A 57,671-nucleotide genomic window follows, 5' to 3' on the forward strand; every position below is an offset into this window, starting at 1 on the left:
GGCCGAAGCGGTGGGGCTCGGCTTCGACGACCTGTTGATCGTCGAGGCCGGCGGCTTCGATCGTGCATCGGGCATCTGGGCGGCCGAACAGATGCTGCAGCATACGGGCCTCACGGCAGTGGCGGCGACGTCCGACGTGATGGCGCTCGCGCTCGTGCAGGCGGCGCGTGAACGCGGGGTGGCGGTGCCCGATCGGCTGTCCGTGGCGGGTTTCGACGATATACCGGAAGCAGCCGGTGCCGGGCTCACGACCATCCGCCAGCCGCTGATCGAGAAAGGCCGCCAGGCCGCGCAACTGCTCAGCGAACTGCTGAGTGGCCCCGCCGCCCGCAAGCCGCGCGTGCCCAGGGTGCTCCTGCCGACGGAGCTGGTGGTGCGATCGACGACGCAGGCGCCGGCCGCGGCAAGATGAGCGCGGCCGGCGTATCGCGGCGCAGGGGCAAGCGTCGCTTCAGTGACCGACGAACTGCCTGGCCACACGAAGCGCATTCGCGGCGATCGTGAGCGCCGGATTCACCGCCGCGGAGGACGGGAACCACGAACTGTCGACGATCCACGCGTTTTCCACGTCGTGAAGCCTGCAGTTCGTGTCGAGCACACTCGTGCCCGGGTCGTTGCCCATCACGGCCGTGCCGCATTGATGCGAGTTGGTCGCAATGCCCATGCGCTTGGTCAACACGAGCGGATATCCGGCCCGCCGCATCATCGCGACCGTCTTCTTCACGAGCGCCCGGTGTGCACGCAGGTTGTTGGCACGCCACCTGATGCGGATGCGGCCCGACTGCGGATCGACCGTGACGCGATTCTCCGGATCGGGAAGGTCCTCGCTGGTCAGGTACAGATCGACGCTGTGATCGGTCATGTAGCGCGAAACGGCCTTCGGCAGCCACGGATACATGCCCGTCACCATCGGCTCGCGGATCTTGCCGAGCATCTGCACGTTACCGAGCGGAAACGCGTTCTGCGGGGAACGCAAATACCAGTCGTTGACCGCGAGCGTTTTCTGGAACAGCACGTCGTTGGCGCGACGCGGATCGACGGCGAGCATGAACGTGCTGTTGTGAACCATATAGTTGCGGCCGAGCATCCCCGAACGGTTGCCGATACCTTCCGGATGCGCGTGATCGGCCGATCGCAGCAGAAGGGCCGCCGAGTTCACCGCGCCGCACGCAAGGACGAACCGCTTGGCGCGGATGCGAACGGGTTGCCCGTCGCGAACGCCGAGCGCCTCCTCGATGCGCGTGCCGTCGGCCGACATGACGAGACGATCGATTCGGGTGCGCACCATCAGCCGTGCGCCGCCGCTGCCGACGAGCGGCCTCAGCACGGACACTTCCGCATCGCCCTTCGCATCGACGAGGCAGGGATAACCGTCGCAGGTCGAGCACAGCACGCACGGCCGTTCGCGTCCGTAGTTGACGGCTGCCGGCATCACGAACGGACGAAGGCCTTGCGCACGCATCGCGGCGGCGAGCGGCCGCAACGCGGGGTCGTGTTCCAGCGCGGGAAACGGATAGTCGCCGGAGCGCCACGGATCGGTCGGGTCCTGGCCGCCCGCGCCATGGACGTTGTAAAGCCGCTCCGCAGCCGCGTAGTACGGCTCCATGTCGGCATAAGTGATCGGCCACGCGGGCGAAATTCCCTCGGCGTGTTGAATCGCGCTGAAATCGGCTTCCCTGAACCGTGGAAGCATTGCGCCGAAGACCTTCGTGTTGCCGCCGACGTAGTAGAACACGCCGGGTGAAAACGGCTTGCCGGCGTCGTCGTCCCACGACTCCGCGTTGCGGTAGCGTCCGTCGCGAAATACGGCTTCGGCCTGCCAGTTCTGGATTTCACGAGGCAGGAAATCACCACGCTCGACGACGAGCACGTCGAGGCCGTGACCTGCGATGCCTTGCGCGAAACTCGAGCCGCCCATGCCGGACCCCACGATGACCACGTCGCAGGTAATGATTCCATCGCTGCCGGGCACGACCGTCGGGATTTCGCGCCGGAGCACCGGCGCGAAACTGGACGGACCGGACGCCGGACGATGAACATGCGTTGCATCGCTCATGCGCTGACTACCTTACAGATGTTGCTCTGAGTTGCGGAACTGCGCGTACTCTTCCTGGCGCTCGTCGTCGATATAGGCGGGAATCGGGAAATCCCACCAGCCCGGCACCCACGGGCCGGCCGCGTCGCGATCCGTCGGAATCTCGATCAGGCACGGCGCGTTGCTGTCGAGCGCCTGCTGGAGGATCGGCTCGAGTTCGTCATTGCTGTTGACGCGCCACGACTTGAGACCGAATGCCTTGCCGACCGCCTCGAAGTCGGGCGAATACGGGCGTCCGTCCGGATAGTTGAACTCGGTACCGATATGACGGCTCGTCTGCTTGCGCTGGCCGCCGCGAATCGACATATACCCGGCGTTGTTCTGGACGATGAAGATCACCGGCAGATTGTTGGTGACGCAAATCGCGATTTCCTGCGACGTCATCAGGAAGTCGCCGTCACCGAGAATGCATACCACCGGGCTGTCCGGCTTCGCGAGCTTCGCCCCGATGGCGGCGGGCACCGCCCAGCCCATCGACGAAAAGCCGCCGGAGGTCAGGTGGGTACGCGGCGTGTAGACCGGGAAGGTCTGTTTGACCGCGCCCTGGGTATTGCCCGAGCCGACCACCACAATGGTGTCGCGCGGGAAGATCTTGCGCAGCGCGCCCAGCGGCCGTTGCGACGTGAACGGGAAGCGGTCGGAATCGCGGCGCGTGGCCAGCTTGGCTTCCCATTCCGCCTTGTGCGCGGCGACCTCGGCCAGATATTCGCCGCGGTCGGCCGCATCGCCTTCGAGCGCTTCGACGATATGGGCGAGCGCGTACTTCGCGTCGGCCACGATGCCGACGGCGACCGGATAGTTCTTGCCGATCTCGTGCGGATCGATGTCGATGTGGATCAGCTTGCCGGGCGGAATCGAGAACGTGACGCCTTTCGCGTAGCTCGACGACGACCAGTCGGTGAAACGGCAGCCGACCGCGATGATCACGTCCGCGCTCGATGCGACCTTGTTGCCGCACATCGTGCCGGTTTGGCCGACGCTGCCCGCGAACAGCGCATGGTCTTCGGGGAAGCCGCTCTTGCCGTTCCAGGTGGTGACGACTGGAATCTGCCACTTCTCGGCGAGCGCAAGCACTTCCGCGGCCGCTTCGCCGGTGATGACGCCGCCGCCGATGACCATCACCGGGCGCCTGGCCTGCCGAAGCACGTCCGCCGCTTTTTCGACGGCGACGGGGTCCGGATACACCTTGCCGAGCGGCACGCGTTCCTCGAGCTGGTGCAGCGTGACTTCCGCGGCCTCGGCCTGCGTGTCCATCGGAATCTCGACGTGAACCGGGCCGGGGCGGCCGGTCAGCATCGAGCTGAATGCGCGATGCATGATGAACGGCAACTCCTCGACGCGCTGGGCCACCCAATGACGCTTGGACACGGCTTCGGCGATCTTCGGGAAATCGTTGTCGACGTAGCGTTCGAGTTCCTGAAGCAGGCCGTGACCGCGCATGTGCGTGGGCGGCCCGCCGGTGATGAGCATGACGCTCGTCGAATCGGTGAAGGCCGTTGCCATCCCGATGACCGTATTGCTCGCGCCGGCGCCGATCGACGTGACTGCCGCCATCGGCTTGCCCGACACACGGTAGTAGCCGTCGGCCAGATGCACCGCGCTTTGCTCGTGAAACACCTGGATGAAGCGAATCTCCGAGTCCTTCTCGAGGAACGCGTCCGTCAGCGTCCAGATGCCGTGACCGGGAATGCCGGCGACGTATTCGACACCGTAGTTCTTCAACGTCTGGGCGACGATTTGACTTCCGGTAAGCTTTGCCATTTTTCTATCCTGACTAGGATTTGAGGACACCCGCGCGCGACGACGGTCGGCCCGCGCGGACTTTCTTTGACTGCGTCACGCAGCCGGTCGCGCGGCCCATTGCAGGCCTTGCATCGTGAGGCGGCGAACGTTGATGTCGGACAGGTTGCCGACGTCGTGGCCGATCGAGTGGTAGAACACGCGGCCGCGTCCCCACTGCCTGACCCATGCGACCGGGCTGCGATTGCCGGCCAGCCACGGGAACGGCTTGCCGTCGAAGGTGGTTTCGGCCAGCACGTGGTTGTTCGGATCGACCTGCATGTAGTACTGCTCCGAACGGACTTCGAAGTCCTCGACGCCGCGCGTGACCGGATGGTCGTGATCGATCACGTTGACCATGTACGGATGCGGATAGCCCTCGCCGGCAGGGTGCTCGATGAACGACCCGCCGAGCACCATGTGATAGCGAAGACTCGCGCGAAACGCCGCGGCGGCGCCATGCCATGCGGCGAGGCCGGTGCCGTTCTCGATGGCGTCCAGCAGATGCTTTTCCTGGGACGCGGTCAGCGTCTCGGTCGTGACGGCGTTGTTCCAGCCGATCACGATCAGATCGAAGGCGGACAGATCGCGATCGAGCGTGAAGATGTCGGTCGAACCTTCGACCTCCCAGCCCAGTTCGTCGAACAGCCCGCGCGTCCATGCGGCGACTTCATACGGGTAGTGCCCCGGCCAGCCGCCGTACAGATGGAGAACTCGCATGATGACTTCACTCCTTGTTCAATGGAACTTATACGTATAAGTTGGCGAAATGCTGCGCGCCCAAAATGGCGATGTCAAGCACTAGAAAACCCTCGGCCGGCGGGGGCCGGAAGACGGTATCCGGGCGCGCGGGCAGTCGGTCGGGCGTGGCGAAACGCCGGGAGGGACGCGCGTCGGCAGGTGCGTCAGCACGGTGCGTCATGTCGCGTCAGCTTCGACGCGGATGCGAAATTGTGTCGGCAAATTCGGCCCGCGAAAATTTGCTCGTGTGATCGAACTCGTTCGGATCGTGCACCGTCGCAACGCGGGTTTCGCGCTGCATGGTCGGGAAACACTCTTGGAGATTTTTGTGATCCAGCATCTTAAGAAAAGCAAGCCGATGGAGGCGCAACTCGAGATCGCGAAGCAGGTGCGCGATACGGTCGAGCAGATCATCGCGGACGTCGCCGCCAACGGGGACGCTGCCGTGCGCGAATACTCGATGCGGTTCGACAAATGGACCCCGGCATCCTTTCGGCTGACGGACGCGGAAATCAGCGCGTGCGTCGCGACCCTGTCGGAGCGCGAACTGGACGACATCAAGTTCGCGCAGCAGCAGGTTCGCCGGTTTGCCCTGGCGCAGAAGGACGCATTGCGCGACGTCGAAGTCGAGACGCTGCCGGGCGTGGTGCTCGGTCACCGCAACATTCCGGTGAATTCGGTCGGCTGCTATATCCCGGGCGGCAAGTATCCGTTGCTGGCTTCCGCTCATATGAGCGTGCTCACGGCCAAGGTTGCCGGCGTCAAGCGTGTGGTGGCCGTGGCGCCGCCGTTCGACGGCAAGCCGCACCCGGCGATCGTCACGGCGATGCATCTCGCGGGCGCGGACGAGATCTACTGCGTCGGTGGCGTGCAGGCGATTGCCGCATTGGCGCTCGGTACGGATCAGTTCGAGCCGGTCGACATGATCGTCGGCCCGGGCAATGCCTACGTGGCCGAAGCGAAGCGCCAGCTGTTCGGCAAGATCGGGATCGACCTGATCGCGGGCCCGACGGAGACGCTCGTCATCGCCGACGATTCGTCGGACGTCGAGATCGTTGCGGCCGACCTGCTCGGCCAGGCCGAGCATGGCGTGAATTCGCCGGTCGTGTTCCTGACGAATTCCGCCAGGCTCGCGGACGGCCTGCCGGCGGAGATCGAGCGCCAGCTTGCGGTGTTGCCGACAGCGGCCGTCGCGTCGGTTGCGTGGCGCGACTATGGCGAGATCATCCTGTGCGACACCGTCGACGAAATGGTCGAAGAAGCCGACCGGATCGCGTCCGAGCACGTTCAGGTCATGACGCGCGATCCGCTCTATTTCCTCGAGCACATGACGAACTACGGTGCGCTGTTTCTTGGCGACCGTACCAACGTGTCGTACGGCGACAAGGTGATCGGCACGAACCATACGTTGCCGACGACGAAGGCCGCGCGCTATACCGGTGGGCTGTGGGTCGGCAAATTCATCAAGACCTGCACCTATCAGCGGGTGTTGACCGACGAAGCATCGGCCATGCTCGGCGAATACTGTTCGCGACTGTGTGCAATGGAAGGCTTTGCGGGGCACAAGGAACAGGCCGATATCCGCGTGCGCCGCTTCGGAAAGCGAGCGGACTGACATCGAGCCACAAGGTCGGGCAGCGATTCGGCACTCGAAAGAGTGCCGTTTTTTTTTGCGTCGAATCGAGCGGGTTTGCGCGGTTCCGCGGCGCGCGGAGGCCCTTTTCATGGCGTGGATGCGAGTGCGTCGTAGTGCGACACAAATTGTGTCTTTGCGAAATTGAGCGGTATTTATTGGACTTCAATACTGCGTCGCGGGTGAGGAGGCAGTGACCGGGTTTTCGTCCGACACAACGCGTGTCGGACGGCAGCCCGGCCGGAAACGCGGCGGTCGTCAAACGGCAGGAGGGGGTGACGATCAGCCGTCGCATGACGGCCTCCCTACCGTACGCCCATCGCTCTGGATAGTTCTCCTGACGACGGGAAAGAAGCGGAGCGGTATGCGGGAGACGCATCAATACCGCTCTGATCGATGTGTACTTCGTGGACGGACAAGTGAAATGAAAAGAAAAGTCATCTCGGCGATCTCTCTGTCGATTACCGCCTACGCGGCCGGCGCGCATGCGCAAAGCTCGGTCACGCTTTACGGCATCGTCGATACCGGTATCGCATACATTCACAACAGCGGCGGACAAGCGTCGCAATGGAAGATGTCGGCCGGTAATCTGTCCGGAAACGAATGGGGGCTCAAGGGCACCGAAGATCTTGGCGGAGGCTTGTCAGCGAGCTTCCAGCTCGAGAACGGCTTCGATCTCGGCTCGGGTCAGTTGCAGAACGACGGCCGCATGTTCGGCCGGCAAGCGTTCGTCGGGCTGGGCAGCACGCGTTTCGGGACGGTCACGCTCGGTCGGCAATACGATCCGGTGACCGATCTGGTTCAGCCGATCACCGCCGATTCGTACAGCGGCCTGTTCGCGCCGCCGGGCGATATCGACAATTACGACGACAGCGCGCGTTTCAATAGTGCGGTCAAGTGGACGAGCCCGTCGTGGGGCGGTGTCACGGTCGAGACCATGTATGCGTTCGGCGGCGTGGCGGGATCGACGGGCTCCGGGCAAAGCTGGTCGGCCGCGGCGGCCTACAGCGGCGGCGCGCTCAGCGTGGCGGGCGGGTTCCTGCACGTGGACAACGGCAACGCCAGGACGTCGGCACGCGGCACGTCGAGCGCAGACAGTTTCTTCAACAGCGCCGTCAATGCGGCGTACGCCACTGCCCGCGGCATCGATATCGGGCGGATCGGCGCACAGTACGTCGTCGGGCCGGTCACGGCCGGCGCGGCGTACTCGTACACGCGCTATACGTGGGACGGCGCGTCGACGTTCGCGGGTTCGCAGCACTTCCAGAACGGCTCCGTGTTCGCGAGCTGGATGGCGACGCCGACGTTCCAGGTGATCGGCGGCTACAACTACACGCGTTCGGGCGGCCATTCGTCGGCGACCTATCAGCAGGTCAATCTCGGCGTCGACTATTTGCTGAGCAAACGGACCGACGTCTATGCGACGGCCGGCTATCAGCATGCGAGCGGCGACAATGGCCAGGGGAGCGCTCAAGCGGTGATCGGCTCTTACGACGTCAACTCGGGCGCGAATTCGCAGATCGTCGCAATCGTCGGCCTGCGCCACAAGTTCTGAGCTATTCGGGGAAATCCGGCAGACAGGCTGGTCCCGCTCCGGACGGAGCGGGACGACACCGGCGACGTCAGTTGTTCTTCGCCGCGGCGGCCAGCTTCTTGACGGCAGTGGCGGAAGTCATCGACGGGGTGTTCACGAATTGCGTGATCACATCGACGAACGATGCGCGAACGTCACGCTCCAATGCGGCATTCTCGATGAACGACGGCACGACCGCGCCGGATTGGGCGGCCGCGGCTCGGTCGGCGAAATTCAGCTTGGCGCAGTCGTCGAATTTCGCTTGCGGCACATCAAGCCGCGCGGGGATCGAACCTTTGCGCAGATTGAAGTTCTCCTGCACGTCGGCGCTCATGGCCAGATTGGCGAGCGTCGCCTGATTGGCGGCAGCAGCGGGACTCTTCTGTTTGAAGAACGTCATGGTGTCCACGACCCATACGAACGCGTGACCACTTCCCGGCGTCGCCGCGCACACGAAGTCGATGCCCGGCTTCTTGCCCGCCCGGAGGAATTCGCCCTTGGCCCAGTCCGCATGGATCTGCATCGCCGCCTTGCCGTCGATGACCATTTGCGTCGCCACGTTCCAGTCGCGACCGGCGCGGTTCGGATCAGCGAAGCCGATGATCTTGCGCAATTGGTCGAACACCTTGAGCATGGTGGGCCCCTGGATCGTCGCGGGGTCGTGATCGATGATCGCCTTCTTGTAAAAGGCGGGGCCGCCGATGCCGATGACGAGATCGCTGAAGATCTCCGCTTCCTGCCAGTCCTCGCCGCCCAGCGCGACCGGGATGATGCCGTCCTTCTTCATGCGCTCGGCCAGCGCGTTGAATTCATCCCAGGTGGTCGGGGCTTTGCCGCCGTACTTCTGCAGGATCTTGGCGTTGATCCAGAACATGTTCTCGCGGTGCTCGTTGACCGGAACGCCGTACCAGTCGTTCTTGTATTTCACGTACGGAATCAGCTCGGGCGCGATCAGCTTGTCCCAGTTGCCGGCCTTCGCGAGGCTGTCGAGATTCGTGAGCTCGTTTTGTTCGGCATACGAAAAAAGCAGCTGCGGCTGGGCCTGCGCCGCTGCCGGCGCGCTCCCTGCCGCCAGCCGCGCCTGCAATGCCTGTTGTTGATTGGCGCCGTCGTTGCCGGCGATCGCGCTGTCTTTCCAGCCGATGCCCTTCTTCTGCAACGCATCCTTGAGCGCCTGGAGCGCGTAGGCTTCACTGCTGGAGGTCCATTGATGAACGACCTCGACCGTTTGCGCTTGCGCACCGGCCATGCCGACCATCGAAAAGCCCGCGACGGTCGATGCGACCGCCCGTGCCGAAATACGCCGCAATCTTGTTTTTGCCTTCACAATCCAATCTCCTCAGATGACATCGACCTACGCCGGTTCCCGCTCGTGCGTCGCTATGCACGAGCGCCCGGCGAGTATCGGAAGGCAAATTGACGTACGCAATTTCGCGATCGTCCGTTTCGAGACGCACGATGACGCTACCGGGCGGAGCAATCGGGTATGTCGGGGTATCTCGCGGCAGTCGGTCGACGCGGGTCAAAACCGCGCGCACGCGAGGATGCGCGGACCGACGCCCGATCTGCTTCGCTGTGCGTCGCAAAAACGCGAGTCGCGAACTTGTCGCGACATTTTTCTATGGAGAGCATGCCGGCATGCAATTCGCCGAGCGTCTTGCAGGTGGAAACCGCCAGGTGCACCCACTGCATCGCGTGGATTCGGGCGGGCTTGGCGGCCGTCGTGGCGAAATTTGCACCTTATACAGGGGAGTCCTGCTGTGAACGATTACGATCGAGACGCTTACGCGGTTCTGTTGCCGGCATTCGCGGGCCTGACGCTCAGCGACGACGTGTGCCGATATCTCGACCGGGGCGGCGTGTCGGTACTGCTGGGCGAGACGCGTGACGAGTACGTCGGACGCGCGATGAGCGTGCAGCGCCGCACGGAAGAGACCGCCGCGCACTTCAGGGATGTCGTCGAATCGACCCGGAGGCGGGCAGGGTCGGGAGTGCTGGTGGCCGTCGATCAGGAACTCGGCGGAATACAACGACTGCATGCGCTCGTGCCCGCGCTGCCGTCGCTCGACGACGCCTTGCGCGCCGGCACCGAGACGATCGTTGAAAGATCCGCCGCGGTCGCCGCGGCGGCGCGCGAACTGGGCGTCAACCTGTTTCTGTCGCCGATCGCCGATGTCGTGGTGGGCGCGAATCCCTGGCTCGACGGGCGGCATCTCGGCGCCGATGCCGCCGATGTACTACGCATTGCGCACGCGTTCGTGCAGGGCGTGCAATCGGCGGGCGTCGCGGCAACCGCCAAGCATTTCCCCGGGCATCCGATCACGGCGCTCGATCCGGCGCTCGACGAGGCGGTCGTGGGCGGCGGGCTCGCCGAGCTCGCGCCGACACTCGACGTGTTTCGGGCATTGATCGCCGGCGGCGTCAAGGCGGTCATGGCGGGGCCTGCGCTGGTGCCTGCCATCGATGTCGAGCATCCATCGAGCACGTCGCGCGATACGCTTTCGATGCTGCGTCACGAATTCTCGTTTCACGGGCTCATCATTTCCGACGATCTGGATGCGCCTGGCATCTTGCGCGGCAGAAGCATCGAGGCCACGGCCGTCGCCGCGCTGGATGCCGGTGCCGATCTGCTGCTCCTGTCGAGCGAAGCCGGGCTCGACCGCATTGCCGGCACGATCGTCGAAGCCGTCAGGAGCGGCGCGCTCGACGCGTCGCGGCTGGCGCAGGCGGCCAACCGCGTGCGCGCGCTCGCACGGGAACTGGATGGCGTGCAGATCACCGGCCGCAACGAGCGCGCGTGAGGCGAATCGATGAGCGAACTTTTGCGCCAAGCCCATGCCGTGTTGTTTCCGGTGCTCGTGACACTCGAACTCGACGACCACATCGGCCGGTTTCTCGATAACGGCGGAAAGAGCCTGCTGTTCGGCGAGACCGGCGAGGAATATGTGTCCGGCCAGATGAATGCAGAGCGCCGGCGTCGCGAAACGCTCGATGCGTGGCACGGCACGGTCGAACAGGCGACCGCGCGTGCGGGGCACGTGCTGCTCGCGGCCGATGCGGACATCGCCGCCGTCCATCGGCTGCAATGGCTGACGCCGCCGTTGCCGGGCCGGGACGATGCACAACGGATGCCGCCACGCGAGCTGGAGGATGTCTGCTTTGAAATGGCCAAAGGGGTCGCGCAAGCCGGGATCAATCTGGTGCTGTCACCGACCGCCGATGTCGTGACGGGGCGCAACCTGTGGCTGAGTGGCAGGACGCTGGCCGACGGTCCGGTTCTGGCGGCGGCGATGGTCCGTGCGTACGTGCGCGGCGTTCGTCGCGCCGGTCTGCAGACCACGCTCAAACATTTTCCCGGGCATCCCGACCTGGTGGGCCACCCGGCCACGAGCGATGCCACCGTGCCGCTTTCGCTCGCCGAATTGAGATCGCTTTGGGCGCCGTTCGAAGCGGGGATTGACGAGGGTGTCGACGCGGTGATGATGGGGCCGGCCCGTTTCCACGCGGTTCAGCCGGCGGTGGCGGCTTCGCTGTCGCGCGAACTGATTTCGGCCCTGCGCGTGGAGCTGGGTTTTTCCGGCCTGGTGATGACCTGCGACCTCGATCACCGGGCGACCCAGGGCGACCGTGCACTCGGTGACGTGGCTGTCGCCGCGCTGGCGGCCGGCGCGGATTTGCTGCTGCTGTCGCCCAATGCGGTGCCGCGCATCGGTGAGGTAACCGAAGCAATCGTACGCGCGGTAGCGGACGGTCGACTGGACGCGAGCCGCCTGCAGGCAGCCTGCGACAGCGTGAGCGCCGCAGCCGGGAGACGGCCTGCATGAATGCCGGGATGGCCGTACGCTCGCGCCGCATCCCGTCTTCACGCCGATACCGGCAGGTGGGCGTCGATGTCGGCGGGCCGCCCGCGATTCAACCGTTTACGCGTGTCATGGCATGACTTCATATCGACCGGCGGCCCGGGTCGCAACACGCATCGCATTCTTCGTGGCCGGATTCGGCGCGGCGTGCTGGGCGTCGCTCGTTCCGTTCGTCAAACAGCGCGCGGCCATCGACGAGGCGACACTCGGCGCCTTGCTGCTGTGTGTCGGCGCAGGCTCCGTGATCGGCATGATGTTGACGGGCACACTCGGTACCCGGTTCGGCAGCAAGCCGATCGTTTTCGGCGGTGGCGTCGGGCTGGCCGTGATCCTGCCGCTTCTGGCGATCGCGCACGACGCCGCCACGTTGGGCGTTGCGCTGTTCGGATTCGGTGCGGCGCTCGGTTCGCTGGATGTCGCGATGAACATCAACGCGGTCGAGGTCGAGCGCGTGGAAGGGCGGCCGCTGATGTCGGGGTTTCATGCTCAGTACAGCATGGGCGGCTTCGGCGGCTCGGCATTGGCGACCTTTCTGCTGGCCGCGCATACAGGCGTGTTCGCGAGTATGTTGCTGTGCTCGGCGCTGATGTTCGCCGGAATCCTGATTGCACGGCGCCATCTGATCGAAACGCCGCGAAGACGGGGCGGCCCGCTTTTTGCGGTGCCGCGCGGCATCGTGCTGTTGCTGGCGGGCCTGGTGGCCATTTCATTCCTGCTCGACGGCGTGCTGCTCAACTGGGGCGCGTTGTTCATTTCCGGTAAAGGGCTGGTTCCCGCCACGCAGGGCGGGCTCGGCTACATGCTGTTCTCGATCGCGATGATGGCTGGTCGGTTGAGTGGCGACACGTTGACCACGCGCATCGGCGACCGGTCGATGATGTTCTGGGGCGGATCGGTCGCCGCGGCGGGGCTGGTCGTTCTGCTCGTCGCGCCGATCGCGCCGGTAGCATTGGCGGGTTTCCTGTTGATCGGGCTGGGCGCATCGAATGTCGTGCCGATCATGTTTCGCCGAGCCGGGGCTCAACGCGCGATGTCGCCGTCGCTCGCCGTCGTGGCGATCACGATGACCGGCTATGCGGGCAATCTCGTTGGCCCGGCCAGCATCGGCTTCGTCGCCGGTCAAGCAGGGTTGTCGACCGCGTTCTGGCTGTTGGCCGGCCTGGTTTGCCTGATTCCATGTTGCGCCGGCTTCGTCACGCATCCGCGAGCGGCGCGTGTTCGGCCGGCCGCGTGAACGGCCGGGCTTGTTTCGCGACGATTCCGGATTGTTGCGGGGAGGGCTGCTCGACGTGACGCGACGGAAGTCAGACCGGCCGGGCGCCTCCTGCCCAGTGCGCAGGAAAGGCGTTTGCACGCAGCGCGGGTTCACAGCATTGAATGTCGAAGGTCGCCAACCCGAGAATATCGAACGGGTCTTCCGCGATCATCTGCTCGACATCGCGCCGGTGGTCCGCATACGCGAGTAAAAAACCGGCGGCCTCTCCCTGCAGCGGCCCCGCGAACAGGATGCTTCCCGCCTGAACGTGTTTGACGAGCCACGCCTTGTGGGACTCCAGGTGAGCGTGAACCTCTTGCGTCGGACGGATGTAATCGAGCTTGATCGCAAACAACATGAGGACTCCTGTTACTTGACGGGCCTTGCATCCGGCGCCGGTACGCCGGCGAGTACGTCGGCGATGGCGGCCCTGGCGAGCGCGATACCTTCGTCCCGCACCCGCTGGCCTTTCGATGCCCCCTCGGCACGGACGAACCGGACATCGGTTACACCCAGGAAGCCGAAGAAACGATGGAGATAGTTTTCCTGGAAGTCCATGCCAGCCAGAGGTCCTTCCGCATAAAACCCGCCGCGTGCGGAGGCGACGATGACGCATTTGCCGCTGGCCAGGCCCATCGGGCCATGCTCGGTGTATCGAAAGGTTCGTCCGGCCTGCGCAATGCGATCCAGCCAGGCTTTCAACTGACTCGGTACCGAGAAGTTGTACATCGGCGAGCCGATGACGATGACGTCGCTGGCCAGAAACTCCGTCACGAGGGTGTCGGAAACCTGATGCTCGCGGATCGCATCGTCGTCGAATGCGTCTGTCGCGACGTCACGGAACCCGGCAGCGATCGGTCCGGTCAGGTGGGCAATTTCGTCGCGGACGAGATCGCGGTAGGTCACTTCGGCCGACGGGTGTCGTGCGCGCAAATCGGCTACGACGGCAGCGGACAGCGTTCGCGTGATGGAGTTGCCGTCCAGAATGCTGGAATCGAGATGCAGGAGCTTCATTTCAGTCTCGCAGTGAGGGAAAGACAAATTGCTTCGAAATCCGAAGGGCGTCATGGATGAACCGTTCGTGCGGCCCGGTCGATCAGTCTCGCGACATCGTCGGGGTGAGACAGCATCGACAGGTGACTGGAGCGAATGGTCGTGACCGTTGCCCCCATCCGCTGCGCGATGGCCTGCTGCACGGTCGCCTCGAGCGCGCTGTCGTCGGTCGTTCGCAGGTACCAACGGGGCTTGTCATGCCAGGCCGCATGCCGCACCTTGCCGGCGAAACAGGCCGCCGCGATCGGCTGTTGGGCCGAGGTCAGCGCGTTGACCCGTTCAAAAGGAAGATCTCCCGCCATGACACGCTGGAACTGGCGGGCATCGTCCAGCCATATCAGGCCCCGCGCGTCCGGCGACAGGCCCGTCATCGGTGCGCCGACGCTGCGCAGCAGGTCGTCGACCGACTCGCCGTCATCCGGAGCCAGCGCCGACAGGTAAACAAGGCCCTTCACATTGGCGGCATTGCCGGCTTGCGTGATCACCGCGCCGGCCCACGAATGGCCGACCAGCAGCACGTCTCCGGTTTGCCGACGCAGCACGTTCTCGGTCGCAGCAACGTCATCGTCGAGGGACGTGAGCGGATTCTGCACGGCCGTCACGTGGTAGCCCATGTGCTGCAATCTGGTGATGACCGGCTGCCAACTCGACCCGTCGACGAACGCGCCGTGGACGAGCACGATGTTGCGCACCGCCGGCGCTGCGGCCGCGATCGTGTGACCGCTTGCGAACGTCACCATGAACGCGACGGCCGCGAGCAGTCGGCCGAACCGGCTGACCGGGCAGCGGCCCTGTCGCGTCGGAAGGAAATGCGGACGGCCCGGACGAGGCGGGAATGGCATGAGGCAGGCGCTCCGATAATTGCAGACATGGGCCAAATTTATACGGCCCTTGTCGACAATTGCAGAGGGCAGACCGGACATTGTTCATGCAAAGTTCGCCACCCGGGGCACCGTCGATGAGGGTGCAGGCGCGTGCGATCGACGTCGGAGTCGAACGCAGCACTGACGGGCGCGACCGACCAAACGGGACGATACGGGGCCCGCGATTGGACGGCGAGTGGCGCGTGGCGGGCGCCACGTGGGGCGGTTACGCGACGAGGCGCGCCAGCAGGCGCTTGAGCTGTGCGGCAACGGTTGCGGCGTTCTGTTGCTGCTGCTTTCTGCAGAACAACTCGCAACTCCACCATCCCCGATAGCCGGTTGCCTTGACCGCATCGGTCCATTGCTGCAGGTCGATGACACCTTCTCCGGTCGGTACGTCGCGGAGCACCTGTTCGTCCGGAATCCCGCCGGGGAAAGGGAGCGAATCACACACATGGACGCCGTGAATGAGGCGCGCGTCCAGCTTCGCGATGTCGTCGGGCGTCACGCCGGACGTGTGGCAGTGCCAGTAGTCGATGACGATTTTCACGTTGTCCCGACCGGCCGCATCGATCAGCTGGATCGATTTGTCGATGCCGCTGACAGGCGCCCACGACAGCGCTTCCAGGTACAGCACCAGGCCGCGCTCGGCGGCCATGTCGGCCAGACGAGCGAGATTTTTCGCGGTGACCGCGATCTGCCGCGCGTGCGGCAGGCCGAGTACGCCGGCGTAACGGTGCGTCCTCCCGGTGTGCGTCCATTCGACGACCGACCGAATGTCGACCGGCCCGGTCAGTACCTGCACGCCTTGCGCGCCGGACAGCGTTGCCAGTTCGAACAACGCGTCGGCACGCGCGTACATCTCCGATGCTTGCCGACCCTGCCGCTCGATATCGGTCAGGAATCCCATTCCGGGGACATAGACGTCTTCGAGCAGCGCTTTCAAGTCGTCGGCGCCGTAGCCCGACGCGAGGTACGCTTCCAGCTTGTCCGCACCCAGCTCGATGCCGTCGAACCCGATTGCGGCGATCGTGTCGAGGTCGGTGACCAGGTTGGAAAATCTCGAGACAGTGGTATGAAAGATCAAGGCATTTGCCTTGCCGTGTGCGGCCATGTTCAATTGTCCAGTCGAGAACGGAATGATTGCGCTGCTCGAGCGCAGGATCACGAAGTGACTTGAGACGCTTCGGAATCGATCGGAACGGATGCGTGCCCAATACTCGTCAGCGGCGCCTTGCCCAGGATGAGGTCCGCTGCCTTTTCGCCGATCATGATGCAGACGGCGTTGAGATTGCCCGAAATGATGTTCGGCATGATCGACGCGTCCGCCACTCTCAGTCCGTCGATACCGTGTACGCGTAGCGAAGGGTCCACCACGGAGTCGCTATCGGTGCCCATGCGGCAAGTTCCGCAAGGGTGAAGCGCGGCGTGCGCCTCCTGCTGGACAAATTTCCTCAGTTCGTCGCGACTGGCTGCCTGTTTGCCCGGTACGATCCGTTGCGCGATGTATTTGCCGATCGCGGGCTGTCCCATGATGTCGATTGCCTTTTCGCAACCGTCGACCACCGCTTCGAGGTCGTACGGATCGCTGAAGTACTCGGGGAACACTCGCGGGACATCCATCGGATCGGGGCTCGACAGCTCGACGAAGCCGCGCGAGCGAGGACGGATCTGTCCGAGATTGATGGTGCAGCCGTTGCCTCCCGGCACGCTGTCGACGCCTTCTTCGATTCCGGCGCCGACCACGAGGAAATATTGAATGTCGGGCGTCAAGGCTTCCTTGTCGCCCCACCAGAACGCGCCGCCCTCGATCAGGTTGGACGCGGCCGGCCCGTTCCTGAACAACAGATAGTTCAGCCCCGCCAGCGCCTTCCAGTGCGGCTTCTTGTATTTGTCGTAGCTATACGGTCCGTTCAACTGGTAGACGAGCGAAATTTCGATGTGGTCCTGAAGATTCCGGCCCACGCCGGGGAGGTCCTGTTCGACGGCAATTCCATGTCTTTGCAACGCCGCGGACGGTCCGATCCCGGACAGCATCAGCAGCTTCGGGGTACTGAGCGCACCCGCCGAAACGATGACTTCGCGATTCGCCCGCATCTGCTCGATGCGCCCGTTTCGCCGGAATTCGACACCGACTGCACGGCCTTTTTCGATCAGAATTCGCGTGACCCGCACGCCGGTACGGACCGTCAGGTTGGGGCGATTCAGCGCCGGATGAATGTAGGCGATGGCAGCGCTGCTGCGACGGCCATCGCGTGCGGTGATCTGATAAAGGCCGCAGCCGGCCGGATGCCCGCTATTGAAATCCTCGTTGTACGGCAAGCCGGATTGCTGGCAGGCCTTGAGCCATGCCTTGGTCAACGGATGAATATGCGGGATGTCGGACACGCGCAGCGGGCCGCCGGTGCCGTGGACGTCGTTGCAGAAGCGCTCGTTGTCTTCCGAGCGTTTGAAGTAGGGCAGGACGTCATCGAAGCCCCAGCCGGTCGCGCCGGAATCTCGCCACTGGTCGTAGTCCGACGGGACGCCACGGATGTAGATCATCGCGTTCACGGAACTTCCACCGCCAAGCACGCTGGCCTGGACCATCGTCGGCATTGCGGGGCGGGCGTGGCCTTGGGCCGGATGCCACGGGATGCGCTTGAGGAGCGGGCCTTGCGCAGTCTTGTAGTAGGCGCCGGGGATATGAATATAGGGGCTGCGGTCTCGCGGCCCTTCCTCGAGAAGGGCGACGCTCGAGCGTTCGTCTTCGCTGAGGCGTCCGGCGATGACGCAACCGGTCGATCCGCCGCCGACAACGATGTAGTCCACCGACTTGGTGTCTCGATGAGTCATTTTCCTTGTACTCGCTAAAGCGACGCGGCGCGCCGTCCGCGCCGAGGCATGCATCCAGTCGGTTCGCGCCGAATCAGCTGCGCTTCGATCCATCGGGCCGCAAACTGCTTCTCCACGCCCGCAAATATCTTCCGGGGCGAAACGTGTTCTCGCAATTTCGCTCCGGCCTCGTTTGTGACGCAAAGTGGCGCAGCCAGTTGGCTCATCGAGGATTCGAGGGCGGTCGTCGCCCGGGAGGGGCCGGCTCGGCACGCTTCAGTTGGCAGGCAAACTGCTGTTCGTGCAAAATTCGCCAACCCGGCCGAATTGATGGAGTACCGCGTGCGGATAGGAATCGTTGCAGTCGAAGGGAGCCTGCTGTCTCCCATTACGGGTCTTGCCGACCTGTTCTGGATGACCGCCCAGGCATTGCGGGCACCGCCCGGCGGGGGCGCTCACGGGCAGCCGGTCGTGTCCGGCTTCGAGACCGTCATCGCGAGCGCCGACGGGCGGGCGTTGCGGGACCCACAGGGCCGTCTGATTCCGGTCGACACCACGTTCGATGAACTGACGCAATGCGATGTCGCGCTCGTTACCGGCATGGCGCTCGGCCCCGACCGGCTACCGCCCGTGTCCGCCTCGACCACGCAGGCAGCCGCGTGGCTGCGAGCGCGTCATCGTGACGGCGCGCTGGTGGGCGCGGCCTGTGCGGGGACCTTCGTGTTGGGCGAGGCCGGCCTGTTGAACGGCAGGCGATGCACGACGACCTGGTGGTTGCACCATGCGTTCAGGCAGAGGTTTCCCAAAGCGCGCCCGGTGTGGGGCACCGCCGTGGAAGAACAGGATCGCATCGTCACGACCGGCGGGCCCTTGTCGTGGGTCGATCTGGCGTTGCACGTCATCAGGCGGGAAGCAGGGGCCGACGTCGCTCGCCTGGCCGCCGATATTTCGGTGGCCGACACGACGCCGCTGCCGCAGCTGGTATACGCCCCTCGGGGATACGTGAATGCTACCGATCCGCTCCTGCTTCAAGCCGAGCAGATCGTCCGCCATGCCAGCCCCGGCTTGACCGCGGAAGCGCTGGCCGGCGCACTGGGTCTCAGCGAACGGACCCTGCATCGTCGACTGAAGGGCTTGACCAGCGAATCGCCGAAAGGGTTCATTACGCGCGTCAGAATCGAAATGGCTTGTGTGCTGCTGGAAACACCGGGGGCGAGTATCAAGCAGGTCGCGTTGCAATGCGGTTATGGAGACGAGACTTCGTTTCGGCGCGCGTTCGGCCAGCTTATCGGCATGACGCCAGCGGATTACAGGCGCTGGTCAAGCAGGCGGAACACCCGTTCGACCATCGATCGTGACCGCGAGGCTGGCCACGATTGATATGGGCGCGTCGACGCAAGCGAGCGGCACTGCGTGAGTCGGCGGACCTGGCCGCATTGGGCGAATCGACCAGTGCCGATGTACCGCGCAGGCCGCGGTGGTTCCCGCTCTGCTTGCATCCTGTCCCAGGCATTCGACCAGCAGTTCGGTCAGCATCCGCACGCGAAGTTGACCGTCTGATTACCGTTTTGTCATCTACGCCGTTCGCGCCTGCACGGAGCGAAGCCGTGTCGCCGTTTCCGGGTAACATCGCCGGATGTCCCCACGAATGCGACGGAGCCGGCCATGCGCATCCTGATAGTCGAAGACGAACCGAAGACGGGCGCGTATCTGAAGAAGGGGCTCGAGGAATCGGGTTTCAGCGTCGATCTCGCGAAGGACGGCGGCGAAGGGCTGACGCTCGCGCAGGAAGAGCGTTACGACGTGATCGTGCTCGACGTGATGCTGCCCGTGCTCGACGGCTGGGCCGTGCTCAAGCGGCTGCGCGACACGCACACGACGCCGGTGCTGTTCCTGACCGCGCGCGACGACGTGCAGGACCGCGTGCACGGCCTCGAACTCGGTGCCGACGACTACCTCGTGAAGCCGTTCGCGTTCGTCGAGCTGCTCGCCCGCATCCGCACGCTCGCGCGTCGCGGGCCGCCGCGCGAGACCGAACATCTGGCGGTCGGCGATCTGGAAATCGACGTGGTGCGCCGCCGCGTGAAGCGCGGCGCCACGCGGATCGACCTGACGCCGCGCGAATTCTCGCTGCTGCAACTGCTCGCGCGCCGGCAGGGCGAGGTGCTGAGCCGCACGCAGATCGCGTCGTACGTATGGGACATGAATTTCGACAGCGACACCAACGTCGTCGAGGTCGCGATCCGGCGCCTGCGCGCGAAGATCGACGACGCGTTTCCGGTCAAGCTGATCCATACCGTGCGCGGCGTCGGCTACGTGCTCGAACCGAAGGATGACGCATGACGCGCCCGCGCTCGCTGGCCGCGACGCTCGCGCTCGCGCTCGCCGCGACCACGCTGGCCGCGTTCGCGCTCGTCGGCGCGTATGTGTATGCGGGGCTCGAGCGGCAGGTGAACACGCAGGACGATCTCGACATCGTGCTGGCCGCGCGCCACACGCGGCGGCTCGCGGGCGAGCTCGAGTCGCTCGATGCGGTGCGTGCGCACGCGGAGCGGCTGACGAGCCAGGTGCTGGGCAACGAGGCGCTGTCGATGGCCGTCGTCGATGCGGGGGGCGACGTGCTTGCGCGCCACAACGTCCGGCTCGCCGCGCTCGACGATGCGCCGGCGGCCGCGTCGACGCCGCTGGCCGACGCGCAACTGTTCGCGCCGCACGCGGTGCCGGTTCCCGCAAACGACCGGATCACGGCCGACCGGCTCGTCACGTGGACGGCCGACGGCGGCACGCCAATGCGCGGCGTCGTGATCGAGGCCGCGCTCGGCGACCGCACGCCGATCCGCATCGCGATCGCGCGCAACATGCGCGACCGCGCCGATCTGCTCGACGGCTACCGCGACCGGCTCAAGCTCGCCGGCGGGCTCGGCGCGCTGTTCGCGCTGCTGCTCGGCTACTGGCTGATCCGCAAGGCGCTCGCGCCGCTGCGCGAGATCGTCGACGACACCGGCCGGATCACGGTCGACAAGCTCGACACGCGGCTCGACGCGTCGCGTGCGCCGCCCGAGCTGCGCACGCTCGTCGATGCGCAGAACGCGATGCTCGGCCGCCTGCAGCAGGCGTTCGCGCATCTGTCGCAGTTCAGCGCCGATCTCGCGCACGACTTGCGCACGCCGCTGAACAACATGCGCGGCGCCACCGAAGTCGCGCTCGCGCGGCCGCGTTCGGTCGACGAGTACCAGACGCTGCTCGAATCGAATCTCGAGGAATACGACCGTCTCGCGCGGATGATCGAGAACGTGCTGTTTCTCGCGCGCGCCGAGCATCCGAGCTTCGTCACGCGGCAGCGCGAATTCGACGTGCGCGAAGAACTCGAGCGCATCGCGGAGTATTTCGAAGGGCTCGCCGACGAAGCGGGCTCGACGTTGCGCGTCGACGGGCACGGGCAGCTGACCGCCGACGTCGAGCTGTTTCGCCGCGCGGTCGGCAACCTGCTCGCGAACGCGCTGCGTTACACGCCGGCCGGCGGTGTCATCACGCTCGCCGTCGATGAAACGCCGGATGCGGTACGCGTCGTCGTCGAGAATCCGGGGGAGCCGATCGATCCCGCGCTGCTGCCGCGGATCTTCGACCGGTTCGTGCGCGGCGATCCCGCGCGCAGCGGCGGTGCGCCGGGCGGCACGGCCGGGCTCGGCCTCGCGATCGTGCGCTCGGTGATGGAACTGCACGGCGGCACCGCGCAGGTTGAAAGCGACGCGCGCGGTACGCGCTTCGTGCTCACGTTCAACCGGCCGCCTGTTGCTTGACGGCGGCGGGTTGGGGCCGCGCGGTTGCCGCGGCGTCCTTCTTGCCGGTGTTCGATTCCGCGTCTGCCCCGGCGCTCGCGCTCGCCTGCCAGCCGCCGCCGAGCGCCTTCAGCAGCGCGACTTCGGCCTCGATCCGGCGCGCGTCGATCTGATCGGCCGTGCGCCGGTTCGTCAGCGCGATCGTCTGCGCGGTCACGACGTCCAGATAGCTGACGGCGCCGGCGTTGAAGCGATTCGTCGTCAGCCGCAGCGACAGGTCGGCCGCGTCGGTCGCGCGTTGCTGGCTGCCTGCTTCGGACGCGAGCGCATCGATCGCGGACAACTGATCCTCGACCTGCTGGAACGCGACGAGCACGGTTTGCCGGTAGTCGGCGACCGCGCCATCGTATTGCGCATGCGCGCCGCGCAGCGACGCGCTGCGGCGGCCGCCGTCGAACAGCGTGCCGGCGAGTTGCGGGCCGAGCGACCAGAACAGGCTCGGCGCGGCGAGCCACGGCGCGAAGAACGAACTCTCGAGCCCTGCGCTCGCCGACAGCACCAGATCGGGAAAGAACGCGGCCCGCGCCTCGCCGATCTGCGCGTTCGCGGCCGCGACACGGCGCTCGGCCGCCGCGATGTCGGGCCGCCGCTCCAGCAGTTGCGACGGCACGCCGGCCGGAATGGCCGGCACGTGGAACCCCTGCACGCGCGGCGGCAGCGCGAACGTCGATGCGCTCTCGCCGACGAGCGTCGCGATCGCGTGCTGCAACTGCGCACGCGATGCATCGATGTCGGTGTCCTGCGTGCGCGTCGATTCGAGCTGGGTCTCGGCTTGCGCGACCGCCGACGCGTCGATCGCACCGGCCGCGAGTTGCTGCTTGAGCAGCGTCAGCGCGTCGGCGTACGCGCGTACCGAGTCGTCGAGCAGTTGCTTCTGCGTGTCGAGCGAGCGCAGCGCGAAATAGTCGGTCGCGAGTTCGGCCGTGACCGACAGCTTCACGGCCTGCAGGTCGGCCGCGCTCGCGGCGGCGTTCGCCTGGGCGCCCGTTACCGCGTCGCGCACGCGGCCGAACAGGTCGGGCTCCCAGCTCGCGGCTACACCGGCCTGGTAGTCGGGCGTCGTCTTGCCGGCGAGCGACGAGCCGAGCCGGTTCTGCGACACGCGCGCGCGGCTCTGCGCGACGCCCGCGGTGATCGTCGGCAGGAACCCGGCGTGCTGATAGTCGACCATCGCGCGGGCCTGTTGCAGATCGGCGACGGCCTTCTTCACCGTCTGGTTCGACACGTCGACGCGCGCTTCGAGCGCGTTCAGATCGGCGTCGCCGAACACGGTCCACCATGCGCCGCGCGCGGCGGCGTCGGCGGGCATCGCGATGTGCCAGCCGGCTTGCGCGGCCGGTACTGCCGGTGCGCCCGCGTAGTGCGCGGGCACCGCGACGGCGGGCGGCGAATAGGGCGGCAGCGTCGAGCACGCGGTCAGTGCGGCGGCGCCGAGGGCGACGATGCGGCGAGCGAACGGGAGCGGATGAGGAAGGCGCATGGCAGGCATCTCGTGGGTTGTCGTCGATGGGTCAGCCGCGGGCAGGCACCGGAGCGGGTGTTGACGCAGCAGGTGCGACGCCGGAAGCGCGCAGCGGCGGCACGTTGCGCATACCGGTCGAGAACACTGGTTGCGCGGCCTGCGCGGCCTGCGCGGCCTGCGCGGACGAAGCAGACGAAGCAGACGAAGCAGACGAAGCAGACGAAGCAGACGAAGCAGACGAAGCAGACGAAGCAGACGAAGCAGACGAAGCAGACGAAGCAGACGAAGCAGACGAAGCAGACGAAGCAGACGAAGCCGACGAAGCCGACGAAGCCGCAACCGGCGCCGCATCGTGCGAAGTCGACACGATCTTCACGGCTTCCCCGGCCGTGATCGCATCCCCCGGGTTGTCGATCACGCGATCGGTCGCCGCGAGCCCCGCGACGACCTCCACGCGCGTGCCGAAATCCCGCCCGATCTGCACGGTCTTCAGCGCGGTTTGCCCGTTCGCGCCGACGGTGGCGACCGTCACGCCGTTCGGGCGGAACAGCAGCGCGCTGACCGGCAGCTCAAGCGCCGGCGCCGCACTCGGCAAGACGAGATGCGCCTGCGCATACGCGCCGGGCATCAGCGCGCCGTCGTGGTTGTCGACGTCGATCTCGACGCGCAGCGTGCGCGTGACGGGATCGATCGCGCCCGCGCTGCGCGCGACATGCGCGGCAAACCGCCGCCCCGGATACTGCGGCGTCGTCAGGTAGACGGCCGTGCCGGTCGATACGCCGGTCGCGCTGTCCTGCGGCACGTCGACGAACACGCGCAGCGTGTCCGTCTGTTCGAGATGGAACAGTTCCCCGGACAAACCCGGGCTGCCCGGCGTGCTGCCCGCGGTGACCAGCGTGCCGACGTCGACGTTGCGCGCGGTGATCACGCCGTCGAACGGCGCGGTGACGGACTCGTACGACACGAGTTCGGCAAGATGCGCGACGTTCGCCTGCGCGGACGCGAGCATCGCGCGCTTCGCGTTCATGTCCGCGACCTTCGTATCGGTGTCCTGCTGCGATACCGACTGCGTTTTCAGCATGTCCTGCCAGCGCTGCGCAGTGGATTTCGCATAGTCGTAGTTCGCCTGCGCGCTCGCTTCGTCGGCGCGCGCCTGGCGTAACTGCGCATCGAGATCGGGCGCCGAGATCTGCGCGAGCGTCTGGCCGGCCTTCACGTGCGTGCCGAGATCGGCACTCCAGTGCGCGATATAACCGCTCGTGCGCGCATAGATCGACGCGTCCGCATACGGCGCGACCGAGCCGGGCAGCGTCAGCGTCTGGTCGGCCGGCGCCGCGCCGGGCACGATGACCGACACCGGCAGCGCCTGCTGCGCGGCGACCTGCGCACGCTGCGCGGCGCGTGCATCGATCCGCGGCACGATGCCGAGCGCGAGCAGCCCGGCGGCGAGCGCGACGGCCGCGAGCGGCACGGCCAGCTTGCGGCCGCGGCGGGGCGGCGGCGTATCGGAGGCGGCGCCGCGCGCGGCGGGCGGCACGGCTGCGGCCACGGTGGCCGCTTCGGCGGCGGGCGGCGGGGCGACGGGTTCGATCGAGTCGTTCATGATGGGTCCGGGGGCGGGCGAATCGAAGGATGAGAAAGGGCGGGCGTCCGCGCTCAACGCAGCGCCGGCGTATCGGGTGCGTGCTGCGCGTGCCGCGCTGCCGCGGCGTCGCGACGCCGCGCGAGCCATGCGTGGACGAAGCCGAACAGCACCGGCACGAACAGCAGCGTCGACACCGTGCCGAACGCGAGGCCGCCGATCACCGCGCGGCCGAGCGGCGCGTTCTGCTCGCCGCCGTCGCCGAGGCCGAGCGCCATCGGCAGCATGCCGATCAGCATCGCGAGCGCGGTCATCACGACGGGCCGGAAGCGGGCGAAGCCGGCGTCGAGCGCCGCCTGCCACGGCGGCTCGCCGCACGCGAGCAGCTCGCGCGCCGCGTTCACGACGAGAATGCTGTTCGCGGTCGCGATGCCGATGCACAGGATCGTGCCGGTCAGCGCGGGCACCGACAGCGTGGTGCGCGTGACGAACAGCATCCATGCGATGCCGGCGAGCGATGCCGGCAGGCCGCCGACGATCACGAGCGGATCGAGCCACGACTGGAAGTTCACGACCATCAGCAGGTAGACCAGCGAGATCGCGAGCGCGAGGCCGCCGAGCAGGCCCGTGAACGACTCGTGCATCGCCTGCACCTGGCCGCGCAGCACGATCGACGCGCCGGGCGGCAGTTGCGCGCGCGCGGCGTCGACGAGCTTCGTCACGTCGCCCGTGACGCCGCCGAGGTCGCGCCCCTGCACCGACGCGAAGATGTCGAGCACCGGCTGCACGTTGTAATGCGACACCACGGCCTGCTGCGTCGCGCGCGAGAACGAGCCGAGCGTGCCGAGCAGGTTCTGCGCGGGCGCGCCCGCGGCCGGGCCGCCGGCCGGCGTCTGCGGCGAGCGCGCGGTGCCGGCGGGCAGCGGCACGTTCGCGAGCGACTGCAGCGAGTTCACCGTGTATTGCGGCGTCTGCACGAGCACCGGGTAGCTGACGCCGTTGCGCGGATCGAGCCAGAAGTTCGGCGTCGTCTGCGAGCTGCCGGACAGCGCGATCAGCAGGTTCTGCGCGACGTCGCGCTGTTCGAGGCCGGCCTGGATCGCCTTCGTGCGATCGACGTTCACGTTGATCGCCGGTTCGTCGCCGGGCTGCTGGATGCGCGCGTCGACGAGCCCGCGCACGCCGCGCAGCTTCGCGAGCAGCGCGTTCGCGACCGCACGGTTCTGATCGAGCTTGTTGCCGACGATCTGGATGTCGATCGGCGCAGGCAGCCCGAAGTTGAGGATCTGGCTGACGATGTCGGCCGGCAGGAACGCGAACGTCACGCCGGGGAACGCCTGCGCGAGCACGTTGCGCAGCTTCGCGACGTACGCGGCCGTCGACGCGTGATCCGGTTTCAGCGTGACGAGCACGTCGGCGTCCTCGGTGCCGATCGGGTCCGACGAGTCGTACGTGAGGTTGATCCCGCTCACCGGCACGCCGATGTTGTCGAGCACGCCCGCGAGCTGGTTCGCCGGAATCACGCTGCGGATCTTCGCTTCGACTTCGTCGGTCAGCCGCGCGGTTTCCTCGATCCGCGTGCCGGTCGGCGCGCGCAGATGCAGGCGGATCTCGCCGGTGTCGACCGACGGGAAGAAGTCCTGCCCGGCGAACGCGTAGAGGCCCGTCGATGCGACGCAGGCGAGCAGGAACGCGGCCGCGAAGCGGCGGCGACGCGCGATCGCCGCCGACAGCAGCGCGCGATAGCGCAGCCGCACGGTCTCGAAACGATGCTCGAATGCGGCCTGGAAGCGCGCCAAATGCACGAGGGGTGCGAATACGCCGCGCGGCGGCCGGCCGCCGCCTTTGGCGCGCATCAGCGCCATCGCGAGCGTCGGCACCAGCGTGCGCGAGAAGAAGTACGACGCGATCATCGCGAAGATCACGGCTTCGGCGAGCGGCACGAACAGATAGCGCGCGACGCCGGTCAGCAGAAACATCGGCACGAACACGATGCAGATCGACAGCGTCGACACGAAGGTCGGCACCGCGATTTCGCCGGAGCCGGTCAGGATGGCCTCCTCGAGCGGCGCGCCGAGCTCGAGGTGATGCGTGATGTTCTCGATCGCGACGGTCGCGTCGTCGACGAGAATGCCGACCGCGAGCGCGAGCCCGCCGAGCGTCATGATGTTGATGGTCTGGCCGAGCGCGGACAGCGCGAGCAGCGACGTGAGCACCGCGAGCGGGATCGTGATCGCGATGATCAGCGTCGCGCGCCAGCTGCCGAGGAACAGCAGGATCATCAGCGCGGTCAGGCACGCGGCGATCAGCGCCTCGCGCACGACGCCCTGGACCGCCGCCTTCACGAACACGGACTGATCGTCGAGCGGTGCGATGTGCAGCGCCTTCGGCAGGCCGGCCGTGATCTTCGGCAGCATCGCCTTCACCTGGTCGATGATCGTCAGCGTCGACGCGCTGCCGGTCTTCTCGACCGTCAGCAGCGCCGCGCGCTTGCCGTCCACCCGCACGATGTTGGTCTGCGGCGCGTAGCCGTCGCGAACGTGCGCGACGTCGCGCACGTACACGACGTTGCCGCCGATCGTCTTCACCGGCAGGTCGTTCAGCGCGGCGACCGTCTGCGTGCTGCCGTTCATCTGCACGTTGTATTCGTGCGTGCCGATCTTCGCGGTGCCGCCCGGCAGGATCAGGTTCTGTGCGTTGATCGCGTTGACGACGTCGATCGGCGCGAGCCCCTTCGCCTGCAGCGCGCGCGTATCGAGATCGACGACGATCTGGCGGATCTTGCCGCCGAACGGCAGCGGCACCGCCGCGCCCTGGACGGTCGCGAGCTGCGTGCGGATGAAGCTGTTGCCGAGGTCGTACAACTGCTGCTCGGCGAGCGTGTCGCTCGACAGCCCGAGTTGCAGGATCGGCACCGTCGACGCGTTGTACGTGATGATGTTCGGCGGCAGCGTGCCGGGCGGCAGGATGCGCAGGATCGACGCGGCGTTGCTCGCGGCTTCCGCGATCGCGCGATTGATGTCGGCGCCCGGGTGGAAGAAGATCTTCACGACCGACACGCCGTTCAGCGACTGCGACTCGATGTGCTCGATGTCGTCGACGTCGGACGTGAGCGCGCGTTCGTAGTTCGACGTGATCCGCTTGGCCATGTCCTCCGCGGAGAAGCCGTTGTACGACCAGACGATGCTGACGACCGGAATGTCGATGCTAGGGAAGATGTCGGTGGGCGTGCGCAGCAGCGCGAGCGGCCCCGCGATGAAGATCAGCAGCGCGAGTACGACGAACGTGTAGGGCCTGCGTAACGCCAGCCGGACGATCCACATGATGGTGCTCCTCGAAGCAGGGCTCGGATGCGCATTCGATGCGACGAGCGTGCAGTCTGCCGGCGCGGCGTTGACCCGACCCTGACTCGAGGATTACGAAACTGTTATCTGTGCGGGTACGCGGGTGCGCCGCGTTCGACGTGCGGCAGCGCCCGGATAACAAAACCGTAATCGAAGCCTCACCTTCAGGAAAGCGCGTGAATCGCAGAATGAATCCAACTCTTCATCGCATCGATGGGGAGCGGATGTCCGGCCTGATCTGCGGACGCGAACACGCCATCTTTGAGAGGTGAACATCATGAACAACCTGATTCGTGCAGTCCTGCTGTCCTGTGCGCTGAGCGCACCGATCGTCGCATTTGCGCAAACCACCGACCATGCGGTCACACGGGCCGACGTGCGCGCCGATCTCGTCCGCGTCGAAAAGGCCGGTTATCGTCCGGTCGGCAGCGATCCGTACTATCCCGAAGACATCCAGGCCGCGGAAGCGAAGGTCGTCGCGCAACAAGCGCAATCGGCCGCCGCACGGCCGAGCGTCGCCGCCAAGACCGCCGCGCCGTCGTTCGCATCGCTCGCGTCGCTCGACACGCAGCCGTTGTACGAGCATCACTGAGCGCGGTTGGCGACCGCCGTCGGCAGCCCGGCGGCGGATCGTTCGACGGGCGGCGCGCATGCCGCAGCGAGTCAGTTCTCGCCCTTCTCGAGCACGTTCTGCGTGAGCGTGATCGACGGAATCGTCGGCTTGAGCAGCGCGCGGCGCGCGCGGCGGCTCAGCCACTTCCAGCCGGCCACGAGCAGCAGCGCGACCAGCGGGATCGATGCGATCGTCCACGTCCCGTTCGGATAGTCGAACGCCATCAGCACCAGCACGCCGAGCAGGAACAGCAGCGTGAGCCACGACGTGACGGGCGCGCCCGGCATCCTGAACGATACGTCCTCGACCTCGCCGCGCCTGACCGCGGCGCGGAACTTCATCTGGCACACGACGATGAAGCCCCAGGTGCTGATGATGCCGAGCGACGCGATGTTCAGCACGATCTCGAACACGCTCGACGGCACGAGATAGTTGAGCAGCACGCCGACCACGTAGATCGCGACCGTCACCAGAATGCCTGCGTACGGCACCGATTGCCCGCTCATTCGCGCGAGGAACGCGGGGGCGGAGCCGCCCATCGACAGCGAACGCAACACGCGCCCCGTCGAATACAGGCCGGAGTTGAGGCTCGACAGCGCGGCCGTGAGCACCACCAGGTTCATCACCGAGCCGATGCCCGGCACGCCGAGCGCGCCGAAGAACGTGACGAACGGGCTCTGGCCCGCCTTGTACGCGCTCCACGGCAGCAAGCAGACCAGCAGCACGACCGATGCGACGTAGAAGATCGCGATGCGCCAGATCACGTTGTTGATCGCGCGCGGCAGCACCTTGCGCGCGTCCTTGCATTCGCCGGCGGCCGTGCCGACCAGTTCGACGCCCGCGAACGCGAACACCACGCCCTGCACCAGCACCAGCGCCGGCATCAGCCCGTGCGGGAAGAACCCGCCGTTGTCGGTGATCAGATGCATGCCGGTGCCATGGCCGGCCACCGGCATGCCCGTGCCGAGGATCGCCGTGCCGATCACGAGAAACAGCACGATCGCGGCGACCTTGATCAGCGCGAACCAGAACTCCATCTCGGCAAACCACTTCACGCCGATCAGGTTCATCGTCGCGACGATGCACAGCGCGACGAGCGCGAAGATCCACTGCGGCACGGCCGCGAACGGCGCCCAGTAATGCATGTAGAGCGCGACGGCGGTGATGTCGACGATGCCGGTCATCGCCCAGTTCAGGAAGTACATCCAGCCGGCGACGAACGACGCCTTTTCGCCGAGGAATTCGCGCGCGTACGACACGAAGCTGCCGCTGCTGGGGCGATGCATCACCAGCTCGCCGAGCGCGCGCAGGATCAGGAACGAAAACGCGCCGCAGACCAGATAGACGATCGCGAGCGCCGGGCCGGCGGCCTGGAGCCGGGCGCCGGCCCCGAGAAAGAGCCCGGTGCCGATGGCGCCGCCGATCGCGATCATCTGCACCTGTCGATTGCCGAGGGTCTTGTGATAGCCGGCTTCGTGCGATTCGAGCCAGCTGCGTTTGTCGGTTTCGCCGGTTGTCGACGGTTCGGGAATCGATGCCATGACGGTATCCTCGCGCACGGATGGGATTGAATTCATCCCGATCGCGGGACGATCGGGACCACCGGTACCGAAGGGCCCGCGCGCGGAATCGGGCACGTCCCTCCTGATCGCGATTCGTCGGACGTGACGAACGGCACGGTACGTCGCGAACGTATTCAGCCGTAATTCCCGCCACAAACGGAATGCAAATTTAGACTGGGCGTGTTCGAATCTGCGCATAACGGCCGCGGCGACGGGTGAACCGGTTAGGTAATTTGGTGCGCCGGCGCGCACTGCGAGGGCAACCGTTACCGATGGTGCCGGTTCATGCACCGAAATGAGGAATTCGGTTCGTCGTAAGGTTGCCGAAATTTCCGCCTCAAGCTGGTGCGGCAAGCGTTTCACGGCAATGGCCCGGTTTTTGCTGGAGTGGTGTCGGCCGCGCAATCGTTGCGCGCAGCCCGACGACATACCAGACAAGGAAGATTCACCGTGAGCCCGACGACCCGACCGTTCCCCCGACGCACCTGGCTGGCTGCGCTGCTCGCCGCCCCCGTGATCGCGCTGTTCGCCGCCGCGCCGGCCCATGCCGATGCGCTCGACACCATCGCGAAAAACGGTACGCTGCGCGTCGCGGTGCCCGAGGACTATCCGCCGTTCGGTTCGGTCGGCACGGACATGCAGCCGCAGGGCTACGACATCGACATGGCAGGACTCCTCGCCAAGTCGCTCGGCGTCAAGCTGAAGCTGGTGCCCGTGAACAGCGCGAACCGGATTCCGTACCTGACGACCAACAAGGTCGACATGGTGATCTCGTCGCTCGGCAAGACGCCGGAACGCGAGAAGGTCATCGACTTCTCGAGCGCATACGCCCCGTATTTCCAGGGCGTGTTCGGGCCGTCCGACGTGAAGGTGAGCACGCCGGCCGACCTCACCGGCAAGACGGTCGGCGCCACGCGCGGCGCGCTCGAGGAGATCGCGCTGTCGCAGCTCGCGCCGAACGCGACGATCAAGCGCTTCGAGGACAACAACGCGACGATCCAGGCATTCCTGTCGGGGCAGGTCCAGTTGATCGCGGCCGGCAACATCGTCGCGGCGGCGATTCTCGCGAAGAATCCGCCGCGCCGCCCCGAGGTCAAGTTCGTGATCAAGAATTCGCCGTGCTTCGTCGGCGTCAACAAGAATGAACCGCGCCTGCTCGCGAAGATCGACGATGCGATCGCGCATGCGAAGCAGGACGGCTCGCTGGGCGAGATGTCGCGCAAGTGGCTCGGCCAGCCGTTGCCGGCCGGACTGTGACGCATCGCCGTGTCGCCTGATACGTCGCCGCGGCCGGGGTGCCCGGCGTGGCGCGTGTCGTTGTCCGAACCCGAATTCATCTCCTTCCCATGAGCTACCAGCTTCAATTCGGCGAACTGTCCGAGTACGTCGGCGTGTTCGCGAGCGGCGCGGCGATCACGCTCGCGCTGACCGCGGTCGCGACCGTGCTCGGCGTCGCGGTCGGCGTGCTCGGCGCGGCCGCGTACAGCGCCGACGCGCGCGCGGCCGTGCGCTTGCGCCCGCTGATCGGCGCGTACGTCGAGGCGATCCGCAATACGCCGTTCGTCGTCCAGCTGTTCTTCATCTTCTTCGGCTTGCCGGCGCTCGGCGTGCACATCGACGAATACACGGCCGCGATCCTCGCGATGACGCTCAATCTCGGCGCGTACTCGGTCGAGATCGTGCGCGCGGGCGTGGCCGCCGTGCCGAAAGGGCATCTGGAGGCCGCGTCCGCGCTGGCGATGTCGCGCGCGCAGATGCTGCGCCACGTCGTGCTGCCGCAGGCGCTCGCCAAGGTGTTTCCCGCGCTGTCGAGCCAGATCGTGATCACGATGCTCGGCTCGGCCGTCGTGTCGCAGATCTCGGTGGCCGACCTGACCTACGCGGCCAGCTACATTCAGTCGCGCAACTTCCGCGCGTTCGAGACGTACTTCGTGATCACGCTCGCGTATCTGGCGATGGCGCTGCTGCTGCGCGCCACGCTCGGCGCGATGGGCCGCCGCCTGTTCACCCGCCGCGTGCGAGGTGCGCGATGACCGATTTCACATTGGGGCAGATTCTCGCGAACCTGCTGCTGGCCGCGCGCTGGACGATCGTGCTGTCGATCGTGTCGTTCGTGACGGGCGGCCTCGTCGGCCTCGGGCTGCTCGTGATGCGCGTGTCGGGCTCGACGGTGCTGCGCGGCATCGCGAAGCTCTATATCGAAGTGTTCCAGGGCACCCCGTTGCTGATGCAACTGTTCATCGTGTTCTTCGGCCTGCCGCTCGTCGGGCTCGACGTGCCGCCGTGGGTCGCGGCCACGGCGGGGCTCACGTTCTTCACCAGCGCATATCTGGCCGAGATCTGGCGCGGCTGTGTCGAGGCCGTGCCCAAAGGGCAGTGGGAGGCGTCGGCCAGCCTGGCGATGAGCTACGTCGAGCAATTGCGTCACGTGATCCTGCCGCAGGCCGCGCGCATCGCGATCGCGCCGACGGTCGGTTTCGGCGTGCAGGCCGTGAAGGATACGGCGCTGGTGTCGATCATCGGCTTCACCGAGCTGACGAAGGTCGGCATCGCGATCTCGAACGCGACGTTCCGGCCGTTCGTCGTGTATGGCCTCGTCGCGCTGATCTATTTCGCGCTCTGTTATCCGCTTACCCGTTATGCGCGCACGTTGCAAAGGAGATGGCATGCCGCTCGTTGAAACCCGGGGTCTCGAAAAGAACTTCGGCACCCATCATGTGCTCAAGGGCATCGATTTCTCCGTCGAGCGCGGGCAGGTCGTCTCGATCATCGGCCGCAGCGGCTCGGGCAAGAGCACGCTGCTGCGCACGCTCAACGGGCTCGAGAGCATCGACGCGGGCACGATTTCGGTCGACGGCGAACGCGTCGATGCGCGGCACGCGGACCTCCGCGCGCTGCGGCTGAAGGTCGGCATGGTGTTCCAGCAGTACAACCTGTTTCCGCACCTGAGCGCCGGCCAGAACGTGATGCTCGCGCAGTCGGTGGTGAAGAAGGCGCACCGCCAGCAGGCGCGCGCGATCGCCGAACTGATGCTCGAGCGCGTCGGCCTGGGCGACAAGTTCGACGCGTTTCCGGAACAGTTGTCGGGCGGCCAGCAGCAGCGCGTCGCGATCGCGCGGGCGCTCGCGATGAAGCCGAGCGTGCTGCTGTGCGACGAAATCACGTCCGCGCTCGATCCGGAGCTCGTCGGCGAGGTGCTGGGCGTGGTCGAGCAACTCGCGCGCGAGGACATGACGCTGATCATGGTCACGCACGAGATGAACTTCGCGCGTGCAGTGAGCGACCGGATCGTGTTCATGCACCAGGGACGCGTGTGGGAGAGCGGGACGGCCGACGAGATCTTCGAGCGGCCGCAGACGGTGGAGTTGACGCGGTTTCTGGGCAGCGTGCGAAACACCGAAACCGTGACGCGCTGACCGACGCCGCCGTGCGGCCCGGCCGCGATAGATGACAGGACCGTAATCGAAGCTTCACCTTCCGGACAGCGCGCGAATCGCAGAATGGACACCACTCCTCATCGCATCGATGCGGAGCGGATGTCCGGCCTGGTCTGCGGACGCTAACACGCTATCTTCGAGAGGTGAACATCATGAACACGCTGATTCGTGCGGCATTGCTTTCCTGTGCGCTGAGCGCACCGATCGTCGCATTCGCGCAATCTGCCGACCATCCGGTCACGCGCGCCGACGTGCGCGCCGACCTGATTCAGGCGGAGCACGACGGCACGCTGCCAACGTCGAACTGGGACTATCCGCCGAGCACGCAGACGATCGCGCGCAATCGCGAGCTGTATGCGATCGCGCATGGCGACCGGCCCACGGCAATGGCCGCGACGTCGTCGGCCACCGTGTCGACCGCGAGCGCGCAATGAAGCGGGGCGCCGTATCGACATGCGTGGCCGGGCTGGCGATCGCCGCGTGGCTCGCGGCGGCCGCGGCCCCGGCTTTCGCGCGCGGGCAGCCGCTACTGCCCGATGACGACGGCGGGCGCGCCAGCGTGCTGCACGGACTGAATCCCGAATTCGACCCGCACCGCCATACAGTCGACACCCGGCCGGCGCACACTCACGCCGCGCCCATCAGCCGCGCGCCGAGCGCGATCCCGCGCGCGGCGATCACTGCGCTGGCGGCGCGCTGACGGGCGTCCCAGCCGGCCAGCGCGGCATCGAACGCGGCGCCGCGTGCGACGTCGCGCACGGCTTCGGCGAGACCGACTGCGTCGTCCGCCGCTTTCGCGACGCCCGCCGCCGTGTGCGGGCGCACCATGCATGCGGCATCGCCGAGCAGCACCGCGCGCCCGACAGCCATCCGCTCGACCGCGAGATCGAGGATCGCCTGCGCGAACGGCGCGGTGGTTGCATCGACGAGCGCGGCGAGCGTCGGCGCGAGCATCCGGTCGGCGGCGTCGACGAGTTCCGCGCGGTGGTCGTCGCGCATCGCACCGGGCGGCAGCGACCCGTCGCGCTGCGTGCCGTCGCGCGTAACGAACAGCGACGGCATCCGGTCGGATGCGAGACGCCGGTACCACACCCAGTTCACGCGCCGTTTGCCCGGTTCGATCGTGCCGTCGGCGCCGGGCACCAGATAGGTCAGGAACAGATGCCGGTCGCCTTGCTGGAACGTGAACCGATCGCGCAGCAGAACGAGCACCTGCTCGGGAAGCGTGCGTTCGTCGACGAGCCCGCGCCACGCGACATAGCCCGCATACGTCGGCCGCACGTCCGGCAGCAATTGCGCGCGCACGGTCGAGCGGCCGCCGTCCGCGCCGATCAGCAGGTCGGCCGTCTCGGCGCGGCCGCTCGCGAAATGCGCGACGATCCGCTCGCCGTCCGGTTCGAACCGCTCGAACGCGTCGCCCGCGTGGATGACGCCGGCGGGCAGCGCACGCTTGAGCGCCGTGTAAATCACGTTCCAGCCCGTCTGCGTCTGCGGCATCGCGAAGCGCTGCACGATCCGGTCGTGCGCATCGACGTAGATCCGGTCGACCGACTCGACGCCGGTCTCGCGCGGCAGCGCGACGCCGCCGAACGCGAACGCGCGCTCGATCGGCGGTTGCAGCACGATGCCGCCGCCGCGGCTGTCGAGTGCGTGCGGCGATTGCTCGAAGACGCGGACGTCCCAGCCGGCCGCGCGCAGCGCGGTCGCCGCGAACAGCCCGCCGACCGATCCGCCGGCGATGACGGCCTTGCGGCCCGCTCCGTGTTCCATCCGAGGTCCCCCGATGATGCCGCGTGCGGCGGGCGTGGCGTCAGCCGGCCCAGCCGCGCAGGAAATCGACCAGCAGCGCGTTCACGCGCTCGGGCTGCTCCTCGTGCGGCAGATGCCCGCACTGCGCGATCGGCTCGGCACGCAGGTGGGTCGCCATGCCTTCCCATACGGCCTTCATGTCGAACATCTTGCCGACCGCGTAGAAATCCTCGCCCCAGATCGCCATGGTCGGGCACGCGATCCTGACGTCCGCATCGACGAGGTCCTGCTGCACGTCTTCCGCGTTCGCGCGATAGTCGGCCAGCGCGCCGCGCACGGCCCCCGGGCGCCGATACGCACGCACGTACGTGTCGAACGCATCGCCCGAGATCGCGTGCGGGTTGTAGCACCAGTCGGCGAAAAAGTAGCTGAGCCATTCGGCTTCCTTGCCGGCGATCAGCGCCTCCGGCAGGTCGGGCACCTGATGGAACAGGAAGAACCAGTACGCGCGCGCCGTTTGCGCGGTCATGTTCTGCGCGACGATGCGCGTCGGCACGTTGTCCATCACGACGAGCCGCTCGACGCGTTCGGGGAAGTCCTTCGCGAAACGCGTCGCGACGCGTGCGCCGCGATCGTGCCCGACGAGCGCGATGCGCTCGATGCCGAGCGCATCGAGCAGCGCGGCGAGATCGCGCGCCATGTTGCGCTTGTCGTAGCCGGCCGCGGGCTTGTCGGTTTCGCCGTAGCCGCGCAGGTCGGGCACGATCACGCGATAGTGCCGCGCGAGCACCGGAATCTGGAAGCGCCATGCAAAACTGGTTTCGGGGAAGCCGTGCAGCAGCACGACGACGGGCCCCGCGCCGGCATCGATGACGTGCTGGCGGATGCCGTTCGCCGTAACGGTGTGATGGGTGAGTGCGAGCGTGTCGGTCGTCATGTGGGAATCCCGGTTCGATGCGGACGGTGCGCAATACGGCTCGCGTCCGATGCTGTCCGAGCATAGGCCACGCGACGCACGCCGTGGCTGAATCGTTCTGAATCCCGGTGTGAGGCGGTGGCGCGGCGGCCGGCTCGTCGGCGGTCGTCGCGCGCATGCGTCACCGCGCCGCACCGCACGTTCAGAACGATTCAGTTCGCCGCCATGACTTTCAGGGCCGCCTTCCGTAGTCTTGTTCCCGAGCCGCCGCACGAGGCCGAAGCCCTTCGGCCGATCCGGCCGGCGGCACAACCGGAACGGACCATGCCTTACCTGATCTCGCCGGGAGCCCGCTTCGCAGTTGGCCTCCTGCACCCCCTCGTGCGCGTGCAGTCGCCCGCGCCGCCACTGATCGCGCTGGCGCGCCTGTTCGGCATCGTCGTCCGCGAGCATGCGATCCCGCTCGTGCCGGCGCCGTTGCGTGCGCTCGCCGCGCAGGCTCGCGATGCGGACCCCATCGACACAACCTCGGAAGCCACGACATGCAGCCCGCGCAAGTAACGGCAGCGGGCGCCGCGGCCCCCGATCGCGTGCGCGGCGAGGACGTGTTTCTCGCCTCGATCGCCGGCTACGTCGACACGCTCGGCTTCGTCGCGCTGTTCGGGCTCTTTACCGCGCACGTCACCGGCAACTTCATCCTGATCGGCTCGGGCCTCGCCGGGGTCGGCCAGGGCCTCATGATCAAGTGGCTCGCGTTTCCGGCGTTCATCGCGGGCATCGTCGCCGCTCGCGTGCTCGATCACCGGATGCGCGTGCGCGGGCATGGCGTGCGGGCGCGCTCGCTGTACGCACTGCAGACGATCCTGCTGGCCGGATTCATGCTCGCGGGCGTCGCGGCGTCGCCGATCGGCAGCGCCGATGCGCCCGCGACGATCGTCTGCGGGCTGCTGGGCGCGGCGGCAATGGGCATGCAGAACGCGCACGGCCGGCTGACCGCGCGCACCGTCGTCGCGAACACCGTGATGACCGGCAACGTCACGCAGGCGGTCATCGATGCATTCGACTGGCTGGTGCCGATCGCCGCGCCGGCCGAACGGGAAGCCGCACGCGCGCGGCTGCGACGCACGTTGCCGCCGGTGGTCGGGTTCGCGCTCGGCGCGGGCGCCGGGGCGAGCGCCTACGTGTACGCCGGGTTCTGGACACTGGTGTTGCCACTCGCGGCGCTGGGTTTCCTCACCTGGCGCTCCGGCCGGACCGGCGAACCGTCCGCGTCGCGCTGAGCGCGGATTCCGTACGCGGCGTGGGCTGCGTGCGCGACCGGGGCGGCGGCGAAGCCGCGCTGCGTTTCTTCATTTCCTTCAACGCTGATTTCGAGAACGGCTCGATGCAGGTCCGTCAGCGCGAGACCGCTCGACCGTTCGCAGAAAGCGCAGCGTTACGCGGGCGTGGTGAACCGATCGACGAGGTCGTGGTGACCGAGCTGTTCGACCCACCAGCGGAGCGCGCGCCCGGCTTCGTCGGTGCGCCACGCGATATAGCAATGGGTCGTGTCGCGCATGCCGGTGACTTCCCGCGCGACCAGCTTGCCTTGCGCGATCGCGGGCGCCGCGATGCAGTCCGGGAGCGTACCCACCGCGAGCCCTTCGCATTGCGCGGCCAGTTTTGCCGCGAGCGTCGGCACCGCGAGATACGGTTGGCCGGCATCAGTCGCGACCGACTGCGGCTGAAGCTCGCGGGACGTGTCGGAGATCACCGCGCCGCGATACTCGACGATCGACGCCATCGACAGCGGTTCGGGCAGTGCAGCGAGCGGATGGGTCGGAGCGACCGCGAATACGTGCCGGAGCGTGCCAATGGGCTGCGCCACGATATCCGGCAGTTCCGGCGGCTCGCCCGCCGCGCCGACGATCAGATCGGCCCGCCGCGAGATCAGCGCATCCCAGGTGCCGCCGAGCACTTCGGTGGAGAGTCGCAGTCGCGTGTCCATGTCAAGTGCGTAGAACGCGTGGACGTATGGCCACATCATGTCGAAGGGCAGTATCTCGGCGATGCAGACGCGGACTTCGGTTTCCCAACCTTGCTGCGCGCGCTGCGCTTTCCGTTCAAGCTGTTCGGCGGCACGAAGCAGACGACGGCCTTCCTCGACGACGACGCGGCCCGCGCGTGTGAGCTTCGCACGACGCCCGCTGCGATCGAACAACGCGACGTCGAGATCGCTCTCGAGCTTTTGTACGAGATAGGTCAGTGCGGACGGCACGCGGTGCACCAACTCCGCCGCGTCGGCAAACGTACCGGTGCGATCGATCGCGTCCAGTGCCTCGAGTGCTTCGAAAGACAGTTTCATGACGAGTTTCGCTACGACAAGGGCATCAGGCGGTGTCGCGCCGTCGAGCGACACTCAATCCAATACTGTTCACAACGGTTCGTCATCCGATGTACCGACGCACGCAAGCATGCACGCCGACGGCCGGGCCGCCGCCGCGTTCGCGCGACGTCCGCCTGTCACGTCGGTGTCGATTCGCGGTGCTTCGCGGCAGCGTCGGCGTGTGCGCCGGGCAGCGCGCCGAACATGTGCTGGCTGCACTTCGCGTCGCGCCATGCGGTTCCCAGTCGGATGCCGTCGAACATCCGTCGCACCACGGGAAGAATCTGTTCGCCGGCCAGAATGCCGAGCAGGCCGACCAGGGCGATGGCGGGCGGCGCCGGCGATTGCACGCCGATCAGCGCGTAGACGACGCCGGCGAGGATGCCGGCGAGAAGCGAAGCAATGTACGGTTTCATAGGTCTGGAATGGAATGACGGCCGTTAAAAAATACGGATAAATACCGGTCTGGCGTCGATCCGAAAGTCTTGGGCCAGCCTATCAGGTCTGCGTGTTCGTCGTTAGCCGATTCAATGAAATTCAGATCTTTTCAGTCTGAATTCAGAGCGTGGCGAGAATCAGAACAATTAACTGGTGCGGTCGAAATTTCGCGTATTGAATGACGCAGGCCGACTGCCGACGCTTCCGATATAGCGCATTGGATGCCTCGCGGATGCGTCGGCCAGGCAAGCCTCATTTTTCTCCGCGTCAAAGGACATCACCACCATGAGCAATCCGAAACTTGAAGTACTTACTCCGCACAACAGCCAGCTGATCTTCATCGATCAGCAGCCGCAGATGGCGTTCGGCGTGCAGTCGATCGACCGCCAGACGCTGAAGAACAACGTCGTCGGGCTCGCGAAGGCCGCGAAGGTCTTCAACATCCCGACCACGATCACGACGGTCGAAAGCGAGAGCTTCTCGGGCCACACCTATCCCGAGCTGCTCGACGTGTTCCCGAACCAGAAGACGCTCGAACGCACGTCGATGAACTCGTGGGACGACCAGAAGGTGCGCGACGCGCTCGCCGCGAACGGCCGCAAGAAGGTGGTCGTGTCGGGCCTGTGGACCGAAGTCTGCAATACGACGTTCGCGCTGTGCGCGATGCTCGAAGGCGACTACGAGATCTATATGGTCTCCGACGCATCGGGCGGCACGACGCAGGCTGCGCACGATATCGCGATGCAGCGCATGGTCCAGGCCGGCGTCGTGCCGGTCACGTGGCAGCAGGTCCTGCTCGAATGGCAACGCGACTGGGCACGCCGCGAGACGTATGACGCGGTGATGGCGATCGCGAAGGAGCATTCGGGCGCCTACGGGATGGGCGTGGACTACGCGTACACGATGCTCCACAAGGCACCGCAGCGCACCGCGACGCCGCACGAGTCGATTGCGCCCGTTCCGGCGAAGTAAGCGCGGACGACCGGCAACCGCCAATGCCGGTGCTGCGGGTTCGATGTGAACGCGTCGCATGGGCTTCCTTGCCGCGGGCGGCGGACGTGAGCGAAACGCGCATGCCGCCCGCGGCACGCAGGTCGGAACACCGTGCCTGCATTTGAAATTGTCCGGGAGATTTATTGCATGGAACCTTATCTGGTTTCCCTTGGCGCGGGTGTGCTGATCGGTGTGATTTACAGCGCCATCAAGGTTCGCTCTCCCGCGCCGCCGCTGATTGCGCTGGTCGGGTTGCTCGGCATGCTGATCGGCGCGCAAGCCTTACCCCCCGTGAAACAACTCTTTGGCTTCTGATCAACAAGAGGTGATGCATATGACCGCAACCGTGACCCAACCGGATCTGATCCTGCATAACGGACGATTCACGACGCTCGATCGCGCGAACCCCGTCGCGACGGCGGTCGCGATTGCCGCCGGACGCTTCGTCGCCGTCGGCAGCGAAGCGGACGTGATGCCGCTCGCGGGCCGCGCGACGAAGGTGGTCGATCTCGGCGGCCGCGGCGTGCTGCCGGGTCTGATCGACAACCACTGCCACGTGATTCGTGGCGGACTGAACTACAACATGGAACTGCGCTGGGACGGCGTGCCGTCGCTTGCGCTCGCGATGGAGATGCTCAAGCAGCAGGTCGCGATCACGCCGGCGCCGCAGTGGGTGCGCGTGGTCGGCGGCTTCACCGAACATCAGTTCGTGGAGAAGCGGCTGCCGACGATCGAAGAACTGAACGCAGTCGCGCCCGATACGCCGGTATTCATCCTGCACCTGTACGATCGCGCGCTGCTGAACGCGGCGGCGCTGCGGGTGGTCGGCTACACGAAGGACACGCCGGAGCCGCCGGGCGGCACGATCCTGCGCGACGCCGCAGGCAACCCGACGGGCCTCCTGCTCGCGAACCCGAACGCGACGATCCTCTACGCGACGCTCGCGAAAGGCCCGAAGCTGCCGTTCGAGTATCAGTACAACTCGACGCGCCATTTCATGCGCGAGCTGAACCGGCTCGGCGTGACGGGCGTGATCGACGCGGGCGGCGGCTCGCAGAATTACCCCGACGATTACGAAGTGATCCGCAAGCTGCACGACGCGGGCGAGATGACGATCCGGATCGCGTACAACCTGTTCACGCAGAAGCCGAACGCGGAGAAGGAAGACTTCGTGAACTGGACGAAGAGCGTCAAGTACCACGACGGCACCGACTACTTCCGCAACAACGGCGCGGGCGAGATGCTGGCGTTTTCCGCGGCCGACTTCGAAGACTTCCGCGTCGCGCGGCCGGACCTGCCCGCGCAGATGGAGGACGACCTCGAAGGCGTCGTGCGCGTGCTCGCGGAAAACCGTTGGCCGTGGCGCATGCACGCGACCTATGACGAAACGATCAGCCGCGCGCTCGACGTGTTCGAGAAGGTCAACGAAGACATCCCGCTCGAAGGGCTGAACTGGTTCTTCGATCACGCGGAAACGATCACCGAGCAATCGATGGACCGGATCGCCGCGCTCGGCGGCGGTATCGCGGTGCAGCACCGGATGGCGTACCAGGGCGAATACTTCGTCGAGCGCTACGGCGCGCAAGCCGCGGAGGCGACGCCGCCGGTCGCGAAGATGCTCGGCAAGGGGCTCAAGGTGTCGGCCGGCACCGACGCGACGCGCGTCGCGTCGTACAACCCGTGGGTGTCGCTTGCATGGCTCGTGACGGGCAAGACGGTCGGCGGCCTGAGGATGTATCCGCAGCGCAACCTGCTCGATCGCGAAACCGCGCTGCGGATGTGGACCGAGTACGTGACGTGGTTCTCGAACGAGGAAGGCAAGAAAGGACACATCGCGGTGGGGCAGCTTGCCGACTTGGTCGTCCCGGATCGCGATTTCTTCGGGTGCGCGGAGGACGATATCGCCGCCACGACCGCGTTGCTGACGGTGGTCGACGGGAAGATCGTATGGGGCGCGGGGCCGTTCGCGTCGCACGACGCACCGATCCCGCCGGCGATGCCGGACTGGTCGCCGGTGCGCGAGTTTGGAGGCTATGGCGGCTGGGGCGCGACGCAGCGCAGCGGCGCGCCGCTGCAACGCGCGGCGGCCGCCGCGATGTGCGCCTGCGCGAACGAATGCAACGTTCACCAGCATGCGCACGCGGGCGCATGGGGCCGCACGTTGCCGACGTCGGACGCGAAGGGCTTCTGGGGCGCGTTCGGGTGCTCGTGCTGGGCAGTCTGATATCGCGTGCCCACCGCTCGCGACTCCCCGAAATGGGTCCGCACGCTGCCGCTCGCGGTGCTCGGGTTTCTCGCCTGTCGTCCGGGCCGCCCGGATGAGTCGCCTGCATCCCGCTGAATCAGAATCCGCGCGCGGCGCCAGGCCGCGCGCGTCAACATCACGGAGAAAACCGATGAATTCATTCAACCTGCGCAACCTGCTGCGCATCACCGTCGCGGCGTCGGCCGTGCTCGCCGCGCTGCTGGCCGGCACGCCGGCGCTCGCCGACGAAACCCACCTCGACGACATCGCGTCGCCGGCCGCCGCGGCGCGGTCGCCGGCCATTGCGGTCGGCCCGCAGTACGACACGACGCACGTATGCGTCGCCCCCGAAGATTTCGACCGCTTCACCGACAGCTTCGTCGCGACCTTCGGCGGCAAGAAGTCGAAGCAGGGTGTGTTCCAGGTCACGCCGACGCCGAGCCAGACGATGTCGCAGCTCGTGCTGACGCCGGTCGGCACGATCTCGGTGTTCGGCTTCAAGACGCCGATCCCGTATCCGTTCTGCGAGGAACGCACCGGCTATCTCGTGACCGACATGGACGTCGCGGTGAAGTCGGCGCGCGCACATGGCGCGGACATCGTCGTATCGACGTTCCCCGATCCGATCGGGCGCGACGCGATCGTTCGCTGGCCGGGCGGCGTGAACATGCAGCTGTACTGGCATACGCAGGCGCCGAACTACGACGCGCTGCAGACGGTGCCGGAGAATCGCGTGTACGTGTCGCCGGAAAGCGCGAGCAAGCTCGCACGCAATTTCGCCGCGTTCTCGCACGGCAAGATCGTGTCGGATGTGCGCCATGCGCCGGGCATCGAGATCGGCCGGCCGAACGACACGTACCGCCGCATTCGCATCGAATCGGGCTTCGGCAAGATGACCGTGCTCGCGACCGACGGCCACCTGCCGTACCCGTTCGGGCGTGAAATGACCGGCTACGAAGTGGCCGATCTCGCCGCGACGCTGAAGCAGGCCGAAGCCGCGGGCGTGACGGTGCTGGTGCCGCCGTTCAAGTCGGACGGCCGCGACGCGGCGCTCGTGCAGTTCCCGGGCGGCTACGTCGCCGAAATCCACGCGCGGTCGAAATGACGGTACGCCGGCCGATGAAGCGATCGTGGCGCGGCGCGCTGCCGTGCGTCGTGCTGGCGGGCGGCGCCGCGTTGCATGCGGGTTCGGCCGTCGGCGCGGAGGCCGATGCCGGTGTGACGGCGGCCGGCGCGGCCGCGTCGCCGGCTGCCGCCGCGGCGTCGTGCACCGCGAAACGCCCGACGGTGTCGTTCAACCGCTGGCAGGAAGACTGGTCGGTGCTCGCGAATCCGTGCGTGCCGCGCAAGCCGTTCGACGCGCTGAAATACATACGGCTCGGCGACGATCCGTCGACCTACCTGTCGCTCGGCGCGAACCTGCGCGAGCGCTTCGAACTGAACAACGCGCCGCTGTTCGGCCTCGGCGCCGCGCACGACGACAATTACGTGATCCAGCGCGCGAACGTGCACGCGGACCTGCGCTATCGCGGGCACTTCCAGGCGTTCGTGCAGTTCGTCGATGCGCGGCCGTTCGGCAAGGACACGGTCGGCCCGGTCGACAAGGATCAGCTCGACCTCGAGCAGGCGTTCGTCGCGTACGTCGATCAACTGGGGCCGGGCACGTTCAAGACGCGGATCGGCCGGCAGGAGATGGCGTTCGACTTGCAGCGTTTCGTATCGGTGCGCGACGGTCCGAACGTGCGGCAGGCGTACGACGGACTGTGGACCGATTACGAAATCGGCAAATGGCGGCTGATCGGTTATGTGACGCGCCCGGTGCAGTATCGCAATGCGGCCGTGTTCGACGACGTGTCGAACCGGCACCTGCGATTCGACGGCGTGCGCGTCGAGCGCACCGGCACGGGGCCCGGCGACCTGTCCGCGTACTGGTCGCGCTATACGCGCGACAACGCGCGCTATCCGGATGCGTCCGGCACCGAGCGGCGCGACGTGTTCGACATGCGCTACGCGGGCAAGACCGACGGGTTCGACTGGGACGTCGAGGCGATGCTGCAGACCGGCCACGTCGGACAGGACACGCTCGGCGCGTGGGCGTTCGGCGCGTTGGGCGGCTACACGTTCGCGAAGACGGCCGGCACGCCGCGCATCGGCATCCAGGTCGACGGTGCATCGGGCGACGCGCATCCGGGCGACGGGCGCGTCGGCACGTTCAACCCGATGTTTCCGAACGGCTATTACTTCACGCTCGCCGGTTATACCGGGTACAGCAACCTGATCCACGTGAAGCCGTCGCTGACGTTCAAGCCGGCCAGCTCGGTGACGGTGCTCACCGCCGTCGGCTTCCAGTGGCGGCAGACGACGGCCGACGCGATCTACGGGCAGGGGATGTCGGCGGTGCCGGGCACGGCGGGCAAGGGCGGCGCGTGGACGGGGATGTACGCGCAGGCGCGCGTCGACTGGCTCGTGAACGCGAACGTCGCGCTCGCGCTCGAAGCCGTGCACTTCCAGCTCGGCTCGTCGATTCGCGCACTCGGCGCACGCAACGCCGACTACGTCGGGATGGAAGCGAAGTTCGGCTGGTGACGCATGGCATCGCTCCGCGCCGCCCGTCTCAGGGCTGCGCGCGAGCGAGCGATTCGACGAAATCGATGAACGCGGTCACGCGCTTCGAGCCGCGCTGGTTCGGCAGGTACAGCGCGGTGATCACCGCGCGCGCCGAGCCCGGCGTTACATCGTATTGATCGAACAGCCGTTGCAGGCGGCCGGCTTCGAGGTCCGTATCGACCAGCCAGTCGGGCAGCAGCGCGATGCCGGCGCCGTCGAGCGCGGCCTCGCGCAGCACTTCGCTGTGGTTCGATTTCAGCCGCCCGGTGACGACGACCTGCGTCGTGCGTTGCGCGCCCACGAACGTCCACGTCTGCTGGTCGACGCCGAAATGAAAGCGCAGGCACGCGTGATCGACCAGCTCGCCCGGCGTCGCGGGCGTGCCGTGCGCGTCGAGGTAGGCGCGGCTCGCGACCACGTAGCGCCGGAACGTGCCGAGCGGCCGCGCGACGACTTCCGCGGTCGGCGCCGCGTCGCCGAGCCGGATCGCGACGTCGATTCGGGCGGACACGAGATCGACGCGTTCGTCGGTGAGCTGCAGGTCGAGGTCGAGCTTCGGATGGCGCGCGACGAACGCGGCGACGTGCGGCGCGAGGCGGCGCAGCCCGTAGGCGACCGGGACCGACACGCGCAGCGGGCCGGACGGCGCGTCGCCGCGGTCGGCCACCAGCGCGTCGGCATCGGCGAGTTCGCCGAGCACGCGTTTCGCCCGCGCATAGTAGACGGCGCCCGCGTCGGACAGCGTGACCTGCCGCGTCGTGCGGTTCAGCAGCACGGTGCCGAGCGACGCCTCGAGCGCGTCCACCGCGCGCACGACCGACGAAGCGGCGAGATCGAGCCGGCGCCCCGCGCTCGAGAAGCCGCCGGCTTCCGCGACTTCGACGAAGGCGCGCAGCGCGGAGAATTTGTCCATGGGGTCGCCTCGGTGCAGGTCGTCACGTCGTGTTGCATGCGGATCGCATTCTAGCGCCGGCCGGTGCGGCCGCCGCGCGCGCGTGCCGGGTCTTCAGGACAATTCAGGCGCCGCGCGGGATTTTCGCGAAGGCGCCCGATAAGCTGCGCGACATCGCGTGTTGCACGGGTCGCGCCGTTCGTGGCCGGGCGCGCGCACGGTTCGTCACGGAGATCGCATGAAGACCCTGTTCCAACACGCGTGCGTCGCGCAGGCGGCCCGTTTGCTGATCGTGGCTGCCTGCGCAGGCCTGTTGGCGCGTGCGGCGTTTGCGCAAGCCGGCGTGCAGCCCGACGCCCACGCCAATGCGCAACCCGAAACGCAATCCACCACGCCAGCCGCTGCCGCGGGCCGGCAGCCCCCCGGCTTCTATCGGCAGAAGATCGGCGACTTCACGGTGATCGCGCTGTCCGACGGCACCCATCCGTTTCCGGTAGACACGGTGTTCCGCGACATCTCGAAGGACGAGATCCGGCGCGATCTCGATCGCGCCTTCCTGGAGCCGTCCGTGCAGGGGTCGATCAACGCGTTCCTGGTCGATACCGGATCGAAGCGGATTCTCGTCGATGCGGGCGCCGGCACGCTGTACGGCGACTGCTGCGGCAAGCTGCTCGACGACCTGCGCGCGGCCGGCTACGCGCCCGCGCAGATCGACGAAGTGCTGCTCACGCACCTGCACAAGGACCATGTCGGCGGTATTGCGTCGAATGGCGTAATGACGTTTCCGAATGCCATCGTGCGGGTGAACGCGGTCGAGGCCGCGTACTGGCTCGATCCGGCCAACAAGGCGCACGCGCCGGCGTTCCTCGCGTCGTTCTTCGATGCGGCGGCCGCGGCGGTCGCGCCTTACGTCGCGGCCGGCCGCTTCAAGACGTTTCGCGGCGACGCGACGCTCGCGCCCGGCATTCGCGCGGTGCCGATGCCCGGCCATACGCCGGGCCATACGGCCTATCTGATCGAGAGCGGCCACGCGGGCCTGCTCGCGTGGGGCGACATCGTGCACGTGGCGGCGATCCAGTTGCGCGACGTCGACGCGACGGTCCAGTACGACAGCGATGCCGGCACGGCCCGCCGCACGCGGCGCGACACGCTGAAGCGCGTCGCCGATTGGCGCTATCTCGTCGGCGCCGCGCATATCGCGTTTCCCGGGCTTGGCCACCTGCGCCGGGACGGTGCGCAATACGACTGGGTGCCGGTGAACTACGACGCGACGCCGGTGCGGTGACGAAAATGCCGTCACATCGCTCCTCTGACGGCCGACGACATCGGCGAGGCCACGTCCGTGGCGACATGCGCACGCTGCGGCATTCTGTAGGACGACGCGCCACGATGTGAATCGCTCACGCGCGTGGCGTGTCCCGATCCGGCTTCGACGGAAGTCACTACCGTCCGGTTCTTGATCGCGAGTCCGAGATACCGCGACGACACGTCCAGCACACATCCAGCAAAATCAACCGTCATTTCGTTGTTTCCCCTGCATTCGTATTCGTATCGGCAAAATCTTCGTCAAGCTGCGCACGGCGTGAGCGTCGCCGCCTGCGTCGCTGCCATCCGGGCCATGTTCGGTACAGCCGCCATTGCACCCACCTCGTCGCGCTGCTCGCCGAAGGCGTCGAGCAAATACTCGGTCAATTTGCGCACCCGCGCGGGGAGATTGCGTCTGGACCGGTAAACGAGAGAGGCTTCCAGTGGCGCCACCTGCCACACATCGAGCGCACGCACGAGTTCGCCGCGATCGAGCGCCGCTTGTGCGAGCTGGCTGGGCAGGATGGCTACCCCCTCGCCGTCGACGGCCGCCGCGAGCAGCGCATGAGGACAATTCGTGCGCAGCGCCGCGCGCGCGCCAAGCGACACACACTCGCCGGATGCTGCATGGCTGAGCGTCCATACCGAATGCTGCGTGCCCGTCGCGAGGCAAGCTTCGGCAGGCACATCCAGCGGGTGAGCGAGAGCGTTGGTCCGTTCGAGCCAGGCAGGGCTCGCATAGAGCCCGAGCGGCACGGCCGCGAGCGATCGCGCGATGCACGACGACGGCGCCGAGCGCCCGACGACGATCGCGAGGTCTGCAAGATCGCCGAGCGTGTCGGCCAGATGGTCGACGCGCCGCACGTCGACCCGTACTTTCGGCCAGGCGCGCATGAAGCGGACCAGGACGGAAGTGAGGCGGGCGGTATCGAAGATTGCCGGCACCTCGATGCGGACGTTCCCCGCGCAATCGCCGGCTTCGTCGCTGCCGGTACGCGCGAGTTCCTCATAGGAGGACAGAACGCCCGTGACGCGCTCCAGCACCGCATGGCCCGCCGTCGTCAACGCGACGCGGCGCGTGGTCCGGTTGAAGAGCTGCACACCGAGCATCGTTTCAAGATCCTGCACCGCGCGGCTCACCGACGGTACGCCAAGATTGGTGGCGTCCGCTGCCCGCGTGAAACTGCCGTGGTCCGCCACTGCCTTGAATACCTCCAGCGCTTTCAGACGCTCCATCTCGACCTCCGATCATTGATTGGCTTGCATGGAGCCATGTTGGCGGGCAGACGCGCATCGGGCCAGTTACGACTTGTTAAGCGTTGCTAAGTCGGCGCCCGGATCCGCGCCAATCCTCACCGGCTGCAGCAAAGCGGGTTTTTTTTAAGATCTTTTAAGGGCGCGTACTGCGCTTTTGAGCAATGATTGGCTGTTGTTGCGTCAATGTGCGCGCCGAGTGCACCGTATTGGCCGACCCTCAACCCGCGCGATGACGCTCTCGATGACCGCTCCTTACAGCCTCGCGTTCGGCCCTTTCACGCTGCAATTCCCGCAACGAATCCTGCTCAAGGACGGTACGCCGCTGAAAATCGGTAGCCGCGCGCTCGATATTCTCGTCGTACTTGTCGAGCAGGCGGGCGCGCTGGTGTCGACGCGCAATCTGTGCGACAGCGTCTGGGCAGACAACGTCGTCGAGGAAGGCGCGCTGCGCGTGCATCTGTCGGCGCTGCGCAAGGTGCTCGGTGACGGACCGGACGGTGCGCGTTACATCGTCAATGAACCCGGACGCGGCTATCGTTTCGCGGCGCCCGTTACCCGTGCCGAAACAGTGGACCCTGCCGCAGCACGGCCTCCGATGCACGCGGCCCAGCCTTCGACCGGGTCCGAAAGCGGGTCACGCGGTCTCCCGGTCACGCTCGCTCGCGTGATAGGCCGCGAGGATGTCATCGCTGGGCTGACCGACCACCTGCCCGAGCGACGCTTGCTCACCATCGCTGGCCCGGGAGGCATGGGCAAGACGACCGTCGCCGTCGCTGTCGCGCATCGCTTCGCACAGCGCACCGGCATGCGCGCCGTGTTCGTCAATTTCGCGCCGGTTTCCGCGGCCGCGAGCGCGGCCAGCACGATCGCCTCGGCGCTCGGCGTTGCCGTCTCCAGCGGCGATCCGGTACCCGACCTTATCCAGGCGCTTGGGGCGTCGCCGGTGCTGCTGGTGCTGGATAACTGCGAGCATCTGATCGATGCCGTTGCCGGGCTCGCCGAGCAACTGCTGCAAGGCGCGTCCGGCGTGCATCTGCTGGTCACGAGCCGCGAGCCGCTGCGCGCGGAAGGCGAATCCGTCCATCGCCTCGCCGCATTGCCGTCGCCCGGCACGGACGCAGGCGTGAGCCTCGACGACGCCATGCAGTTCCCGGCGATCGCGCTGTTTCACGATCGGGCGCGCGCCGCCAATGACCGATTTGCGTTGAGCGACGCGAATCTGGGCCCCGTTATCGATATTTGCCGACGGCTCGACGGTATCCCGCTCGCGATCGAGTTTGCGGCGGCGCGCGTCGGCTTGATGGACGTGCATTCGATTGCAGCGCGGCTCGACGACCGCTTCGCGCTGCTCACGCAGGGCCGCCGCACGGCGCTTCCGCGCCAGCAGACGCTGCGCGCAACGCTCGACTGGAGCTACGAGTTGCTCCGGCCCGAGGAGCGCCAGGTGCTGCGCCGTCTCTCGGTCATGCGGGCCGCCTTCGGCATGGATGCCGCCGCGGCTGTCGCGGCCGGTGGCGACGTCGATGACCTCGCAGCCTTCGACGCCGTCACCGGCCTGATCGCCAAGTCGCTGATCGCCTGCGCAATCGACGATTCGGGCCATCCGTATCGACTGCTCGACACGACGCGCCATTACGCGGCCATGAGACTTGAAGAGGCGGGCGAGCGCGATGACGCGCGCCGCCGTCACGCGTCGTACTGCCGTGCGATCTTTGCCGACCCCGTGGCGGCGTGGGAAGGCAAGGCGCCGCGTCAGTGGCTCGCGATTCACAGCCAGCGAATCGACGATGTGCGAGCCGCGTTCGATTGGGCGGCAGGCCAGGATGGCGAAGCGAAACTCGCTATCGACCTGCTGATCGCGACGGCGCCGCTGTGGTTTCATCTTTCGCTCCCTCACGAGTTCCTCGGGATGGCCGAGCGCGCGATCGCCGCGGCGGAAAACTCGGATCTGGCGGGCAAGGAGCAGCATATCGAGCTGCTCGCCGCGTACGGTCACGCGCTGTGGCACACGCGTGGGCCGACGGTGGACATGGCGAACGCGTTCGACGCCGCACAGGCCGCCGCGCAGCGCCTCGGCGACGACCGGCTCGCATTGCGCACGCTGTGGGGCGTGTGGGCGCATCGGACGCTCGCGGGCGCGTACGCGGAAAGCCTCGACCATGCGCGTGCGTTTCGCGCTGCCGCCGCACGGACGGGTGATTTTGCGACGACGCAAACCGGCGAGCGGATGTGCGCGCTGTCACATCACTTCCTCGGGGACCACGATATCGCGCGCGCATTGATCGAAGCGGTGATGGCTCGCGACAAGGACCCGGTGCGCGCGACGCACGCGAATCACGCGCAGGTCGACGCGCATATCGCTGCGATTTCCATTCTGATGCGCATTCTGTGGCTGCAGGGCGAGACCGACGCGGCAATGGCGCTCGCGCGCGACTGCGCGTCGGAGGCGCTCGCGATCGATCACGATCTGACCGTCTGTTATGGGCTCGCGATCGGCTCGATCGCCGTCGCGACATGGGAAGGCGAAGTGGCGCTCGCGCGCGAATGGACCGCGCGGCTTCGCGAGTGCACGCGCCGGCGCGGTCTCGCGTATTGGGACAAATGGGGCGAGGGCTTCGAGGCCATTCACGAAGGCAGACCTGTCACGCTGGCAGGCGCAACCCCGATGCAACTCGAAGTGTTCGCGCGCGCTGGCGACGCAGGGAGCGCGAACGCATTGATCGAAGCAGGACGGGCGGACACGCCGTCGTGGTTACGGGTGCATTTGCAGGAGGCTGCGGCCATGCGCGGTGTGCGGACATGAAGCGACGGCAAATCGGCTCGACGCGCGCGTCAGTCGCCGGAACGCCTTGCTGGACACGGGCTTAACGCCTCTTAGCAACGCTTAACTGTCGCTCGTGCGGGAATCCGATGAAAATTTGTTCCGTCGACGGCCAACGGTGCCGGATCGACAAGCAAGCCTCACTCATCGGAAACTGCCCCATGAACGATTTCACGTCTGCCCGTCTGCCCGAAGACGCCGCACCGGGCCTGATCAGATCCGCGGACTCGTATCCGGTCCTCGATGCGGCAACGCAATCGTTCGTCGACCATGCCACCGAGGCAGGGGTTCCGGCAGAGCGTCTGCGCGAATGGGCAAACGACGATGCGACCGACGCGATATGCGCGGAAGAAATCGCGCTGAAAGCTGGCGCCGCGGCCCCGGGCTTCACAATACGGATCGTGCGACCGCCGCAGGCGGCGCCGACTCCGCTGCCCGCCGTGCTCTTCCTGCCGGACGGCGCGAGCTTCGCGGGTCGCCAAAGCGACGACCGGCTCGCGCGCAGGATTGCCACCGACGCCGAGGCGGCCGTCGTAATGGTCGATTACACGTCCGCGCCCGCTGCGTGCTTTCAGACCCAAAACGAGCAGGCGTTGACCGCGCTCGTCCATCTGCACGAGCACGCACGGGCATTGAATCTCGACGGAGGCGCCCTTGTCGTCGCCGGCGAAGGCACGGGCGGTCATCTCGCCGCCACCCTCGCGCTGCTCGTCAAGGCGCGCCGCGGTCCCCGTATCGCGCTTCAGATCATGCTGTGTCCAACGCTTTCCACAAGCACGGCGAGCGCCTCGGCAGCGAGATACGCCGACGATCCCGGCTTGACCGCGCACACCGGGCGCATGCACGCACGGACGCGCTTTCCGTCCGAAAACCTCGGCGAAATGATCGCGACGCCGCTAAACGCGAATTACACGGATCTCGAAGACCTGCCTCCCGCGCTGATCGTCACAGCGGAAAACGATGCCGCACGCGACGACGGCGAAGCCTACGCCCGCAAGCTGATGCTTGCCGGGGTTCGCGTCAGCGCGGTTCGCTGCCTCGGCACGATTCACGCTTTCACGGTGCTCGATGGCCTCGCCGACACGCCGCCCACCGAGGCGGCATTGCGATTGGCATGCGGCACGATCCGCGCGACGCTACGCGGACCCTGAATAGGGGATCGATCGATATGTCAGTCGAGTGCATTGACGAACGCCGAAGCTCGACCTTCCCATCCGTTCAGGAAATCGAGCGGCAGCGCGTTTCCGTCATAACGATTAAGTTGTCGTCGGTGGGGAGGCGTCCTCTAATTTAGGCGTGACCGACCCGACGAGGACCGGCTGCATCTTGCCGGGCTGAAGGATCTGTACAGCGGCGAAATTGTCGGTTCCGAATCAGATCGCTGCTTAGCCCGTTGGCCTCCACGAATTCCGCCCGACGTCAACTGGATGGCCCATCCCTGAACCAGGAGCGATTGAGTGTCCACAACTCTCGAATTTCCAGCCGCAGCCACCCTAGGCAAGCGCACTGACCCTACCCAACTTCTTTCGAAACTCGAATCCGTCGTTGGGAAGCAATACGTGCTGACGACCGACGGCGACACCCGCCGCTATCGCACCGGTTTTCGCTTTGGCGCCGGGAAGGTTCTCGCAGTCGTACGACCTGCTTCCCTCGTTGAGCAGTGGCGCGTGTTGAAGGCATGCGTCGAAGCCAACGTTATCGTTCTGTCCCAAGCATCCAATACGGGTCTTACCGGTGGCTCAACCCCTGACGGCAACGACTATGATCGCGATATCGTCATCGTGAGCATGACGCGGATCGACAAAATCTACTTGGTCGACGGTGGAAAGCAGGTCGTTTGCTTGCCTGGTGCAACCTTGTACGAGCTCGAAAACCTGCTTCTTCCGTTGGGAAGAGAACCGCACTCCGTCATCGGCTCGAGTTGTATCGGCGCCTCGGTATTCGGTGGCGTCTGCAATAACTCGGGCGGCGCACTCGTGCAACGTGGTCCCGCATACACACAAATGTCGGTTTATGCGCGCGTCGATGCGGACGGAAATCTCAACCTTGTCAACCACCTCGGCATTGCACTGGATGGCAACGAGGAGCAGCTCCTCAAGAAACTGGACGATGGCACCTTCACCGACGCGGACGTCAGTCATGACGCAGGGTTCGGCCATGATCACAAATACGTCTCGCACGTACGCGAAATCGACGAGCCTACACCTGCCCGATTCAATGCCGATCCTTCCCGGCTCTACGAGTCGTCGGGCTCGGCGGGAAAGGTGATGGTGTTTGCCCTGCGGCTCGATACCTTCCCGGTGGAGAAAGGCGCGAAGGTCTTCTATATCGGCACGAACAGCGCCGACGAACTGAGCGAAATCCGCAGGCGTGTCCTGGCCGACTTCGAGCACATGCCGATCTCCGGAGAGTATCTCCACCGGGACGCATTTGCCGTCGCCGAGAAGTATGGCAAGGATACGTTCCTGATGATTCACTATCTTGGCACGGCGTTCCTGCCGAAGCTCTTTGCCATCAAAGCCAGGTGCGACGCGTTCTTCGATCGAATCCCGTTCCTGCCGTCACACCTGTCGGATCGGGTCATGCAGGGGCTCGGCAGGCTCTTCCCGAGTCACCTCCCTGCGCGTATCAAGGATTATCACCGTCAGTATGAGCACCACCTTCTTCTGAAGGTCTCGGCCGCCGGCGCCGCCGAGGCGAGGTCATTCCTGGAGAAGTTCTTTTCCGACGGAGACGGTGGTTTCTTCGAATGTACCGACGACGAAGGCGACAAGGCGTTCTTGCATCGATTCGCGGCAGCCGGCGCAGCCAACCGGTATCGCGCGGTCCACACGCGAGAGGTCGAGAACATTCTGGCGCTGGACATCGCGTTGCCTCGGAATTGCAAGACGTGGTTTGAAACGCTTCCGGACGACATCCAGAGCCCGCTCATCCTCAAGCTCTACTACGGCCACTTCTTGTGCCATGTGTTTCATCAGGACTACATCGTCAAGAAGGGGGGCGACCCGATGTCGATCGAGCACAAGATGTGGAAGATCCTCGACAGCCGTGGGGCTGAATACCCGGCGGAGCACAACGTGGGTCATCTCTACTTCGCCAAACCCGCGTTGAAGCAGCATTACATGGACCTGGATCCGTGCAATTGCTTCAATCCCGGCATCGGACATACATCCAAATTCGCGAACTACCGGGAAGGCTGATCGATAGGAGCGGCGCCAGGCCGATATGCTTCAGCGCGACCGGGTGCGCCGCCACACGCCGGGCGGATAGCCGACGATCCGCGCGAATACGCGGTTCAGATGGCTCTGGTCCGAGAAGCCGCACGCGACCGCGATGTCGGCCAGCGTCATGTCGGACGTCTCGATCAGCTCGCGCGCGCGCATCACGCGCTGTTCGAGCAGCCACTGGTGCGGCGTGCGGCCGGTGGTGCGCGAGAACGCGCGGATGAAATAACCGCGCGACAGGTCGCATTCGTTCGCCACTTCCTCGATCGACACGCCGACGTCCGCCTTTTCCATCAACAGCTCCTGCGCGCGCGCCACCTTCGCGGCAGACAGCACGCCCTTGCGTTCGAGTTCGCGCGTGCGCGCGTTGCCGTAGCGGCGCACGAGATGCGTGCCCATCGCGAGCCCGACCTGTTCGATGAACAGCGCGTTCAGCGGGCCGCCTGCGTCGAGGCTGTCGGCCACCGCGTGCGCGAGATGCCCGAGCACAGGATCGCGGACGTCGGGGCGGCACGCGAGGCCGCCGATCGATTGGCCGCCGTGCTCGGGGCCGACGCGTTCGAGATACGCATGCGGCAGCTCGACCAGCACGAAGTCGAAGTTGCCGTACAGATCCGCATGGAAATGACGGGAAAAATCGCGAATGTAGATCGAGTGATGCTGGAACCGGCGCTCGCTTGCGCCGGCGCGCCCGTAGAGCGTGCGGCGGTGGCCGCCGGTCAGCGACACGCCGACCAGGAAGCCGCGGTCGCACGCGGGCATCTCGATGCGTTCGACGTGCGCTTCGCGCATGCATTTGCGGTGGAGCTTCAGGCCGCCGGATGTCGTCTCGACATCCTTCGCCAGCAGGCTCGACACGCAGCCGAGCGTGTCTTTCGGCCGCCGCGGAGGCGATGCCACCGGCGCGGCGATGACGGTGTCTGACATGGAATTCCCCAGCGAGGGACTCGGAGCGTGAAATGACGAGTCCAGTTTAGATGCGCATGCGAACGTTCAAAATGAATTTGCATAAACGTCCGCTCGCCATCCTGACAAATTGCTTTCAATGTGTGTGCGCGGTGAGTGCATCTCCCGGCGCAACGCCTGCGCGCGCGGCCCGGCAGAGTATAGCGCCCTACTTTTACACGCAAGTGATCGAGCCGATCGCGTCCGCGCGAAACGCGCGGGCAGCGCATTTTCCTTCAAGATTTTCACGGCATGCCCGTCTACACTCGGTCCGGAATTCGACATTTTCGTCCGGTGCAAGGGTGCGCCGGACGCGGACTTCCTGCCGGGTGAACTGCCGCGTTCATTCGCCAGCCATCCCGAGGAACCCGGAGGCGGCCATGATCCAGATCGGAACTTTGTCGGTGGACTTCGAGCAACGCGACATTCGCCGCCACGGCGCGTCGCTGCGCATCGGCGCGCGTGCGCTCGACATTCTCGAAGTCCTGCACCGCGCGAGCGGTTCGGTCGTGTCGAAAGACGACATCATGGACGCGGTCTGGCCGGGCCTGATCGTCGAGGAAAACCGGCTTCAGGTGCATGTGGCCACGCTGCGCAAGGCGCTCGGCGCGAGCCGCGACCTGATCAAGACGGTGCCCGGGCGCGGCTATCTGCTGGTCGCGAGCGCGTCGCCCGGACCGGATCTCGTGCCCGCGGCCGAAGCGCCGGCCGTCGCCGTACCGCCGGCGGTTGCGGCGCTGCCGGATGCCTGCACGTCGTCGCTGCTCGCGCCGCTGGTCGGGCGCGACGCCGAAATCGCGCAGATCGTCGACATGCTCGAACGCACGCCGGTCATCACGCTCGTCGGCGCGGGCGGCATCGGCAAGACGAGTCTTGCGGTGCGTGTCGCGCACGGCGTGCGCAGCCGCGCGCACGAGCGCGTGCTGTTCGTGGAACTGGCGCGCGCGTCGACGCGCGACGACATGCTGATCGCGCTCGCCGCCGCGCTCGGCCTCGATACGCCCGGCGTGCCCGCCATCGACCGCATCGGCGACGCGTTCGCGACGTCGCGCTGCCTGCTGGTACTCGACAACGCGGAGCACATCGTCGATCTGGTGGCGAGCCTCGTCGAAACGCTGACGTCGAGCGCCGGCTCGCTGCGCGTGCTCGTGACGAGCCGCGAGCCGCTGCACATCTCGGCCGAAGCGGTACTGCGCATGAGCCCGCTCGCGGTGCCGGACGGCAACGCGTCCGCCGCGGAAATCGTCCGTTGTTCGGCCGTCGAGCTGTTCCTGGAACGCGTGCGCGCGGCCGCGCCGGATTGCGCGGTCGACGAAGCCGGCGTGCGGCTGATCGGCGACATCTGCCGGCGCCTCGACGGGCTGCCGCTCGCGATCGAACTGGCCGCGGCGCGCGTGGCGACGCTCGGGCTCGCGGTCGTCGCGTCGCGCCTCGACGACCGGCTGAACCTGCTGACGGGCGGGCTGCGCTCGGCGCTGCCGCGTCATCAGACGCTGCGCGCGACGTTCGACTGGAGCTACGTGCTGCTCGACCGGGCCGCGCGCGCGCTGTTTCGCCGGATGGGGTGCTTCATCGGGCCGTTTTCGTTCGATGCCGCGCGCGCGGTCGCGACCGAGCCCGGCACCTCGGCCGCGGACATGATCGCGGTGCTCGGCGAGCTGGTGGCGAAATCGCTGGTGACCGTCGAATTCGATGGTGCGTATGCGCGTTACCGGCTGACCGAATCGACGCGTGCGTACGCGCTCGAAAAACTGCACAACGAGGGCGAGTTCGAGCGCATCGTCGCGCGCCACGCGGCGTACGAGCGCGAGCGGGCGGGCGCACCTCCCGCGGCGCCCGTGCTGCTCGCCGACGTGCCGCCCGCCGATGCGCCCGCGCCGGCCGTGGACGAGCCGGTGGACGCCGCCGAAGCCGGAGGCGTGCCCGAGCCCGACCGGCTGGCGCGCGCGCTGCTGGAGCCGTCGCGGATGCGCGCATGCACGGCGCGTGCGCGCCAGGTACTCGACGGGCTGGACACGGGCGCGGCAGGCCCGGTCGATGCCGCGCGCGAGATGCGGCTGCGGGCGGCCTGCGCGTCGGCGCTGCTGCATACCGACGGCGACGCACTGGCCGCCGCCGCGATGTGGGACCGCACGCTCGGTCTCGCCACGCACATCGGCGACGATGCGTTCGACGCGCGCGCGCTAGTCGGGCTGTGGAACACGATGCTGACGCTGTCGGACATTCACGAATCGCTGCGCTACGCGACGCGCTTCGAGCGGGCGGCCGAGCGGCGCGGCGACCGGTCGCAGCGGTTGCTGGCCAACACGATGGTCGCGACGTCGCTGCATTACTTCGGCGAGCATGCGCAGGCGCGCGAGCGGCTGGAGGCGGCGACGGCCGAGCTGGCCGACGCGAGCGAACCGCCGT

The 57,671-nt window shown here is 66.6% G+C and carries 47 protein-coding genes (1 of these 47 running past the window's edge); 27 read left to right on the forward strand and 20 right to left on the reverse strand.

Annotated elements, in window-relative coordinates; all coding sequences use genetic code 11:
* A partial coding sequence (locus BLS50_RS29900; protein WP_176934348.1) for a substrate-binding domain-containing protein occupies positions 1–412 on the forward strand: 412 nt, incomplete at its 5' end.
* A gap of 39 nt (positions 413–451) precedes the next feature.
* Here the strand turns inward: BLS50_RS29900 and BLS50_RS29905 are convergent.
* From BLS50_RS29905 to BLS50_RS29915, 3 genes are all read right to left on the reverse strand, one after another.
* Complete coding sequence (locus BLS50_RS29905; protein WP_074806865.1) at positions 452–2,056, reverse strand: GMC oxidoreductase; 1,605 nt, start codon at positions 2,054–2,056, stop codon at positions 452–454.
* Between the two features lie 12 nt (positions 2,057–2,068).
* The gene (locus BLS50_RS29910) at positions 2,069–3,856 is read right to left on the reverse strand and encodes a thiamine pyrophosphate-binding protein (RefSeq protein ID WP_074806867.1); all 1,788 of its coding nucleotides are present in this window, start codon (positions 3,854–3,856) and stop codon (positions 2,069–2,071) included.
* 75 nt (positions 3,857–3,931) lie between these two features.
* Positions 3,932–4,594 (reverse strand): ThuA domain-containing protein, encoded by a 663-nt coding sequence (locus BLS50_RS29915; protein ID WP_080486948.1) that lies wholly within the window; start codon positions 4,592–4,594, stop codon positions 3,932–3,934.
* A gap of 349 nt (positions 4,595–4,943) precedes the next feature.
* Between BLS50_RS29915 and hisD the strand changes: the two genes are divergently transcribed.
* Entirely contained in the window at positions 4,944–6,230 is a 1,287-nt protein-coding gene (gene hisD / locus BLS50_RS29920; protein ID WP_074808609.1) for a histidinol dehydrogenase, read from the forward strand.
* A gap of 442 nt (positions 6,231–6,672) precedes the next feature.
* Positions 6,673–7,803 (forward strand): porin, encoded by a 1,131-nt coding sequence (locus BLS50_RS29925; RefSeq protein WP_074806873.1) that lies wholly within the window; start codon positions 6,673–6,675, stop codon positions 7,801–7,803.
* A 67-nt stretch (positions 7,804–7,870) separates the two neighbouring features.
* Here BLS50_RS29925 and BLS50_RS29930 read toward each other — a convergent pair whose 3' ends face one another.
* On the reverse strand, positions 7,871–9,148 hold the full coding sequence (locus BLS50_RS29930; protein WP_080486949.1) for an ABC transporter substrate-binding protein: 1,278 nt from the start codon (positions 9,146–9,148) through the stop codon (positions 7,871–7,873).
* A gap of 433 nt (positions 9,149–9,581) precedes the next feature.
* On the opposite strand from BLS50_RS29930, the gene BLS50_RS29935 reads away from it, so the two are divergent.
* From BLS50_RS29935 to BLS50_RS29945, 3 genes are all read left to right on the forward strand, one after another.
* Entirely contained in the window at positions 9,582–10,622 is a 1,041-nt protein-coding gene (locus BLS50_RS29935) for a glycoside hydrolase family 3 N-terminal domain-containing protein (RefSeq protein ID WP_074806879.1), read from the forward strand.
* Positions 10,623–10,631: 9 nt separating this feature from the next.
* Positions 10,632–11,645 (forward strand): glycoside hydrolase family 3 N-terminal domain-containing protein, encoded by a 1,014-nt coding sequence (locus BLS50_RS29940; protein ID WP_074806882.1) that lies wholly within the window; start codon positions 10,632–10,634, stop codon positions 11,643–11,645.
* Between the two features lie 112 nt (positions 11,646–11,757).
* Positions 11,758–12,915 carry an MFS transporter gene (locus BLS50_RS29945; protein WP_074806884.1) on the forward strand — a complete coding sequence of 386 codons (1,158 nt, stop codon included), beginning with the start codon at positions 11,758–11,760 and terminating at the stop codon, positions 12,913–12,915.
* 70 nt (positions 12,916–12,985) lie between these two features.
* Here BLS50_RS29945 and BLS50_RS29950 read toward each other — a convergent pair whose 3' ends face one another.
* The 5 genes from BLS50_RS29950 to BLS50_RS29970 all read right to left on the reverse strand — a co-directional run bounded on the left by BLS50_RS29950 (position 12,986) and on the right by BLS50_RS29970 (position 17,687).
* Complete coding sequence (locus BLS50_RS29950) at positions 12,986–13,294, reverse strand: YciI family protein (protein WP_074806887.1); 309 nt, start codon at positions 13,292–13,294, stop codon at positions 12,986–12,988.
* A gap of 11 nt (positions 13,295–13,305) precedes the next feature.
* Positions 13,306–13,950 (reverse strand): FMN-dependent NADH-azoreductase, encoded by a 645-nt coding sequence (locus BLS50_RS29955; protein ID WP_074806890.1) that lies wholly within the window; start codon positions 13,948–13,950, stop codon positions 13,306–13,308.
* Between the two features lie 50 nt (positions 13,951–14,000).
* The gene (locus tag BLS50_RS29960) at positions 14,001–14,831 is read right to left on the reverse strand and encodes an alpha/beta fold hydrolase (protein WP_074806893.1); all 831 of its coding nucleotides are present in this window, start codon (positions 14,829–14,831) and stop codon (positions 14,001–14,003) included.
* 247 nt (positions 14,832–15,078) lie between these two features.
* Entirely contained in the window at positions 15,079–16,020 is a 942-nt protein-coding gene (locus tag BLS50_RS29965; RefSeq protein WP_256334241.1) for a sugar phosphate isomerase/epimerase family protein, read from the reverse strand.
* Positions 16,017–17,687 carry a GMC family oxidoreductase gene (locus tag BLS50_RS29970; protein WP_074806898.1) on the reverse strand — a complete coding sequence of 557 codons (1,671 nt, stop codon included), beginning with the start codon at positions 17,685–17,687 and terminating at the stop codon, positions 16,017–16,019. The genes BLS50_RS29965 and BLS50_RS29970 overlap by 4 nt, the downstream gene beginning before the upstream one ends.
* A gap of 309 nt (positions 17,688–17,996) precedes the next feature.
* On the opposite strand from BLS50_RS29970, the gene BLS50_RS29975 reads away from it, so the two are divergent.
* The 3 genes from BLS50_RS29975 (at position 17,997) to BLS50_RS29985 (ending at position 21,466) form a co-directional block, all read left to right on the forward strand.
* The gene (locus tag BLS50_RS29975; protein ID WP_256334243.1) at positions 17,997–19,046 is read left to right on the forward strand and encodes a GlxA family transcriptional regulator; all 1,050 of its coding nucleotides are present in this window, start codon (positions 17,997–17,999) and stop codon (positions 19,044–19,046) included.
* 285 nt (positions 19,047–19,331) lie between these two features.
* Entirely contained in the window at positions 19,332–20,009 is a 678-nt protein-coding gene (locus BLS50_RS29980) for a heavy metal response regulator transcription factor (RefSeq protein WP_011545700.1), read from the forward strand.
* Positions 20,006–21,466 carry a heavy metal sensor histidine kinase gene (locus BLS50_RS29985; protein ID WP_074806901.1) on the forward strand — a complete coding sequence of 487 codons (1,461 nt, stop codon included), beginning with the start codon at positions 20,006–20,008 and terminating at the stop codon, positions 21,464–21,466. Before BLS50_RS29980 ends, BLS50_RS29985 begins: the two co-directional genes overlap by 4 nt.
* Here the strand turns inward: BLS50_RS29985 and BLS50_RS29990 are convergent.
* Genes BLS50_RS29990 through BLS50_RS30000 form a run of 3 tightly spaced genes read right to left on the reverse strand, consistent with a single transcriptional unit; the run spans position 21,444 to position 27,872 of the window.
* Positions 21,444–22,985, reverse strand: coding sequence for an efflux transporter outer membrane subunit (locus tag BLS50_RS29990; protein ID WP_074806904.1), 1,542 nt, complete (start codon positions 22,983–22,985; stop codon positions 21,444–21,446). The two genes, BLS50_RS29985 and BLS50_RS29990, sit on opposite strands and share 23 nt — an antisense overlap.
* A gap of 31 nt (positions 22,986–23,016) precedes the next feature.
* Complete coding sequence (locus BLS50_RS29995; protein ID WP_074806906.1) at positions 23,017–24,570, reverse strand: efflux RND transporter periplasmic adaptor subunit; 1,554 nt, start codon at positions 24,568–24,570, stop codon at positions 23,017–23,019.
* Between the two features lie 53 nt (positions 24,571–24,623).
* On the reverse strand, positions 24,624–27,872 hold the full coding sequence (locus tag BLS50_RS30000; protein WP_074806909.1) for an efflux RND transporter permease subunit: 3,249 nt from the start codon (positions 27,870–27,872) through the stop codon (positions 24,624–24,626).
* Positions 27,873–28,170: 298 nt separating this feature from the next.
* On the opposite strand from BLS50_RS30000, the gene BLS50_RS30005 reads away from it, so the two are divergent.
* Complete coding sequence (locus BLS50_RS30005) at positions 28,171–28,485, forward strand: DUF4148 domain-containing protein (protein WP_012337454.1); 315 nt, start codon at positions 28,171–28,173, stop codon at positions 28,483–28,485.
* Positions 28,486–28,556: 71 nt separating this feature from the next.
* Here the strand turns inward: BLS50_RS30005 and ansP are convergent, their stop codons facing one another.
* Complete coding sequence (gene ansP, locus BLS50_RS30010) at positions 28,557–30,047, reverse strand: L-asparagine permease (RefSeq protein WP_074806911.1); 1,491 nt, start codon at positions 30,045–30,047, stop codon at positions 28,557–28,559.
* Between the two features lie 471 nt (positions 30,048–30,518).
* Here ansP and BLS50_RS30015 point away from each other — a divergent pair, with 471 nt between their 5' ends.
* From BLS50_RS30015 to BLS50_RS30035, 5 genes are all read left to right on the forward strand, one after another.
* Entirely contained in the window at positions 30,519–31,325 is an 807-nt protein-coding gene (locus tag BLS50_RS30015) for a transporter substrate-binding domain-containing protein (RefSeq protein WP_012337456.1), read from the forward strand.
* Positions 31,326–31,414: 89 nt separating this feature from the next.
* Positions 31,415–32,101 carry an amino acid ABC transporter permease gene (locus BLS50_RS30020; protein WP_011545692.1) on the forward strand — a complete coding sequence of 229 codons (687 nt, stop codon included), beginning with the start codon at positions 31,415–31,417 and terminating at the stop codon, positions 32,099–32,101.
* Complete coding sequence (locus tag BLS50_RS30025) at positions 32,098–32,748, forward strand: amino acid ABC transporter permease (protein WP_006481394.1); 651 nt, start codon at positions 32,098–32,100, stop codon at positions 32,746–32,748. Before BLS50_RS30020 ends, BLS50_RS30025 begins: the two co-directional genes overlap by 4 nt.
* Entirely contained in the window at positions 32,735–33,484 is a 750-nt protein-coding gene (locus BLS50_RS30030; protein ID WP_006493844.1) for an amino acid ABC transporter ATP-binding protein, read from the forward strand. Before BLS50_RS30025 ends, BLS50_RS30030 begins: the two co-directional genes overlap by 14 nt.
* A gap of 173 nt (positions 33,485–33,657) precedes the next feature.
* Positions 33,658–33,939, forward strand: a complete 282-nt coding sequence (locus tag BLS50_RS30035) for a DUF4148 domain-containing protein (protein ID WP_074808615.1) — start codon at positions 33,658–33,660, stop codon at positions 33,937–33,939.
* A 193-nt stretch (positions 33,940–34,132) separates the two neighbouring features.
* On the opposite strand, the gene BLS50_RS30045 is transcribed toward BLS50_RS30035, so the two are convergent.
* Positions 34,133–35,275 carry an FAD binding domain-containing protein gene (locus BLS50_RS30045; protein ID WP_074806917.1) on the reverse strand — a complete coding sequence of 381 codons (1,143 nt, stop codon included), beginning with the start codon at positions 35,273–35,275 and terminating at the stop codon, positions 34,133–34,135.
* 40 nt (positions 35,276–35,315) lie between these two features.
* Positions 35,316–36,191, reverse strand: a complete 876-nt coding sequence (locus BLS50_RS30050; protein ID WP_074806921.1) for an alpha/beta fold hydrolase — start codon at positions 36,189–36,191, stop codon at positions 35,316–35,318.
* A 303-nt stretch (positions 36,192–36,494) separates the two neighbouring features.
* Here BLS50_RS30050 and BLS50_RS30055 point away from each other — a divergent pair, with 303 nt between their 5' ends.
* Entirely contained in the window at positions 36,495–36,731 is a 237-nt protein-coding gene (locus tag BLS50_RS30055) for a DUF1427 family protein (RefSeq protein ID WP_074806924.1), read from the forward strand.
* Positions 36,713–37,450, forward strand: a complete 738-nt coding sequence (locus tag BLS50_RS30060) for a YoaK family protein (protein ID WP_074806927.1) — start codon at positions 36,713–36,715, stop codon at positions 37,448–37,450. Before BLS50_RS30055 ends, BLS50_RS30060 begins: the two co-directional genes overlap by 19 nt.
* Positions 37,451–37,605: 155 nt before the next feature.
* Here BLS50_RS30060 and BLS50_RS30065 read toward each other — a convergent pair whose 3' ends face one another.
* Positions 37,606–38,514, reverse strand: coding sequence for a LysR family transcriptional regulator (locus tag BLS50_RS30065; RefSeq protein ID WP_074806929.1), 909 nt, complete (start codon positions 38,512–38,514; stop codon positions 37,606–37,608).
* A 158-nt stretch (positions 38,515–38,672) separates the two neighbouring features.
* The gene (locus BLS50_RS30070) at positions 38,673–38,951 is read right to left on the reverse strand and encodes a XapX domain-containing protein (protein ID WP_074806934.1); all 279 of its coding nucleotides are present in this window, start codon (positions 38,949–38,951) and stop codon (positions 38,673–38,675) included.
* 307 nt (positions 38,952–39,258) lie between these two features.
* On the opposite strand from BLS50_RS30070, the gene BLS50_RS30075 reads away from it, so the two are divergent.
* The 5 genes from BLS50_RS30075 to BLS50_RS30095 all read left to right on the forward strand — a co-directional run bounded on the left by BLS50_RS30075 (position 39,259) and on the right by BLS50_RS30095 (position 44,797).
* A complete protein-coding gene (locus BLS50_RS30075) occupies positions 39,259–39,945 on the forward strand; it encodes a hydrolase (RefSeq protein ID WP_011545683.1) in 687 nt (228 codons plus the stop codon).
* Between the two features lie 168 nt (positions 39,946–40,113).
* Positions 40,114–40,281, forward strand: a complete 168-nt coding sequence (locus tag BLS50_RS30080) for a DUF1427 family protein (protein WP_012337465.1) — start codon at positions 40,114–40,116, stop codon at positions 40,279–40,281.
* Between the two features lie 19 nt (positions 40,282–40,300).
* Positions 40,301–42,190, forward strand: a complete 1,890-nt coding sequence (locus tag BLS50_RS30085; RefSeq protein WP_074806937.1) for an amidohydrolase — start codon at positions 40,301–40,303, stop codon at positions 42,188–42,190.
* A 172-nt stretch (positions 42,191–42,362) separates the two neighbouring features.
* The gene (locus BLS50_RS30090; protein ID WP_074806941.1) at positions 42,363–43,316 is read left to right on the forward strand and encodes a VOC family protein; all 954 of its coding nucleotides are present in this window, start codon (positions 42,363–42,365) and stop codon (positions 43,314–43,316) included.
* 14 nt (positions 43,317–43,330) lie between these two features.
* Positions 43,331–44,797 carry an alginate export family protein gene (locus BLS50_RS30095; RefSeq protein ID WP_011545680.1) on the forward strand — a complete coding sequence of 489 codons (1,467 nt, stop codon included), beginning with the start codon at positions 43,331–43,333 and terminating at the stop codon, positions 44,795–44,797.
* Positions 44,798–44,825: 28 nt separating this feature from the next.
* Here the strand turns inward: BLS50_RS30095 and BLS50_RS30100 are convergent, their stop codons facing one another.
* A complete protein-coding gene (locus BLS50_RS30100) occupies positions 44,826–45,731 on the reverse strand; it encodes a LysR family transcriptional regulator (protein WP_011545679.1) in 906 nt (301 codons plus the stop codon).
* A gap of 217 nt (positions 45,732–45,948) precedes the next feature.
* Here BLS50_RS30100 and BLS50_RS30105 point away from each other — a divergent pair, with 217 nt between their 5' ends.
* On the forward strand, positions 45,949–46,995 hold the full coding sequence (locus BLS50_RS30105; RefSeq protein WP_074806946.1) for an MBL fold metallo-hydrolase: 1,047 nt from the start codon (positions 45,949–45,951) through the stop codon (positions 46,993–46,995).
* Positions 46,996–47,276: 281 nt separating this feature from the next.
* Here BLS50_RS30105 and BLS50_RS30110 read toward each other — a convergent pair whose 3' ends face one another.
* Positions 47,277–48,251, reverse strand: a complete 975-nt coding sequence (locus BLS50_RS30110; RefSeq protein ID WP_074806948.1) for a LysR family transcriptional regulator — start codon at positions 48,249–48,251, stop codon at positions 47,277–47,279.
* A 262-nt stretch (positions 48,252–48,513) separates the two neighbouring features.
* Here BLS50_RS30110 and BLS50_RS30115 point away from each other — a divergent pair, with 262 nt between their 5' ends.
* The 3 genes from BLS50_RS30115 to dld all read left to right on the forward strand — a co-directional run bounded on the left by BLS50_RS30115 (position 48,514) and on the right by dld (position 54,293).
* A complete protein-coding gene (locus tag BLS50_RS30115; protein WP_176934350.1) occupies positions 48,514–51,075 on the forward strand; it encodes an ATP-binding protein in 2,562 nt (853 codons plus the stop codon).
* Between the two features lie 179 nt (positions 51,076–51,254).
* The gene (locus BLS50_RS30120; protein ID WP_074806953.1) at positions 51,255–52,244 is read left to right on the forward strand and encodes an alpha/beta hydrolase fold domain-containing protein; all 990 of its coding nucleotides are present in this window, start codon (positions 51,255–51,257) and stop codon (positions 52,242–52,244) included.
* A 306-nt stretch (positions 52,245–52,550) separates the two neighbouring features.
* Complete coding sequence (dld, locus tag BLS50_RS30125) at positions 52,551–54,293, forward strand: D-lactate dehydrogenase (protein WP_074806957.1); 1,743 nt, start codon at positions 52,551–52,553, stop codon at positions 54,291–54,293.
* Between the two features lie 30 nt (positions 54,294–54,323).
* Here the strand turns inward: dld and BLS50_RS30130 are convergent, their stop codons facing one another.
* A complete protein-coding gene (locus tag BLS50_RS30130; RefSeq protein WP_074806960.1) occupies positions 54,324–55,244 on the reverse strand; it encodes a helix-turn-helix domain-containing protein in 921 nt (306 codons plus the stop codon).
* A gap of 398 nt (positions 55,245–55,642) precedes the next feature.
* Here BLS50_RS30130 and BLS50_RS30135 point away from each other — a divergent pair, with 398 nt between their 5' ends.
* Positions 55,643–57,671: the 5' portion of an ATP-binding protein gene (locus tag BLS50_RS30135; RefSeq protein WP_074806962.1), read on the forward strand. 893 nt of this gene lie beyond the right edge of the window; 2,029 of the gene's 2,922 nt are visible here — the first part of the coding sequence; its start codon is at positions 55,643–55,645; the stop codon falls past the right edge of the window.

Source organism: Burkholderia orbicola, from assembly GCF_900100915.1.
In the GTDB taxonomy this organism is placed as follows: Bacteria; Pseudomonadota; Gammaproteobacteria; order Burkholderiales; family Burkholderiaceae; genus Burkholderia; species Burkholderia orbicola.

Bases quoted from the DNA above. Each gene is read 5' to 3' on its own strand.
- BLS50_RS29905 (WP_074806865.1), bottom strand. From the start codon at position 2,056: ATGAGCGATGCAACGCATGTTCATCGTCCGGCGTCCGGTCCGTCCAGT.
- BLS50_RS29910 (WP_074806867.1), bottom strand. From the start codon at position 3,856: ATGGCAAAGCTTACCGGAAGTCAAATCGTCGCCCAGACGTTGAAGAAC.
- BLS50_RS29915 (WP_080486948.1), bottom strand. From the start codon at position 4,594: ATGCGAGTTCTCCATCTGTACGGCGGCTGGCCGGGGCACTACCCGTAT.
- BLS50_RS29925 (WP_074806873.1), top strand. From the start codon at position 6,673: ATGAAAAGAAAAGTCATCTCGGCGATCTCTCTGTCGATTACCGCCTAC.
- BLS50_RS29940 (WP_074806882.1), top strand. From the start codon at position 10,632: ATGAGCGAACTTTTGCGCCAAGCCCATGCCGTGTTGTTTCCGGTGCTC.
- BLS50_RS29945 (WP_074806884.1), top strand. From the start codon at position 11,758: ATGACTTCATATCGACCGGCGGCCCGGGTCGCAACACGCATCGCATTC.
- BLS50_RS29950 (WP_074806887.1), bottom strand. From the start codon at position 13,294: ATGTTGTTTGCGATCAAGCTCGATTACATCCGTCCGACGCAAGAGGTT.
- BLS50_RS29955 (WP_074806890.1), bottom strand. From the start codon at position 13,950: ATGAAGCTCCTGCATCTCGATTCCAGCATTCTGGACGGCAACTCCATC.
- BLS50_RS29960 (WP_074806893.1), bottom strand. From the start codon at position 14,831: ATGCCATTCCCGCCTCGTCCGGGCCGTCCGCATTTCCTTCCGACGCGA.
- BLS50_RS29970 (WP_074806898.1), bottom strand. From the start codon at position 17,687: ATGACTCATCGAGACACCAAGTCGGTGGACTACATCGTTGTCGGCGGC.
- BLS50_RS29975 (WP_256334243.1), top strand. From the start codon at position 17,997: ATGGAGTACCGCGTGCGGATAGGAATCGTTGCAGTCGAAGGGAGCCTG.
- BLS50_RS29980 (WP_011545700.1), top strand. From the start codon at position 19,332: ATGCGCATCCTGATAGTCGAAGACGAACCGAAGACGGGCGCGTATCTG.
- BLS50_RS29985 (WP_074806901.1), top strand. From the start codon at position 20,006: ATGACGCGCCCGCGCTCGCTGGCCGCGACGCTCGCGCTCGCGCTCGCC.
- BLS50_RS29990 (WP_074806904.1), bottom strand. From the start codon at position 22,985: ATGCGCCTTCCTCATCCGCTCCCGTTCGCTCGCCGCATCGTCGCCCTC.
- BLS50_RS29995 (WP_074806906.1), bottom strand. From the start codon at position 24,570: ATGAACGACTCGATCGAACCCGTCGCCCCGCCGCCCGCCGCCGAAGCG.
- BLS50_RS30000 (WP_074806909.1), bottom strand. From the start codon at position 27,872: ATGTGGATCGTCCGGCTGGCGTTACGCAGGCCCTACACGTTCGTCGTA.
- BLS50_RS30005 (WP_012337454.1), top strand. From the start codon at position 28,171: ATGAACAACCTGATTCGTGCAGTCCTGCTGTCCTGTGCGCTGAGCGCA.
- ansP (WP_074806911.1), bottom strand. From the start codon at position 30,047: ATGGCATCGATTCCCGAACCGTCGACAACCGGCGAAACCGACAAACGC.
- BLS50_RS30020 (WP_011545692.1), top strand. From the start codon at position 31,415: ATGAGCTACCAGCTTCAATTCGGCGAACTGTCCGAGTACGTCGGCGTG.
- BLS50_RS30025 (WP_006481394.1), top strand. From the start codon at position 32,098: ATGACCGATTTCACATTGGGGCAGATTCTCGCGAACCTGCTGCTGGCC.
- BLS50_RS30030 (WP_006493844.1), top strand. From the start codon at position 32,735: ATGCCGCTCGTTGAAACCCGGGGTCTCGAAAAGAACTTCGGCACCCAT.
- BLS50_RS30035 (WP_074808615.1), top strand. From the start codon at position 33,658: ATGAACACGCTGATTCGTGCGGCATTGCTTTCCTGTGCGCTGAGCGCA.
- BLS50_RS30045 (WP_074806917.1), bottom strand. From the start codon at position 35,275: ATGGAACACGGAGCGGGCCGCAAGGCCGTCATCGCCGGCGGATCGGTC.
- BLS50_RS30050 (WP_074806921.1), bottom strand. From the start codon at position 36,191: ATGACGACCGACACGCTCGCACTCACCCATCACACCGTTACGGCGAAC.
- BLS50_RS30055 (WP_074806924.1), top strand. From the start codon at position 36,495: ATGCCTTACCTGATCTCGCCGGGAGCCCGCTTCGCAGTTGGCCTCCTG.
- BLS50_RS30060 (WP_074806927.1), top strand. From the start codon at position 36,713: ATGCAGCCCGCGCAAGTAACGGCAGCGGGCGCCGCGGCCCCCGATCGC.
- BLS50_RS30065 (WP_074806929.1), bottom strand. From the start codon at position 38,514: ATGAAACTGTCTTTCGAAGCACTCGAGGCACTGGACGCGATCGATCGC.
- BLS50_RS30070 (WP_074806934.1), bottom strand. From the start codon at position 38,951: ATGAAACCGTACATTGCTTCGCTTCTCGCCGGCATCCTCGCCGGCGTC.
- BLS50_RS30075 (WP_011545683.1), top strand. From the start codon at position 39,259: ATGAGCAATCCGAAACTTGAAGTACTTACTCCGCACAACAGCCAGCTG.
- BLS50_RS30080 (WP_012337465.1), top strand. From the start codon at position 40,114: ATGGAACCTTATCTGGTTTCCCTTGGCGCGGGTGTGCTGATCGGTGTG.
- BLS50_RS30085 (WP_074806937.1), top strand. From the start codon at position 40,301: ATGACCGCAACCGTGACCCAACCGGATCTGATCCTGCATAACGGACGA.
- BLS50_RS30090 (WP_074806941.1), top strand. From the start codon at position 42,363: ATGAATTCATTCAACCTGCGCAACCTGCTGCGCATCACCGTCGCGGCG.
- BLS50_RS30095 (WP_011545680.1), top strand. From the start codon at position 43,331: ATGAAGCGATCGTGGCGCGGCGCGCTGCCGTGCGTCGTGCTGGCGGGC.
- BLS50_RS30100 (WP_011545679.1), bottom strand. From the start codon at position 45,731: ATGGACAAATTCTCCGCGCTGCGCGCCTTCGTCGAAGTCGCGGAAGCC.
- BLS50_RS30105 (WP_074806946.1), top strand. From the start codon at position 45,949: ATGAAGACCCTGTTCCAACACGCGTGCGTCGCGCAGGCGGCCCGTTTG.
- BLS50_RS30110 (WP_074806948.1), bottom strand. From the start codon at position 48,251: ATGGAGCGTCTGAAAGCGCTGGAGGTATTCAAGGCAGTGGCGGACCAC.
- BLS50_RS30115 (WP_176934350.1), top strand. From the start codon at position 48,514: ATGACCGCTCCTTACAGCCTCGCGTTCGGCCCTTTCACGCTGCAATTC.
- BLS50_RS30120 (WP_074806953.1), top strand. From the start codon at position 51,255: ATGAACGATTTCACGTCTGCCCGTCTGCCCGAAGACGCCGCACCGGGC.
- BLS50_RS30130 (WP_074806960.1), bottom strand. From the start codon at position 55,244: ATGTCAGACACCGTCATCGCCGCGCCGGTGGCATCGCCTCCGCGGCGG.